This is a genomic window from Erythrobacter sp. YT30, assembly GCF_001542875.1.
GTDB lineage: Bacteria > Pseudomonadota > Alphaproteobacteria > Sphingomonadales > Sphingomonadaceae > Erythrobacter.
In genome coordinates this window covers 115344-170895 of record NZ_LMAF01000003.1, presented here as the reverse complement: position 1 = coordinate 170895, position 55552 = coordinate 115344, and the positions used below count along the sequence as shown (strand labels likewise).

General features: G+C 57.8%; 58 protein-coding genes and 2 tRNA genes (2 of these 60 only partly in view). 36 read left to right on the top strand and 24 right to left on the bottom strand.

Annotated elements, in window-relative coordinates; genetic code table 11:
- From rapZ to AUC45_RS14590, 5 genes are all read left to right on the top strand, one after another.
- Window positions 1–419 carry the end of an RNase adapter RapZ gene (rapZ, locus tag AUC45_RS14610; protein WP_067604233.1) on the top strand. Its footprint begins 523 nt before the window's first position, so the window shows 419 of its 942 coding nt (coding positions 524–942); its start codon lies off the left edge, out of view; the stop codon is at window positions 417–419.
- Window positions 420–497: 78 nt separating this feature from the next.
- On the top strand, window positions 498–944 hold the full coding sequence (locus tag AUC45_RS14605) for a PTS sugar transporter subunit IIA (RefSeq protein WP_067604231.1): 447 nt from the start codon (window positions 498–500) through the stop codon (window positions 942–944).
- 10 nt (window positions 945–954) lie between these two features.
- The gene (locus AUC45_RS14600; RefSeq protein WP_067604229.1) at window positions 955–1233 is read left to right on the top strand and encodes an HPr family phosphocarrier protein; all 279 of its coding nucleotides are present in this window, start codon (window positions 955–957) and stop codon (window positions 1231–1233) included.
- Window positions 1234–1272: 39 nt separating this feature from the next.
- A complete protein-coding gene (locus AUC45_RS14595) occupies window positions 1273–2091 on the top strand; it encodes an RNA methyltransferase (protein WP_067604228.1) in 819 nt (272 codons plus the stop codon).
- A 114-nt stretch (window positions 2092–2205) separates the two neighbouring features.
- Window positions 2206–2568 carry a hypothetical protein gene (locus AUC45_RS14590; RefSeq protein ID WP_067604226.1) on the top strand — a complete coding sequence of 121 codons (363 nt, stop codon included), beginning with the start codon at window positions 2206–2208 and terminating at the stop codon, window positions 2566–2568.
- Window positions 2569–2600: 32 nt separating this feature from the next.
- Here AUC45_RS14590 and rmuC read toward each other — a convergent pair whose 3' ends face one another.
- Together rmuC and AUC45_RS14580 are read right to left on the bottom strand one after the other, a co-directional pair.
- Window positions 2601–4079, bottom strand: coding sequence for a DNA recombination protein RmuC (rmuC, locus tag AUC45_RS14585; protein WP_067604224.1), 1479 nt, complete (start codon window positions 4077–4079; stop codon window positions 2601–2603).
- A 58-nt stretch (window positions 4080–4137) separates the two neighbouring features.
- On the bottom strand, window positions 4138–4719 hold the full coding sequence (locus tag AUC45_RS14580) for a peptide deformylase (RefSeq protein WP_067604222.1): 582 nt from the start codon (window positions 4717–4719) through the stop codon (window positions 4138–4140).
- Between the two features lie 12 nt (window positions 4720–4731).
- On the opposite strand from AUC45_RS14580, the gene AUC45_RS14575 reads away from it, so the two are divergent.
- Window positions 4732–5121, top strand: a complete 390-nt coding sequence (locus AUC45_RS14575; RefSeq protein WP_067604220.1) for a DUF1330 domain-containing protein — start codon at window positions 4732–4734, stop codon at window positions 5119–5121.
- 37 nt (window positions 5122–5158) lie between these two features.
- Here the strand turns inward: AUC45_RS14575 and recR are convergent, their stop codons facing one another.
- The gene (gene recR, locus AUC45_RS14570) at window positions 5159–5752 is read right to left on the bottom strand and encodes a recombination mediator RecR (protein ID WP_067604218.1); all 594 of its coding nucleotides are present in this window, start codon (window positions 5750–5752) and stop codon (window positions 5159–5161) included.
- 53 nt (window positions 5753–5805) lie between these two features.
- On the opposite strand from recR, the gene fmt reads away from it, so the two are divergent.
- From fmt to AUC45_RS14555, 3 genes are all read left to right on the top strand, one after another.
- Window positions 5806–6711, top strand: coding sequence for a methionyl-tRNA formyltransferase (fmt, locus tag AUC45_RS14565; protein WP_067604216.1), 906 nt, complete (start codon window positions 5806–5808; stop codon window positions 6709–6711).
- Window positions 6708–7463, top strand: a complete 756-nt coding sequence (gene truA / locus AUC45_RS14560; protein WP_067604214.1) for a tRNA pseudouridine(38-40) synthase TruA — start codon at window positions 6708–6710, stop codon at window positions 7461–7463. Before fmt ends, truA begins: the two co-directional genes overlap by 4 nt.
- Window positions 7464–7539: 76 nt before the next feature.
- Window positions 7540–8652, top strand: a complete 1113-nt coding sequence (locus tag AUC45_RS14555) for a zinc-binding dehydrogenase (RefSeq protein WP_067604212.1) — start codon at window positions 7540–7542, stop codon at window positions 8650–8652.
- Here AUC45_RS14555 and AUC45_RS14550 read toward each other — a convergent pair.
- Window positions 8649–9632: an asparaginase gene (locus AUC45_RS14550; RefSeq protein ID WP_067604573.1), complete on the bottom strand. Its 984-nt coding sequence runs from the start codon at window positions 9630–9632 to the stop codon at window positions 8649–8651. The two genes, AUC45_RS14555 and AUC45_RS14550, sit on opposite strands and share 4 nt — an antisense overlap.
- Window positions 9633–9737: 105 nt before the next feature.
- Between AUC45_RS14550 and AUC45_RS14545 the strand changes: the two genes are divergently transcribed.
- Window positions 9738–9813: transfer RNA gene (locus AUC45_RS14545), tRNA-Val, on the top strand.
- Between the two features lie 85 nt (window positions 9814–9898).
- Window positions 9899–11125 carry an NAD(P)/FAD-dependent oxidoreductase gene (locus tag AUC45_RS14540; protein ID WP_067604210.1) on the top strand — a complete coding sequence of 409 codons (1227 nt, stop codon included), beginning with the start codon at window positions 9899–9901 and terminating at the stop codon, window positions 11123–11125.
- Here the strand turns inward: AUC45_RS14540 and AUC45_RS14535 are convergent.
- Window positions 11101–11709, bottom strand: coding sequence for a TlpA disulfide reductase family protein (locus tag AUC45_RS14535; protein WP_067604208.1), 609 nt, complete (start codon window positions 11707–11709; stop codon window positions 11101–11103). The genes AUC45_RS14540 and AUC45_RS14535 overlap by 25 nt on opposite strands.
- A gap of 19 nt (window positions 11710–11728) precedes the next feature.
- On the opposite strand from AUC45_RS14535, the gene argH reads away from it, so the two are divergent.
- From argH to AUC45_RS14515, 4 genes are read left to right on the top strand one after another with little or no spacing between them, the layout of a single operon-like run.
- Window positions 11729–13102 carry an argininosuccinate lyase gene (argH, locus tag AUC45_RS14530; RefSeq protein ID WP_067604571.1) on the top strand — a complete coding sequence of 458 codons (1374 nt, stop codon included), beginning with the start codon at window positions 11729–11731 and terminating at the stop codon, window positions 13100–13102.
- Between the two features lie 2 nt (window positions 13103–13104).
- Window positions 13105–13353, top strand: coding sequence for an argininosuccinate lyase (locus AUC45_RS14525; RefSeq protein ID WP_067604206.1), 249 nt, complete (start codon window positions 13105–13107; stop codon window positions 13351–13353).
- 11 nt (window positions 13354–13364) lie between these two features.
- The gene (gene lysA, locus AUC45_RS14520; RefSeq protein ID WP_067604204.1) at window positions 13365–14624 is read left to right on the top strand and encodes a diaminopimelate decarboxylase; all 1260 of its coding nucleotides are present in this window, start codon (window positions 13365–13367) and stop codon (window positions 14622–14624) included.
- A gap of 36 nt (window positions 14625–14660) precedes the next feature.
- On the top strand, window positions 14661–15545 hold the full coding sequence (locus tag AUC45_RS14515) for a bifunctional precorrin-2 dehydrogenase/sirohydrochlorin ferrochelatase (RefSeq protein ID WP_067604569.1): 885 nt from the start codon (window positions 14661–14663) through the stop codon (window positions 15543–15545).
- Between the two features lie 13 nt (window positions 15546–15558).
- On the opposite strand, the gene AUC45_RS14510 is transcribed toward AUC45_RS14515, so the two are convergent.
- Window positions 15559–16608: a MarR family transcriptional regulator gene (locus tag AUC45_RS14510; protein WP_233998884.1), complete on the bottom strand. Its 1050-nt coding sequence runs from the start codon at window positions 16606–16608 to the stop codon at window positions 15559–15561.
- A 125-nt stretch (window positions 16609–16733) separates the two neighbouring features.
- On the opposite strand from AUC45_RS14510, the gene AUC45_RS14505 reads away from it, so the two are divergent.
- Both AUC45_RS14505 and AUC45_RS14500 read left to right on the top strand, forming a co-directional pair.
- Window positions 16734–17297: an RNA polymerase sigma factor gene (locus tag AUC45_RS14505; RefSeq protein ID WP_067604202.1), complete on the top strand. Its 564-nt coding sequence runs from the start codon at window positions 16734–16736 to the stop codon at window positions 17295–17297.
- A gap of 31 nt (window positions 17298–17328) precedes the next feature.
- On the top strand, window positions 17329–17736 hold the full coding sequence (locus tag AUC45_RS14500; RefSeq protein ID WP_067604200.1) for a DUF6768 family protein: 408 nt from the start codon (window positions 17329–17331) through the stop codon (window positions 17734–17736).
- On the opposite strand, the gene AUC45_RS14495 is transcribed toward AUC45_RS14500, so the two are convergent.
- Together AUC45_RS14495 and AUC45_RS14490 are read right to left on the bottom strand one after the other, a co-directional pair.
- Complete coding sequence (locus AUC45_RS14495) at window positions 17733–18356, bottom strand: murein L,D-transpeptidase family protein (RefSeq protein ID WP_233998882.1); 624 nt, start codon at window positions 18354–18356, stop codon at window positions 17733–17735. The two genes, AUC45_RS14500 and AUC45_RS14495, sit on opposite strands and share 4 nt — an antisense overlap.
- A 107-nt stretch (window positions 18357–18463) precedes the next feature.
- Window positions 18464–19753, bottom strand: coding sequence for an adenylosuccinate synthase (locus tag AUC45_RS14490; protein ID WP_067604198.1), 1290 nt, complete (start codon window positions 19751–19753; stop codon window positions 18464–18466).
- A gap of 178 nt (window positions 19754–19931) precedes the next feature.
- On the opposite strand from AUC45_RS14490, the gene AUC45_RS14485 reads away from it, so the two are divergent.
- Window positions 19932–20996, top strand: a complete 1065-nt coding sequence (locus AUC45_RS14485; RefSeq protein WP_156423897.1) for an alpha/beta hydrolase — start codon at window positions 19932–19934, stop codon at window positions 20994–20996.
- Here the strand turns inward: AUC45_RS14485 and AUC45_RS14480 are convergent.
- The 4 genes from AUC45_RS14480 to AUC45_RS14465 form a co-directional block, all read right to left on the bottom strand.
- Window positions 20993–21382, bottom strand: a complete 390-nt coding sequence (locus AUC45_RS14480; RefSeq protein WP_067604194.1) for a RidA family protein — start codon at window positions 21380–21382, stop codon at window positions 20993–20995. The genes AUC45_RS14485 and AUC45_RS14480 overlap by 4 nt on opposite strands.
- Window positions 21383–21396: 14 nt before the next feature.
- The gene (locus tag AUC45_RS14475) at window positions 21397–22503 is read right to left on the bottom strand and encodes an ATP phosphoribosyltransferase regulatory subunit (RefSeq protein ID WP_067604192.1); all 1107 of its coding nucleotides are present in this window, start codon (window positions 22501–22503) and stop codon (window positions 21397–21399) included.
- Between the two features lie 117 nt (window positions 22504–22620).
- Window positions 22621–24204 carry a phosphoglycerate dehydrogenase gene (gene serA / locus AUC45_RS14470; RefSeq protein ID WP_067604563.1) on the bottom strand — a complete coding sequence of 528 codons (1584 nt, stop codon included), beginning with the start codon at window positions 24202–24204 and terminating at the stop codon, window positions 22621–22623.
- Between the two features lie 97 nt (window positions 24205–24301).
- The gene (locus AUC45_RS14465; protein WP_067604190.1) at window positions 24302–25480 is read right to left on the bottom strand and encodes a phosphoserine transaminase; all 1179 of its coding nucleotides are present in this window, start codon (window positions 25478–25480) and stop codon (window positions 24302–24304) included.
- Window positions 25481–25641: 161 nt separating this feature from the next.
- On the opposite strand from AUC45_RS14465, the gene AUC45_RS14460 reads away from it, so the two are divergent.
- A complete protein-coding gene (locus tag AUC45_RS14460; RefSeq protein ID WP_067604189.1) occupies window positions 25642–26826 on the top strand; it encodes a glycosyltransferase family 1 protein in 1185 nt (394 codons plus the stop codon).
- A gap of 18 nt (window positions 26827–26844) precedes the next feature.
- Here the strand turns inward: AUC45_RS14460 and AUC45_RS14455 are convergent, their stop codons facing one another.
- Together AUC45_RS14455 and AUC45_RS14450 are read right to left on the bottom strand one after the other, a co-directional pair.
- Entirely contained in the window at window positions 26845–27267 is a 423-nt protein-coding gene (locus AUC45_RS14455) for a hypothetical protein (RefSeq protein WP_067604187.1), read from the bottom strand.
- A gap of 147 nt (window positions 27268–27414) precedes the next feature.
- Window positions 27415–28044 (bottom strand): PadR family transcriptional regulator, encoded by a 630-nt coding sequence (locus AUC45_RS14450; protein ID WP_233998880.1) that lies wholly within the window; start codon window positions 28042–28044, stop codon window positions 27415–27417.
- Window positions 28045–28150: 106 nt separating this feature from the next.
- Between AUC45_RS14450 and AUC45_RS14445 the strand changes: the two genes are divergently transcribed.
- Window positions 28151–29473: a replication-associated recombination protein A gene (locus tag AUC45_RS14445; RefSeq protein ID WP_067604185.1), complete on the top strand. Its 1323-nt coding sequence runs from the start codon at window positions 28151–28153 to the stop codon at window positions 29471–29473.
- Window positions 29470–30354, top strand: coding sequence for a hypothetical protein (locus AUC45_RS14440; RefSeq protein WP_067604183.1), 885 nt, complete (start codon window positions 29470–29472; stop codon window positions 30352–30354). Before AUC45_RS14445 ends, AUC45_RS14440 begins: the two co-directional genes overlap by 4 nt.
- 12 nt (window positions 30355–30366) lie before the next feature.
- Here the strand turns inward: AUC45_RS14440 and AUC45_RS15635 are convergent, their stop codons facing one another.
- On the bottom strand, window positions 30367–30786 hold the full coding sequence (locus AUC45_RS15635; protein ID WP_082701204.1) for a TM2 domain-containing protein: 420 nt from the start codon (window positions 30784–30786) through the stop codon (window positions 30367–30369).
- A gap of 210 nt (window positions 30787–30996) precedes the next feature.
- On the opposite strand from AUC45_RS15635, the gene AUC45_RS14430 reads away from it, so the two are divergent.
- Window positions 30997–31072 (top strand) — tRNA-Thr (locus tag AUC45_RS14430).
- A gap of 162 nt (window positions 31073–31234) precedes the next feature.
- Here the strand turns inward: AUC45_RS14430 and AUC45_RS14425 are convergent.
- The 3 genes from AUC45_RS14425 to AUC45_RS14415 form a co-directional block, all read right to left on the bottom strand.
- Window positions 31235–33403 (bottom strand): S46 family peptidase, encoded by a 2169-nt coding sequence (locus tag AUC45_RS14425; protein ID WP_067604181.1) that lies wholly within the window; start codon window positions 33401–33403, stop codon window positions 31235–31237.
- 204 nt (window positions 33404–33607) lie between these two features.
- The gene (locus AUC45_RS14420; RefSeq protein ID WP_067604177.1) at window positions 33608–34084 is read right to left on the bottom strand and encodes a YadA C-terminal domain-containing protein; all 477 of its coding nucleotides are present in this window, start codon (window positions 34082–34084) and stop codon (window positions 33608–33610) included.
- Window positions 34085–34618: 534 nt separating this feature from the next.
- The gene (locus AUC45_RS14415) at window positions 34619–36226 is read right to left on the bottom strand and encodes an alpha/beta fold hydrolase (protein ID WP_067604175.1); all 1608 of its coding nucleotides are present in this window, start codon (window positions 36224–36226) and stop codon (window positions 34619–34621) included.
- A 165-nt stretch (window positions 36227–36391) separates the two neighbouring features.
- Between AUC45_RS14415 and AUC45_RS14410 the strand changes: the two genes are divergently transcribed.
- Complete coding sequence (locus AUC45_RS14410) at window positions 36392–37228, top strand: inositol monophosphatase family protein (RefSeq protein WP_082701203.1); 837 nt, start codon at window positions 36392–36394, stop codon at window positions 37226–37228.
- On the opposite strand, the gene kdsA is transcribed toward AUC45_RS14410, so the two are convergent.
- From kdsA to AUC45_RS14390, 4 genes are read right to left on the bottom strand one after another with little or no spacing between them, the layout of a single operon-like run.
- Window positions 37204–38052 (bottom strand): 3-deoxy-8-phosphooctulonate synthase, encoded by an 849-nt coding sequence (gene kdsA / locus AUC45_RS14405; protein WP_067604173.1) that lies wholly within the window; start codon window positions 38050–38052, stop codon window positions 37204–37206. The genes AUC45_RS14410 and kdsA overlap by 25 nt on opposite strands.
- A gap of 12 nt (window positions 38053–38064) precedes the next feature.
- Complete coding sequence (locus tag AUC45_RS14400) at window positions 38065–39375, bottom strand: cytidylyltransferase domain-containing protein (RefSeq protein ID WP_067604171.1); 1311 nt, start codon at window positions 39373–39375, stop codon at window positions 38065–38067.
- Between the two features lie 4 nt (window positions 39376–39379).
- Window positions 39380–40369: an SIS domain-containing protein gene (locus tag AUC45_RS14395; protein WP_082701221.1), complete on the bottom strand. Its 990-nt coding sequence runs from the start codon at window positions 40367–40369 to the stop codon at window positions 39380–39382.
- Window positions 40366–41547, bottom strand: a complete 1182-nt coding sequence (locus AUC45_RS14390; protein ID WP_067604168.1) for a hypothetical protein — start codon at window positions 41545–41547, stop codon at window positions 40366–40368. The genes AUC45_RS14395 and AUC45_RS14390 overlap by 4 nt, the downstream gene beginning before the upstream one ends.
- A gap of 206 nt (window positions 41548–41753) precedes the next feature.
- Between AUC45_RS14390 and AUC45_RS14385 the strand changes: the two genes are divergently transcribed.
- From AUC45_RS14385 to AUC45_RS14370, 4 genes are all read left to right on the top strand, one after another.
- The gene (locus tag AUC45_RS14385) at window positions 41754–42425 is read left to right on the top strand and encodes a TylF/MycF/NovP-related O-methyltransferase (protein WP_067604166.1); all 672 of its coding nucleotides are present in this window, start codon (window positions 41754–41756) and stop codon (window positions 42423–42425) included.
- Between the two features lie 160 nt (window positions 42426–42585).
- Entirely contained in the window at window positions 42586–43470 is an 885-nt protein-coding gene (locus AUC45_RS14380; RefSeq protein ID WP_067604164.1) for a hypothetical protein, read from the top strand.
- 172 nt (window positions 43471–43642) lie between these two features.
- Window positions 43643–43942, top strand: a complete 300-nt coding sequence (locus tag AUC45_RS14375) for a hypothetical protein (RefSeq protein ID WP_233998878.1) — start codon at window positions 43643–43645, stop codon at window positions 43940–43942.
- A gap of 95 nt (window positions 43943–44037) precedes the next feature.
- Window positions 44038–45714, top strand: coding sequence for a hypothetical protein (locus AUC45_RS14370; protein WP_067604162.1), 1677 nt, complete (start codon window positions 44038–44040; stop codon window positions 45712–45714).
- Window positions 45715–45734: 20 nt separating this feature from the next.
- On the opposite strand, the gene queF is transcribed toward AUC45_RS14370, so the two are convergent.
- Window positions 45735–46205 (bottom strand): preQ(1) synthase, encoded by a 471-nt coding sequence (gene queF, locus AUC45_RS14365; RefSeq protein ID WP_067604160.1) that lies wholly within the window; start codon window positions 46203–46205, stop codon window positions 45735–45737.
- Between the two features lie 222 nt (window positions 46206–46427).
- Between queF and AUC45_RS14360 the strand changes: the two genes are divergently transcribed.
- The 9 genes from AUC45_RS14360 (at window position 46428) to AUC45_RS14320 (ending at window position 54921) form a co-directional block, all read left to right on the top strand.
- On the top strand, window positions 46428–47669 hold the full coding sequence (locus AUC45_RS14360; protein ID WP_156423895.1) for a hypothetical protein: 1242 nt from the start codon (window positions 46428–46430) through the stop codon (window positions 47667–47669).
- Between the two features lie 61 nt (window positions 47670–47730).
- Complete coding sequence (locus tag AUC45_RS14355) at window positions 47731–48582, top strand: sulfurtransferase (RefSeq protein ID WP_067604155.1); 852 nt, start codon at window positions 47731–47733, stop codon at window positions 48580–48582.
- Window positions 48579–49787: a cystathionine beta-lyase gene (gene metC / locus AUC45_RS14350; RefSeq protein ID WP_067604153.1), complete on the top strand. Its 1209-nt coding sequence runs from the start codon at window positions 48579–48581 to the stop codon at window positions 49785–49787. Before AUC45_RS14355 ends, metC begins: the two co-directional genes overlap by 4 nt.
- Window positions 49787–50911: a mechanosensitive ion channel family protein gene (locus AUC45_RS14345; RefSeq protein WP_067604151.1), complete on the top strand. Its 1125-nt coding sequence runs from the start codon at window positions 49787–49789 to the stop codon at window positions 50909–50911. Before metC ends, AUC45_RS14345 begins: the two co-directional genes overlap by 1 nt.
- Before the next feature lie 81 nt (window positions 50912–50992).
- On the top strand, window positions 50993–51796 hold the full coding sequence (cobA, locus tag AUC45_RS14340) for a uroporphyrinogen-III C-methyltransferase (protein WP_082701202.1): 804 nt from the start codon (window positions 50993–50995) through the stop codon (window positions 51794–51796).
- Window position 51797: 1 nt separating this feature from the next.
- Window positions 51798–52097, top strand: a complete 300-nt coding sequence (locus tag AUC45_RS14335; protein WP_067604150.1) for a DUF2849 domain-containing protein — start codon at window positions 51798–51800, stop codon at window positions 52095–52097.
- On the top strand, window positions 52097–53725 hold the full coding sequence (locus tag AUC45_RS14330) for a nitrite/sulfite reductase (protein ID WP_067604148.1): 1629 nt from the start codon (window positions 52097–52099) through the stop codon (window positions 53723–53725). Before AUC45_RS14335 ends, AUC45_RS14330 begins: the two co-directional genes overlap by 1 nt.
- Window positions 53718–54170: a DUF934 domain-containing protein gene (locus AUC45_RS14325; protein WP_067604146.1), complete on the top strand. Its 453-nt coding sequence runs from the start codon at window positions 53718–53720 to the stop codon at window positions 54168–54170. The genes AUC45_RS14330 and AUC45_RS14325 overlap by 8 nt, the downstream gene beginning before the upstream one ends.
- Entirely contained in the window at window positions 54163–54921 is a 759-nt protein-coding gene (locus tag AUC45_RS14320; protein WP_067604144.1) for a phosphoadenylyl-sulfate reductase, read from the top strand. The genes AUC45_RS14325 and AUC45_RS14320 overlap by 8 nt, the downstream gene beginning before the upstream one ends.
- A 4-nt stretch (window positions 54922–54925) precedes the next feature.
- On the opposite strand, the gene AUC45_RS14315 is transcribed toward AUC45_RS14320, so the two are convergent.
- Window positions 54926–55552, bottom strand: the 3' portion of a protein-coding gene (locus AUC45_RS14315; protein WP_233998876.1) for an NAD(P)-dependent oxidoreductase. Its footprint extends 291 nt past the window's final position; the window shows 627 of its 918 coding nt (coding positions 292–918); the start codon falls outside the window, past its right edge — the gene reads right to left on this strand; its stop codon occupies window positions 54926–54928.

The window sequence follows — 55552 nt, the reverse complement described above, 5'->3', positions numbered from 1 at the left end:
ATCACGAAACCGGTGAAATGACGCTCACCATCTCGAGTTTCGGATTTGCAAGAGGCATGCCGCCGCTCGCCGATCTCGTTTTCGACATGCGTTTTCTCGACAATCCGCACTGGGTCGAAGGCTTGCGCGAGCTTACTGGACAAGATGCACCTGTGGGCGAACACATTGAAAGCGACCCGGCATTTGCGCAGGTTTTTGGCCAAATCCGCGATCTTCTGACTGATATGCTCCCCCGCTACAAAGCCCAGGGAAAAGCGTATGTCCACGTTGCATTTGGCTGTACCGGAGGGAGACATCGCTCAGTCTTTACGGCAGAACGCATGGCCCAGGACTTGCGCGAGGCAGGCTTTTCGCCCACTGTCCGCCACCGCAATTTGAGTTCGCGCGCTGCCGATGAAATCGAACGCGACAGCCGTTGATCTGAAAATGCCAACCACATTAAGTGTCGCGCTCTTTTGAGCCGCATCGACAGGGTAATAACGGATTTCACTTCACACATGATCGGACTGATCCTGGTAACGCATGGCCGTCTTGCCGAGCAATTCGTAGAAGCCATGGAACATGTCGTTGGCGCTCAAGAGGCCGTCGCGACCGTGTGCATCGGCCCCAATGACGATATGGAGGAGCGCCGTGCGGACATTGCGCAGGCGATTTCCGACGTTGATCGAGGCTCTGGAACCATCATCCTCACCGATTTGTTTGGCGGCACGCCTTCCAATCTCGCGATCTCACTGCTCGAAAAGGGCCGCGTTGAAGTCATTGCTGGGATCAATCTGCCCATGCTGATCCGCTTGGCTGGGGCGCGCAAATCGATGTCGGTGATCGAAGCGGTGGAGGCAGCGCAAACCGCTGGGCGCAATTACATCACCGTGGCAAGTGAATTGCTCGGCAATGACGACAGCAGCGAACCCGAGCCTGAGCGGGCCTCGGGCGGCAAAGGGTGAGAGCCTTGCCATGACCGCGCTCAAACAGACTGTTACCATCGTCAATCAGCGAGGTCTGCACGCGCGGGCGAGTGCGAAATTCGTGGGCGCGGTTGCAGAACTACCCGATGGTGTGTCCGTAAGGGTTGCGAAAGATGGGACTGAGGCGGCTGGCGGATCAATCCTTGGGCTAATGATGCTGGGCGCGGCAAAAGGTCACGATGTCGAATTAATCGTCGAGGGCGAAAGCGCGGACACCGTCCTTGCCGGCCTCGTCGCGCTGGTTGAGGATGGGTTTGGCGAAGAGTAAAGCCCGGCCATCGCCAATCTGTAAGCGCCAGCCATTTCCATGACCCGATCCCACATCACCGGTTTTTCCAATGCGCGCGTCAAGCACTGGCGGTCGTTACGCGACAAGAAGCATCGCAAACGGTCAGGTCAATTCCTCGTCGAAGGGCTGCGTCTGCTTGAGGATGCGCGAACGAGCGGTCGCTTGCCGCGCGAATTGGTGATGGCGGCTCCGGAATTGGGCGGGCGCGATCCGCACCCCCTTCTCGAAAAACTGGAAGGGGAAGTACTGGCCGCAGGTGGAGAGATTATCACCACCACTCCCGACATCCTGACCAAGATTACCGGCAAATCCAATCCTCAGACGGTCCTTGGCGTGTTTGAGGAATGGGAAACCGGACTTGCCGTAATTAACCGTGCTGCCGCGCCTATCTGGCTTGTCGCCCAAGACCTGCGTGATCCAGGCAATCTTGGCACGATGCTGCGCACAGGCGATGCGGTGGGCGCGGGCGGGTTGATCCTGATAGACGATTGCGCGGATCCTTTCAGTGCCGAAGCGGTGCGCGCAAGCATGGGCGCTGTGTTCACCCAGACTGTTGCTCAGGCGCGTTGGGAGGAATTCGTGCCTTGGCTACGGAGAGGCGAAGGACAATTGGTCGCAGCGAGCCTACGCGATACCGTGCCCTATCGCGCAGCACCTTATCAATCGCCCTGCTTTATCCTTGTTGGCAACGAATCCCGCGGCCTTCCAGAGCAATACGAAGCCGAATGCGATCTCCGCGTCACGATGCCGATGCTAGGGCGTGCGGATTCGCTTAACGCTGCCGTGGCAGGAGCCGTGCTCGCTTATGAGGTGCTTGCCCACATCAAAACTCGCTAAATGAATCCGGTGCGTCTTTACGAAGATTAAACGCACTTTTCGTTTTAACCTAACGCGCATTGCACTTAATCAGGTTCGAAATTCTCTCATTCCGCAACCTTTATTGAGGAAGACATGACTGACACCCTCGCGCAAGCGATTGACAAGGCTTCCCAGACGCAGAAGGCTTTGGTTTCAGCTACGGCTCCCGGCAAGCCTCTTGATCTTAAGGAGTTGGTGCGGCTTCGCAGTCAGTTCCAGCATGACATGCTTGCAATCTCAAATCTCGCGCGTGCGGATCAAAACTTGCGATCAGATCCCGCTCGGTTTTCTGAATTCCGATCGCGACAAAGCGAAATCAGCAACGAGCTTTCAAATCATCAAGCAAAGTGGATGATGAAAGATATCGAACAAAACCGAACAGACTACGAGATAGCGACGCAGTCGCTCCGCGCATCGCAAGAGCGCTTTTTTGCCTGGGCTAAAAACTTCATCTGAGCGGCTCGCAATCCGCAGAGATGCTGGCAGGCCTACTCCGCTGCATCTTTCTCTTCATTCAGCAAAAACGTCTCGGATGCCTCACGGTCCGACTGATCTTCATCGTCCACCAAAGCTGCATCGGCCGCATTGTATCGCGGAGTGTTCTCGACGAGCGGAACATCATCGATCTCCCGCTTGCCGATCTCGACGCCCTTCTCAGCAAGGCGTTTGCCTGATGACAGCACGTTGCGTTCAAAGCTGCCGACGAACTTGTTGTAATTGTTGACCGCACTCTCTAGCCCGCCGCCGACGCGCTTCAAGTGCTCTGCTGCGGTTGCCAGGCGATCGTATAATTCTGCGCCCATGCGGCCGATTTCTTGCGCTTCCTTGGCAAGGCCATCCTGCCGCCAGACTTGCGCCACCGTGCGCGCGATGGCGACCAGATTGGTTGGAGTGGCAAGCAGCACGCGGCGCTCAAACGCGAAATCCCAAAGAGTTGGATCGGCTTCCAGAGCTGCTGCTACGAAGTGCTCACCCGGCACAAACATTACGACATAATCGGGCGCTTCTTCGAACTGCGACTGATAAGATTTCGCGCCCAATTGCTGCACATGGTTGCGCATGGATCGGACATGATCGGAAAGCGCTGTATCACGGGCCTCGTCCTCATCGGCTTCAAAGGCCGCCTGATAGGCATTGAGCGAAACTTTTGCGTCAATCACCAGCACCTTTCCGCCAGGGATGCGCACGATCGCATCGGGACGGAGGCGACCATCTTCGGTATCAATGGAGGTTTCGAGTTCGAAGTCAGTGTGCTGGGCAAGACCAACTTGTTCGAGCAGGTTTTTAAGCTGCTGCTCACCCCAACGCCCGCGCGCCTTGGGCGCATTCGTCAAAGAGTTTCCGAGGCGCTGCGCTTCTTTGCGGACCTCTTCCTGCGAATGGCGCATCAGTTGGATTTCACGGTTCAGGCTGGAAAACGCATCCGCGCGCTGCTTTTCCAGCGTTTCCACCTGCTTTTCATACTTTTGTAAGCGCTCTCCCACGGGATTAAGGAGAGCCTTGATCTTCGCCTCACCGGTTTCTTCTGATTGCTTGAACCGCTCTTCGGCGCGGCGCAAAAAGTCTTCCTGATTCTTTTGAAGAACTTCAGCGCCCGTCGCCTTGAATTGATTGAGCAATTCCTCGCGCGCTTCGATCAGAACGCGTTTTTGTTCGGCAAATGCCTTCGCGCGTTCTTCTGCCTGGCTCTCGACAGCAACCAGCTTTTCGGCAAGCTGCGTGCGTTCTTCGCGCGCCATTTCCAATTGCTCGGCAAGACCATCAGCCCGCGCCGCCCTCTCTTTGGCAGAGGCAAGCTCAATCTGCGCATGGCCCAATTCCGCCGCGGCACGCTTGAATTCCTCCTCACGCGCATCGAGCCGCGCGCGCAAATCCGCCACGGGACGCGATGCAAAAAACCAAGCCGCGCCTCCTCCGAACACAAGGCCGGCGATCAAGGTGATGATGAGCAGAAATGAGTTGTCCATGCTCTTTCATAGCATGGAACATATTAAGAACAAGCGCGGTTTGTTGGATTTCCCCGGCTTATGCCGCCTGCCGCAGCTTCTTCAGTTTTTTGAGCGCCATTCCCCGCTTCAATCGGGAAAGGTGATCGATGAACAGGATGCCTTCCAGATGGTCCATCTCGTGCTGGAGGCACGTTGCCATCAGGCCTTCCATTGCCTCTTCATGATGACTGCCATCAAGGTCCTGGTATTTGACGGTGCAAGTCGCCGGCCGATCGATATCGGCAAATATTTCAGGGACTGAGAGGCAGCCTTCCTGATAGGTCGACATTTCATCTGCCGGATCAACGATAACCGGATTCACGAAAACGCGCGGATTGTTGATCACGGGCTGACGGGTTTTGGGCTCGCAGCAGCCTGTATCGCATTCCTCGACAATCGGCTCTGCATCCATATCGGGTTCTTGCAAATCGATGACGAGCAGCCTTTTGGGCACGCCCACCTGGATCGCGGCAAGGCCAATACCGGGCGCGTCGTACATAGTTTCGAACATGTCATCGACGAGTGTTTTCAATTCGTCGTTGAACTCATGTGGTTCGACATTCGTAGACACGGTCTTGAGCCGCGGATCAGGTGCTTCAAGGATTTCTCGGATAGCCATGGAGATTGAGATATGCCGCAAATGTGGATTGTTCAAGCAGCAGTGCTGTTGGTGTGCGGCGTCCATGCGAATGCGCATGCACAAACGGTTGAGAATACGGAGACCGGATCTTCTGAAAAGGCCTACATCCTGTCTGAGATATCGGCCACTGATGTCGCCGCGTACAACGAATACCTAAGGCAGGTTTTTCCGATCCTCACCCGGTTTGGCGGGCGAGTTGTCATCACTCCCTTTCAGCCCAAGCAATCCATCGAAGGCGAATCTATCAAAGGACGGATAGCGGTGATTGAATTTCCATCCGCTGCAGCGCGCGATGCTTTCTGGAATTCCGAGGAATATCAGGCGGTAAAGCCGCTAAGGCTCGAAAATACAACTTCGCGGATCATTCATATCAATCCGTAGGCGCGTCAATGCACAGCAACCCTGCGCAGCCCAGAAGTTATACAGGCCGCCTCGCTCTGAGTGCCTGCGCAAGCGTCCCTTCGTCCAAATAGTCGAGTTCACCGCCAACGGGCAGGCCATGCGCCAGCTGAGTAATCCTCACCTTGTGCTCTTCGAGCCGCTCGGCGAGATAATGAGCCGTCGTCTGCCCTTCGAGTGTGGCATTCATGGCGAGCACCACTTCATCAACCGCGCCATCGGCTACCCGATCCAACAGGCTCGCAATGTTGAGGTCTTCTGGGCCGATGCCGTCGAGCGCCGACAGTTTGCCTCCCAGCACATGATAGCGCCCCTGGAAGAGCCGCGCGCGGTCCAGCGCCCAGACATCTGCCACATCCTCCACCACGCAAAGCGAGCGCGGATCACGCCGGTGATCGGCGCAAATACCGCAAGGGTCTGACGTATCGACATTGCCGCAAATGGTGCATTCGACGAGAGTTTCAGACACGGCATCGAGCGCTTCAAGCAAAGCGGGCAAAGCATGATCGCGGTTCTTCACCAGCCACAGCACCGCCCGCCGCGCAGATCGCGGCCCAAGGCCCGGAAGCCGCGCGAGGCTTTGTGAAAGGGCTTCAATCTCTTGCGATGCCATGGGGTGAGAGATAGGGGCTGGCGCGTTGGTAACAAAGCGTCGGGTGGCACTTTATGCGCATAGTTTTCATGGGAACGCCGGGTTTTGCCGTTCCAGCGCTCATCGCTTTGCATGAAGCAGGGCACGAAATTGCCTGCGTCTATTCGCAGCCGCCCAGCCGATCGGGGCGAGGAAAGAAGCTGCGCCCATCGCCGGTCCACACCAAAGCTGAAGAATTGGGACTGGAAGTGCGCACCCCCAAAAGCCTGAAACCAGCCGAGGAAGAAGCAGCTTTTGCCGCGCTTGATGCCGATGTCGCGGTGGTCGCAGCCTATGGTCTGATCCTGCGGCCCGCTGTTCTCGAAGCGCCGAAACATGGCTGCATCAACATCCACGCCTCTATCCTGCCGCGCTGGCGCGGGGCAGCGCCTATTCACCGCGCGGTGATGGCTGGGGATGAAGAAACGGGTGTGACGATCATGCAGATGGAGGCAGGGCTGGATACCGGACCGATGCTGCATGTTGTGCGCACTCCTGTCGCTCGCAAGACGACGGGTGAGCTTGTTGAGGAGCTGGCTGTTCTGGGCGCAAAGGCGATGGTTGAAGTCCTGAAAAACCTTTCCGCTTATCCGCCTGTGGCGCAGGATGATGGCGCCTCCACTTACGCTCCCAAGATAGACAAGGCCGAAGCGCGCATTGATTGGCGCGAAAGCGCGGACGTGATCGAGCGTAAAATCAGAGGCTTGGCACCGTTTCCTGGCGCATGGTTTGAACTGGGTGACGAGCGGGTGAAAGTGCTGCTTGCTGAGTTGGCAGAGGGGTCAGGTGGAGCAGGAGAAGTGCTCGAAAACGATCTCACCATCGCCTGTGGCAGCGGCGCTTTGCGCCCCACCCGCCTCCAACGCGCGGGTAAACCCGCAATGGATCGTGCGGATTTCTTACGAGGTCGACCGGTCGAAGCAGGAACGGTGCTGGCTTGACCCGCTATGCGTTGACATATGAATTCGACGGGACACCGTTTCAGGGCCTGCAGCGCCAGAAGCACGGACCAAGCGTGCAGCAAGCGATAGAGGAGGCCCTGTTCCGCATAACCGGCGAGGAAGTGACGCTTCATTCCTCGGGCAGGACGGACACCGGTGTTCACGCCATGGCGATGCGCAGCCATATCGATCTGAGCCGAGAGATGGCGCCGTTCCGGCTGATGGAAGCCTTGAACGCGCATTTGAGGCCCAATCCAATCGGTGTGAATGCGTGCGAAATCGTTAGCGAGGAATGGCATTCGCGCTTTTCCTGTATCGGCAGGCGATACCTCTATCGCATCGTAAATCGCCGCGCGCCGCTTGCCCTGGCGAAGAACCGCGCATGGCAGGTAGCGCCAGAACTCGATATTGAAGCCATGCAGCGCGCCGCGCGCAGCTTTATCGGCCAGCACGATTTCACCACTTTCCGCTCCACCATGTGCCAGGCGCGCGATCCGGTGAAGACGCTCGACCGGTTGGATGTGGTCGAAACCGAAGCGCTGTTCGGACCAGAAATCCAATTCCATGTCGAAGCCCGCAGCTTCCTTCACCATCAGGTGCGTTCCATGGTCGGCTGCCTGCAATTGGTCGGGAGAGGCACGTGGGAAGAAAGCCGCATCGCCGCAGCTCTCGAAGCGCGAGACCGAGCAGAACTTGGCCTCAACGCCCCGCCCCATGGGCTTTACTTTGTCGAAGCCATCTATCCTGATTGACCTTCCCTAACGTCACACTGGCCAATGCGCGATTGCAGGGGTAGCGAGTGAGCACATCAATTCAGAGGAACCCGCCATGACGACCACCGGACAAAAACTCTACACCACGCTCACAGCCGATGGGGCGCTCACGCTGGAAGTTGTCGAGGAGACCTTTCCAGAGCCAACCGGCAATCAGGTGCTTGTCAAAATGGAGGCGGCACCGATCAATCCATCGGACTTGGCCATCCTCACCAGCGCGGCGGATTTCGAAACGGCTGAATATTCGCCCGGGAAAGTCGTCGCGCAAATGCCCGAGCCTTTCCTGACAGGGCAAAAGGGTCGCCATGGTGAGCGGCTCGAAGCGGGGAATGAGGGGGCAGGCACGGTTGTCGCCACAGGTGATAGCGATATGGCCAAGGCGCTGATGGGTCAGCGCGTTGCCTGCGTGCCCGGCCATGCCTTTAGTCAATATGCGATTGCCGATGCGATGATGTGCCTGCCGCTGGGCGATCATGACAGCGAAACGGGCGCATCCAGCTTTGTTAACCCGATGACAGCTTTAGGCTTTGTCGAAACCGCGCGAATGGAAGGCCACGATGCAATCGTCCACCTCGCCGCTGCATCGAACCTTGGCCAAATGCTCAACAAGATATGCCTCGAAGATGGCATGAAGATCGTGAACATCGTCCGCCGTCAGGATCACGTCGATCTGCTGCGAGAAATCGGCGCCATGCATATCGTGAACTCATCTGAAAAGGGATATGGTGAAAGCCTGCGCGCAGCGATCGCGGATACGGGCGCCTTTTTGGGTTTTGACCCCATCGGTGGCGGGCAGAACACCGATAAGGTCTTGAAAGCGATGGAACAGGTCGCGGCCAGCCAGATGGAGGAATATTCGCGCTATGGCTCCAATCAGGACAAGAAGATGTACATGTACGGGAGGCTCGATCTGAGCCCAACCGTGCTGACACCCAGCTATGGCCTGCAATGGTGCGTCCAGGGCTGGCTGCTGACGCCATTCCTCCAACGCGTCGGCATGGAAACCGTCGTCAAAATGCGCACCCGCGTGCAACAGAATCTGACGACGACGTTCGCCTCAAGCTACAAGGCGAAGGTGAACCTGCATGACATGCTGACGAAGGACGCAATTTCGGACTACCGCCAGATGAAGACCGGTGAGAAATATCTCGTCACGCCTTGGAGCTAGGGATTATCGAAAGCGGCTTGGATGTGGTCCAGGTCGCTTTCTCCATTAGCGATGAGAACCTGGAGCAATATTCGCGCCTTTTGCGGGTTGAGCGCGCGCGCGGCGACAAATTGATTGGACGCGTCTTCGGGTTCGCGGTCAACGAGGCCTTCATCCACTCGGCTGGCGCGTACGACAACAAGGCCGCTGCCTGCTCGCTCTTTTAACGTCTGCCGGACAGCCTCGGGCATATTGCCTTCCCCTGCCCCTGCAATGACCACCCCTTTTGTGTCTGATCCGCAAATCCGCGCAACAGATGTGGCGGGCATTCCTGCGCCGACATACAGTATGGGCACGTCGGGCAGCGCATCGGGAAAAGCATAGCGCGCCCCCTCCCCTTCGCGCCATGGATTACCGAACCATTCGAGCGCAGCAGGCGTTACAATCCCCACCGAACCGCGCGGAAAGCCGCGAAATGCGTCATCGGTCCCGCGCGTGCGCACTTTCCTTGCATCGCGCGCTGCCAGGATGCGGTCGCCCATCACAAGCAGCACGCCGCGTCCGGCTGCATCGGGGTCACTCGCGACCCGCACCGCATTCACAAAATTGCGCATCCCGTCGCTGCCCACCGCGTCAGCTGGCCGCATGGCTCCAACGAGCACGACGGGCTTCTTGGGAGGCAGCGTCAGGTCGAGCAGGAACGCGGTTTCCTCCGCCGTATCAGTGCCATGGGTGATGACAATGCCATCAATCGCAGGATCGGCCATCGCCTTCTCAATCTCGCCGTGGAGCGCAGCCCAGATAGGCACGCCCATATCCTCCGAACCGATATTGGCGATCTGCTTGCCCGACAATTCAGCGGCAAGCCCGAATCCTCGCACCTGTTCCAGCCAATCTTCGATCCCAATCTGGCCGGGGCGGTAATCGTGGCGTGTCGGCGATCCGGCGATTCCCGCAATGGTTCCACCAGTAGCAAGGACGAGGAGATGCGGCGCTTTCATGGCCTTGCCCTTAGCCTGCGAATGCATTTGCATCCAAGCGCAATGCAATCAGCGATTGATTTTGTGCTTTTTGGCGTTAGATAGCGCTCTTCCGGTTCACGGATCGGGCGATTAGCTCAGTTGGTAGAGCATCTCGTTTACACCGAGAGGGTCGGCAGTTCGAGCCTGTCATCGCCCACCATTCTTTTTCGAAAAACCATGGTTTTCAACGGCTCTCTCGTGGATTGAGCTTGGCGCGGTGCGGCGCATCGGCCAGACGCCCGCCTATGGACGCGCTCAACATAGCGATTGCTGGATGTGGACCAGCAGGTCTTGCCGCGGCGCTTTTGCTGGATGCGCAGGGCCACCAGATCACCATTTACGATCAGTTTGCAGATCCTTCTCCGGTTGGCTCGGGTCTGATGCTTCAGCCTACCGGGATGGCCGTTCTCGAAGAACTCGGCCTTGCGCATGAAGTTGCACGACGCGGAGCCCGTGTCGATGGCCTGTATGGCGAGGAAGAACACGGCAAAGCGGTGCTCGATGCGCCCTACTCAAAGCTTGGGCTTCGGGGCGCATTTGGCATCGGCATCCACCGCGCGAGCCTGTTCGATGTCCTTTACGAAGCGGCCAAGGCTCGCTCAATCACCATCGTGTCAGGGCAGGAAATAACCGGAAGCGTCATCGATAGTGATGGCAGGCGACTGAACTTTGCCGATGGAACGCAATCCCCGCATTGCGATTTGCTGGTCGATGCGAGCGGGCGGCAGACCGTCTTTGACGATCCTGATCGCGGGGCGCTCGAATTTGGCGCGTTGTGGACGAACATTCCGGTCGAATCCTCCGATCCCTTCAACTCCCACATGCTAGAACAGCGCTATCGCCGCGCGCGGCAAATGGTGGGCGTACTACCGATCGGATCGCGCAATGGCGGCGTCGGGCCGGAAGTTGCGATGTTCTGGTCCTTGAAACGCTCCCAATTGCGCGATTGGAAAGATGCACCGCTGGACAATTGGAAGGACGAGGTTCGATCGTTGTGGCCCGAAACAGAAGTTCTGCTTGAGCGGATAACGTCCCGCGATCAGCTTACCTTTGCAAGCTATGCACACCGCACTTTGCAGCCATCAACAGCTGAACGGATGATCGCGATTGGCGATGCATGGCATTCAGCGAGCCCGCAATTGGGACAGGGCGCGAATATGGCTCTGCTTGATGCCTGGTCGCTCGCGCGAGGTATGGCAGAAGGTAGGACTCTGCGCGAAAAACTGCGCCTAGCTGTCAGCTGGCGAAGCGATCATGTGTGGCTGTATCAATGGGTGACCGCCCTGTTCACTCCGCTCTACCAATCGGACACGACTTGGCATCCGGCTCTGCGCGATTCGCTGCTGTATCCCGTGTCCAAAGTTTGGCCTGCATCGAAGATACAGGCGCAGTTGATGAGCGGACTGTTCGGCTTCCCGCTCGCTCCCCTAGGCCTTCGCCCGCCCGATTACTCCGCGCTTTGCGAGGATTGAATAGCCTCCGTCACAGCCGCAATCGCTTCTTCGGAGTCCCACTCATATCCGCCCGCGACCCTCAGCAATTCCTTGCCTTCTGCGTCAAACAGTATGGTAATGGGCAGCAGTCCCGCATCGGTGAACTCAGCAGCCAGATCGGCATCGGGATCAAGCCATGGCTCGAGCCGCTTGAAGCCTTTATCGGCGAAGAAGGGCTCCACCACTTCGGCCCCGCGTACGTCCTGGCTGACAGTGATTACCCGGACATCCCCATCCAGCTCGCCTGCAAGTGTGTCCAAAGTGGGCATTTCAATCACGCACGGCGCGCACCATGTCGCCCAAAGGTTTAGGAGCACGGGCTGGTCAATCGCCGCAAGATCAAGGTTGTTGCCTTCAGCGTCTTCGAACGTCAGATCTGGCAACTGCGTCCCGGCAAACGCGCGCACAATCTTGCCCGGTATTTGAGGAGGCGGGGGCGCAGCGCCTGCAGCTTCGCTTGACCCTGTTGAAGCAGCGCTTTCTTGCGCAGCGTCCCCTGCCCCACTATCGCACCCAGCCAAGGCAAGAGCTGCAAGGCTGACGAAAGCGACCATTCGAAACATGAGCGACTCCAAAAACACGATGTGGGGCGGACGGTTCGCTGATGGACCGAGCGCGATCATGCGCGAGATTAACGCCTCTATCCCCTTCGATAAAGCCCTGTGGCATGAAGACATTGCCGCTTCAAAGGCGCACGCTGAAATGCTTGCCAGCCAGGGGATAGTGAGCGCGGATGATGTCGCGGCGATCAAACGGGGTCTCGACACGATTGCTGAGGAATTCGAAGCCGACGGGGTTCCCGAAAACTGGGATCTTGAAGACATCCATATGACGACAGAGGCGCGGCTTGCCGAATTAATCGGGTCTGCCGCTGGCCGCCTTCACACGGCGCGCAGCCGTAACGATCAGGTCGCAACTGATTTCAAGCTGTGGGTCCGCAGTGCAATGGAGGCGATGGATGCCGGCCTTCGCGAGCTTCAGCGCGCGCTAGTTGCGCGTGCTGGCGAACATGCCGCATCGATAATGCCAGGTTTCACGCATCTGCAGACTGCGCAGCCAGTGACCTTGGGCCACCACCTGATGGCCTATTACGAGATGCTGCGCCGGGACCGCTCCCGCCTCTCAGATGCCCGCGCGCGCCTCAATGAATGCCCGCTCGGTTCTGCAGCACTTGCCGGCACTGGTTTTCCGATTGATCGCGAGATGACGAGCGAGGCGCTCGGCTTTGATCGGCCTACTGCCAATTCGTTAGATGCCGTGTCGGACCGCGATTTCGCGCTCGACTATCTCTATTGTGCGAGCACCACAGCGCTGCACTTGTCGCGCCTTGCTGAGGAGATGATCATCTGGGCGAGCCAGCCATTCGGCTTCATCCGCATGCCCGACAGCCTTTCCACCGGCTCTTCGATCATGCCGCAAAAGAAGAACCCCGATGCCGCCGAATTGGTGCGCGGGCATGCAGGGCGGGTAATCGGATGCGCAAATGCCCTGATGATCACCATGAAAGGTCTGCCTCTCGCCTATTCAAAAGACATGCAGGACGACAAGCCGCCTGTGTTTGAAGCAGCGAGCCTTATGACATTGTGCATTGCGGCCATGACGGGAATGGTCGCGGATAGCACTTTCAACACAGACCGAATGCGCGAAGCTGCCGAGCTTGGATACGCGACCGCGACTGATCTTGCTGATTGGCTTGTCACCCAAGCGGACATCCCTTTCCGCGAAGCCCACCATATTACCGGCGCCGCGGTGAAGCTCGCTGAAAGCCGCAATGTTGGCCTTGCCGAATTGCCGCTTGCCGACTTGCAGGCGATTGACACGCGCATTGATGAGCGGGTTTTCGAAGCGCTGAGCGTTGATGCCTCGGTCGCGGCGCGTGCAAGCTATGGCGGAACCGCACCCGAACAGGTAAAGCTGCAGGTAGAACGCGCCAAACAGGCTGTGGAACAGGAATAGGCATGCGCACGGCATTCACGATACTGGCTCTCATCACCGGGACGGCTGCGCTTGCAGCGTGCGGATCGCGCCAGCAATTGGAGCCTCTCGAAGGCTCGAGTTTGCCGGTCGCGCCCGCCGGTGCAACGACGCCGCCAACGTCGGAAGAATTGCTTGAGCTAGACGCGCTTGCCGCCCCGCAACGTAGTGTTGAATTGCGGCGCCGCTCTGAAGAGCGCGAAGACGATCCGTTTGATTTGCCACCAGAATAGAACCTGATTCCATGGACCATTTTGAATACCGCGAAGGCGTTATGCATGCCGAGGACGTTCCCCTGCCCCGCATTGCGGAGGAGGTTGGGACGCCTGTCTACGTCTATTCGCGCGCGACGTTGGAACGGCATGCAACCGTATTTCGCGAAGGGCTTTCCGATGTGCCGGACAAGCTCATCGCCTTTGCAGTCAAATCGAACCCAAACCTTGCCGTGCTGCGCGTCCTAGCCAATCAAGGGTACGGCGCGGATTGCGTCTCCATCGGCGAAGTGCGCCGCGCGATCGCAGCAGGTATGGCGCCTGACAAGATCGTGTTTTCAGGGGTAGGCAAAACGCATGCGGAGCTGATCGCCGGGCTTGAGGAAGGGATCGGGCAATTCAATATCGAAAGCGAGGAAGAAGGTCTCGAACTCGCCGAGATTGCTGCGAAAATGGGAAAGACGGCGCAGTGCACGCTGCGCATCAACCCGGATGTCGATGCGGGCACGCATGACAAGATTTCGACCGGTAAAGCAGACAACAAGTTCGGCGTGCCGATCGATCAGGCGGGCCAGATCTTCGGCAAACTCGCCTCGCAACCCGGTGTGAATTTGCGCGGCGTGGCTGTCCATATTGGCAGCCAACTGGGCGATCTTGCACCGCTTGAGCGCGCTTTTGAGAAGCTCAGCGCGCTGGTGACAAGCCTTCGCGGCGCAGGTCACGAGATCACTCATGTCGATTTAGGCGGCGGGCTTGGTGTGCCTTATAAGCGAGAGGAGCACCTTCCAAGCCCAGCAGAATACGGAGCAATGGTTGCCCGCGTAACGCGTGATTGGCGTGTGAAGCTGATTTTCGAGCCCGGGCGTGTGATTGCCGGCAATGCTGGCGTTTTGCTCACCCGCGTGGTGCGCGTGAAGCGCGGCATCAATGATCCGTTTGTGATTGTCGATGCGGCGATGAACGATCTCGCGCGCCCGGCGCTATACGGCGCGTATCATGACTTCGTCGCTGTTGAGCCACGCGGCGTCGACATGACGGCCAACATTGTCGGGCCCATTTGCGAAACTGGCGATACCTTCGCCATGGGCCGCCTCACCGATAAACTTGAAACCGGCGATCTCGCTGTATTCCGCACCGCAGGCGCCTATGGTGCAACCATGGCATCAAGCTACAACTCACGCGGATTTGTGGCCGAAGTGCTGGTGGATGGCGACAAATACGCGGTTGTCGCTGACAGGATTGCAGCGGCCACGATCATGGACGCAGAACAGGTGCCCGATTGGCTCGATTGAGCGTCATTTCCTCAGGCGGCTGTTCGAGAGCGCATGATGGCTGAAATCGCCAGCCTCCCCCTGTTTCATCAGATCACTGGCCAGAGCGTACTGGTGCTGGGTGACGGGGATGCCGCTGAACCCAAGCGTAGGCTGGTGGAGCGAGCGGGCGGAATTGTCATCGATGACCAAGCACGCGCTATCGATGAAGGCGTGCGGATCGCGTTTGTCGCATTTGAAGATGCAAAGGCATGCGAAGTGGCTGCCATCAATCTTCGCTGTGCAGGGATGCTGGTGAACGTCGTCGATAGGCCGGACCTATGCGATTTTACAACGCCGAGCATTCTAGATCGCAACCCGCTGCTGATTGCAGTGGGCACTGGCGGCGCTTCAGCTGGTCTTGCCAAGCACGTGCGCTTGCGGCTGGAGCGTATTTTGCCGCAAAGCCTTGGCAAACTAGCGCTCGCGATGAACCGCCTGCGGCCACGATTGCGAGCACTGTTTCCCGATGGCGGGAACCGCCGCCGAGCGATTGATGCAGCGCTTCGCGAAGGCGGTGCGCTCGATGCTTTAAATCCCGGCTCGGCTGAGCGAGCGGATGATTGGGCGGCTTCCCTGGAGGCAGTAAAGCCAGGCACACAGAATGGATCGGGTGATCCAGCTAAGCCTCTTATTTCCGACTTCACCCTCACAAGCAGTGATCCGGAGGATCTTACACTTTGCCAGGCACGGCTATTGGGCGAAGCTGACATTGTTTGCGCTCATGGGTCCATCGCGCCCGAAATACTCGCCAGAGCGCGAGCCGATGCTGTGCGAGTGGTTTGCGACAAGGCCACCTGCCCGCGCGCAAGGGACGAGCAGGCAATGCCGCAATGCGCTCTTTCCAACGCGGGATTACCTCAAGGGCTAACTGTTATCCTGCGCGCTGGTGAGGCGGGATAAGGCGTTAACGCTGTTAAGCAGCGTTCGCCAGAGGGACTTCCACTTCCTCAAAATAACGCGCCATCCCTTCGAGAGAGGTTGAGCTGAGCGCGATAAAGGCACGGCGTTTGTCGGAAGGGTCCGCAATCCGTTCAAAAATACCGCAATCCACCATCTGCTTAAGCCAGCGCAATGATATGGTTGCGGGGACCGATGCTGCGATACAAAGGCTCGTCACCGAAACGCGAATGTTCTCGCCATGCGCAGCGGTGAGATCGAGCAGCATATCCCAAGCAGGATCGGCAAACAGCTCTGCATCGAAAAACTTCGCCCGCGTCTGTCTTGCAGCAATCACCCGGCGCACAAAGCCCGGATCAGGAAGCCGAGGGCGTGATGAATTAAATGCGGGCGCTCCCGACTTCTCATTCGACAACTGTTCGGACTGGGTCTTCACTTTCTGCACGCCGCCTGAAAGCGCCGTGCCGGATTTCAGCGAGTGATCGGACAAACCTTCAAGCTTGTGCGCAATCGCTTCCACCTGGCGCGAGAGATAGAGCAGGTTGAGCCTGTCCTCGTCGCTCATCTCGCGAACGCGGCTGCTCGACATATCCGCCATCACGCGGCCGACAGCGATAATCCGCTCTGCCCGCGTGGGCTGCACCATAATTTGCGGGTGTGACTGATCCAGCGCTGCAAACACATCATCCAGCGCATCAAGCGTTGTCGAAACAATCAGATGTGCCCCTGTCCTTGCGACACGCTGATCAAGCCGCGACAGAGCAGCAAGGACGGCGCCATCGACGCTGGGGCAATCGACCATCACCACATCGCCCATCAGTGTAATCGGGCCGTCGACCAGAACATCCACAGGGCCGTTATCGAGTGTGCGGAAGCCAGCGCCTGTCAGATCGTCGCATATCTCTGACCGGACACGCGGACGATTGGCAAAAACTGCAACGGAAGGCCTGACACCAGCAGCATCGCTCACCGGTTCGGGAAACACATCACCTGCTTCGCCTCGCTGGGCGTAAGTCATATCGATGACCTGCGCGCCTGAATCCTTGAGTGTTCCGGTTTGTGTCATCGATTCGCCTCCGTTCTTGGGAAACAGAAGTAGAACAAAGCGGGTTCAAGTCAAGAATTTCCTACAGCGGCATTTTATTTTGCTGCCATTGAACCATTCCTGCGCGAAGGCGGACTACCAGAGTAATGACGCAGAAACCTTCGCCTTTGCCCCAAGGATCGCAGGCGCAATCGAGCGCGTTGTTCGATGAGTTGCTGGTTGTTCTTGCGCAGCAGGGAGATCGGGCGGCTTTTGAACGGCTTTACGCTCGCTGGAACCCGCGCCTTCTGAGCGCCGCGCGGCGTTATGCAGGCGATGGAGAGCTGGCACGCGATCTGGTGCAGGAATGCTGGGTTGGGATCTGGAAAGGCATCGGACGCCTCAAAAGCCCACAGCAATTTCGCAGCTATGCCTTTTCGGTGCTGCATCGACGCGGTTCGGACGCGATCGCCCGCGCGATGAAGGCACGCAAGCACGAGACAGGGGCCGCAATTGAGGCGCAGAGTTGCTCGCCAAGTCAGGATGACAGGAGCGCGCTTTCAAACGCGTTCGAAGGCCTGCCACCCGATCAACGCCTGGCGGCGCACCTGCACTTTGTCGAGGGGCTTACCCTTGCCGAGATTGCCCGAGCGCAAGGCATCCCGCTTGGCACGGCGAAGACACGTCTATTCCACGCGCGCCGCAAATTGAAGACAGCGCTTTCTGATTGATTTTATTCAAAGTTCCCAAAGGAGAAAAGCCATGGCTGGAAACGAAAACAACGAAACCGACATTCGGATCGCAGAGCAATTGAGCGATGATGACTGGGCATTCCTTCGAAGCCTGGATGAAGATCGCGGCATGTTTCAGCAGATCGGAGACAGCTGGAAAGGGCCGCTCGGAGGATGGGCAAAGCTGACATTTGGCCTCACTGTGGTGCTCGGCTTCGTCTTCCTGTTCGTCATCTGGCAGGTTGCCACCTCGACAGACAATTATGTCGCGCACACTCTCTGGGCGATTTCAGGCGTAGCACTGCTCGTCGTGATGGGATTTGCCAAGGAATGGATGTTTGCCCGCATGAACATGCTGACGGTGCTGCGCGAGGTAAAGCGGCTCCAAGTGCAGGTAGCTATGCTCGCCGAACAGGGCGCCTCGACGGATGCGGATTAAGGCCGAATGCGGATCGGGGTGCCATCGGGCACGAGGTTCCAAAGCTCCCTGATCTCCGCATTGGAAAGCGCGATGCACCCGTCGGTCCAGTCGCGCCTGATTGGCGCGCCGCGATATCCGTTTGGCTGGCCATGAATGAAGATATTCCCGCCAGCGGACCGGCCATAACGCTCTGCAAAGGCACGATCGCGCGAATTGGGATACGAGATTTTGAGGCTCAGGTGATAGCTGCTCTCTGGATTGCGCGCGTCAATGTAATAGAGGCCCTCTGGCGTGCGTTCATCGCCTTCAAACTGTTTATGCCCGCGGGGCGCATTGCCGAACCTAAGTCCACGATAGACGCGGATTGGTTTGCCTTTTGAATAGGCGACGAGAGTGCGATCAGACTTATCCACCAGCAGGAAATCGGCGTATTTGCGAGTGATCACCTCGCGGATGCGCGGATCGAGCGATCTGCCTGTTCCGCGATATGCAGGCAATTGCAGATTGCGCGCGCTGGTATCGGGTTGGCTGATCCGCATGTTGGGCTGCGCTTGGTTTTGATCCGAGGCAGCAGCGCTAGACAAGGCCGCATAGCCGAGGATCATTGCGAGAAAAGCCAAGACGGATTTGATGCGCATTGCGCCGATACTAAACCTTTCGCATGGGCTGCAGCAACGCAGCACCTTGGAAAATAAGATGCTTAAACGCCTGAGCGTTAGCTGAACACTTGAGCCCTTATAACGGTTTAGTCGACAAACGGGTCCCGCATGAGAATGGTGTCATCGCGTTCCGGGCTGGTGGAGACGAGCGCAACGGGGCATTCGATCAATTCCTGCACGCGCTGAATGTACTTGATCGCGTTTGCGGGCAAATCGGCAAAGCTGCGCGCGCCTGCAGTACTTTCGCTCCAGCCTTCCATTTCCTCATAAATCGGTTCGACCATCGCCTGATCGCCCGCATGGCTGGGCAAGTAATCGAGCACATTGCCGCGCAGGCGATATCCGGTGCAGATTTTGACCGTGTCCAGGCCATCAAGAACGTCAATCTTTGTAAGCGCAATGCCGGTCACGCCCGAGATCGAGCATGTCTGCCTCACCAGAACCGCATCGAACCACCCAACACGCCGTTGGCGTCCTGTGACGGTGCCAAATTCATGGCCGCGCTCACCAATCCCTTGGCCGATTACATCATCAAGCTCTGTCGGAAACGGGCCGCTGCCAACGCGCGTCGTGTAGGCCTTAACGATCCCGAGCACGAACCCGGTTGAATTGGGGCCGAGACCGCTTCCGGCGGCTGCGGTCCCGCTGACTGTGTTCGAGCTGGTGACAAACGGATAGGTGCCGTGATCGACATCAAGCAGCACGCCCTGTGCCCCTTCGAACAGGATTTTTGCGCCCGCCTTGCGCACTTTCTTCAGTCGTTTCCAAACAGGCTGCGCGAACCGCAGCACAAAGTCAGCGACGTCGCGCAATTCGGCAAGCAATGCCTCGCGATCGACGGGCGGCTGATCAAATCCTGCTCGCAGCGCATCATGGTGTGCGCACAGGCGATCAAGCTGGGGATCGAGATCATAAAGATGCGCAAGGTCACACACACGGATCGCGCGCCTGCCGACCTTGTCCTCGTATGCTGGGCCAATTCCCCGGCCCGTCGTACCAATCTTGCCTTTGCCCGCAGCGCCTTCTCGCAGCGCATCAAGATCGCGGTGAAGCGGAAGGATCAGCGGACAATTGTCTGCAATCGCCAGATTATCATCGGTGATGGAAACACCCTGACCTTCGAGCTTTTCGACCTCGTCACGAAGCGCCCATGGGTCCAGAACCACGCCGTTGCCGATCATGCTCATCGTGCCCGAAACGATGCCTGACGGCAGCAAAGAGAGCTTGTAGGTTGTTCCATCGATCACCAGCGTGTGCCCGGCATTATGACCGCCCTGAAAGCGCACTACGGCATCTGCCCGGCTTGCTAGCCAATCGACAATCTTGCCTTTGCCTTCATCGCCCCACTGGGCGCCGATTACGGTGACGTTGGCCATTTGATTCCTTACCATTTACGGGGCAAACCGCGCGGACCTAAGCCGTCGGGAGACCAAGGGCAAGGCGCGTTTTCATCCCAGCGGTGAAGTGTCGGCACCTTTTTCAATCGAGCGGCGAAGGATTGCCACCAAAGCGGCGTTCATCCCTGTGTCACGTGATCAAAAGCAGTGGAACTCTATGCCTAGATTGACAGCAATTATTGCCGGTGGATTGGTTGCCGCCATGATCGCAGCACCCATCCTTGCACAGAGGGGAAGCACCTCACCGTCCCCTGAATGTATTCGCGAGATCGTGAAGCTGTGCCGTTCAGAAAGCGGTGAAGTTCGCGGCTGCCTCAAAGAAAACTTCGATAAGCTTTCAGACGACTGCGCAGACAGCATTCGGTCCAGAATACAGGATGAGCAGGCAGCTGCAGAACGCGAGAAGCGGCTGCGCGAAAGGCAAGCACAGCGACCCATCCAGCGATACAGCACCATCAAGGTTACGCGCACGCTATTCTATGGGTCAGATCCCAAACAAGTGATTGATGTCTACACCCCGCAGGATGCTGTCGATGATCTGCCGGTCGTCTTGTTTGTTCATGGCGGCGGATGGCGGATGGGTGACAACAAATACGTGCAGTCAAAGCCTGCCCACTTCACCGCGTCGAACTATATCTTCGCCTCAACCGGCTACCGTCTGCTGCCCTCGTCCCCTGTTGAGGAACAAGCTCAGGATGTGGGTGCAGCGGTGCAGGCCATCGTTGGTCAGGCGGGGTCAATCGGTGCCGATCCGCAGCAGATCGTGCTGATGGGACATAGCGCCGGCGCACATCTGGCCGCGCTTGTGGCGAGCGATCCCAAATACGCTGATGACGCGTTTGACGCGATCAAAGGCGTCGTGCTTCTGGATGGTGCTGGCTACGATGTTCCGACGCATATGGCATCGGCAGGGCCGCGCAGTCGCGACACATATCTGAATGCATTCGGCAATGATCCCGCGCGACAGGCAGACCTTTCACCAATCACCCATGCAGGCGGTCGCGACGCGCCCAATTGGTTGGCCCTTTATGTCGAGGGACGCGCAGCATCGCAGGCTCAATCGCAATTGCTTGCCGATGCTCTTGTGGCAGCGGGAGCCGACGCAAAAGCGGTGCCGATCGCTAACACCGATCACGGCCGCATGAGCCGCGAAATAGGCACCGAGGCGGGCGCCAAGCAAACCGAAGCCGTGGATGCGTTTTTGGCTGGGGTGCTCGGTTAAACCGCTGCAATCACGTCAATTTCGATCATCAATTCAGGCAGAGCGAGCCCTTTCACCTCGACCGTCGTGTCGGCTGGATAAGGCGCTGTGAAATATCGCTTTCGAGCTTCCACGATCTTGGGGAAATGGCTCATATCCTTCATGTAGATCGTCACTTTGACGACCTTCGACAAATCGCTGCCGGCTACCGCGAGCACTCGTTCGATATTGGCAAAAGTCTGTGCCAGCTGCGAATCAAAATCACCCCCTCCGACGATTGCGCCTGACTCATCGATGGCGGCTTGTCCCGAGAGAAACAGCAAGTCCCCCACCTGCTTTGCCGGAGCGATGAAATAGGCTGCCAGCGGGTCAGGATCGATTGCGATGTGTTTGAAGGTTTCGGCCATAAAGTGCTCCTTCGTCAGAGGGGTTCGGGCGTTTCACCTTTAAGGATGTGTGTGCAGTCAAGCGCTTTTGGATCATCGCTTTCGCTAATCTGGGCGCGGGTCCGCCAGCCATCGCCGCGCAGTGTCGCCGCGGCCTCCGCATCATGACCCAACGGCAAGAAGACCATCCGCTCAGCTTCATGCTCGGGCGCCGCGTCCGCCAAGCGGTCCACATAAAGTGTGAAGCCGGTCGCCGCTTCGCCGCTACCGCCGATTGTATAAGTGCCGCCCCGCCCAGCCGCACCGCGCACACCTTCGGCATAGATCGTAAATCCGAACCAGCTTTGATACTCGAACCCATGTCGTTCTGTTGGATCGAGCGTGATGCGCACATCGTCAGGCATGCGCGCAGCGATTGTTTCGAGCCCGTCCAGCCGTGTCGACAATGCGCCTGCCGGATCAAGCTCGCGCAGTTTCAGTAGCGATTCGTCAAATGGGCCGGTCGCATAAAGCAGCGGGAGGTAGGCTTCGCCGCCGACAGCTTTCAATCCGCCCGCATCCTTTGTGTCCAATTCGCGCCTGATAGCCTCAATCGCTTCGGGCGAAAGTGAGCGGTTCTGCGCGCCCAGTGTATCGACGAGATCGGGCATCGTGAAATCCACCGACAGTCCGGCAAGCCCGGCAGCGCGCAGCGCTTCCAAAGCAACGGAGACGATTTCACCAGCCGCTGCAGCACTGTCAGACCCTATCAGCTCGCCGCCCAATTGCAGGCGCTCACGCGCCGGATCGAGCTGACTTGCCTTCATCACCGCGGTATCGCCGCAATAAGCGAGACGCAGCGGGCGCGGCGCGTCCTTCATCATCGTGGCAGCGATGCGGCCAACTTGTGGAGTGATATCGCTTCGCAACGCCAACGTGCGCAGGCTAGCCGGGTCCGTCATGCGGAACATCCGGCGCGTTTCAATCCCCTGCATGCGGCTAGCTAGCGAGCTTTCAAATTCAAGCAGCGGCGGACGAACCCGGTCATAGCCATGCGCATCCAGCACATCGAGGCAGGCCCGCATGGCGAGCGTGATAGCTTGCGCAGAAGCTGGTAGCCGGTCTTCAAGGCCTTCTGGCAGGAGGTCTGTTTTGCTCGTCATGTTACAATCAATCCGCTCAGGCTGAGCTAGTCGAAGCATCGTTCTTGTTTGCGTGGCCGCGCTAAAAGAAGTGCAGCCTTTCGACAAGCTCAGCACGAACAGTGAGCAAAAATGGCTCTAGAAAACCAGAGCTTTCGCCAGATTGACGCCTTCAACCTGCTGAACCTTGGCGATCACATCATCGTTAAGGCCTTCATCAAGGCTTAGAAGCAGCACAGCTTCGCCGCCAGCATCGCGGCGGCCAAGGTTGAACGTGCCGATATTGATGCCGTTATCGCCCAGAAGTGTCCCGATGCGTCCGATAAAGCCGGGCTTATCATCGTTGACGACATAGAGCATGTGACCGTCGAGTTCGGCCTCGATCCCGATGCCGAACATCTCAACCAGCCGCGGCGCTTCATTGCCAAACAAGGTGCCAGCGACAGAGCGCGGACCTGCTTCGGTTTCGACCGTCACACGGATCAGCGTGTTGAAAGCACCTTCACGGCTTTGGCGGATTTCTGCAACTTCCAGACCGCGCTCTTTGGCAAGGTAAGGCGCGTTGACCATGTTCACCGTGTCGGAATAGCGGCGCATGAAACCGGCCAGAACCGCGCCCGTAATCGGCTTTCCGTTAAGAGCGGCAGCAGCGCCTTCGCGCTCAATGCTGATCTTGGTGAGATTGCCATGAGCCAGCTGCCCGACAAGGCTGCCGAGCTTTTCAGCAAGCGCCATATACGGCTTCAGCTTCGGCGCTTCTTCTGCCGAAAGCGATGGCATGTTGAGCGCGTTCGTCACGCCGCCATTCACCAGATAATCGGCCATCTGCTCTGCCACCTGGAGCGCCACATTGACCTGAGCTTCGGTTGTGCTCGCGCCAAGGTGCGGTGTGCAGATGAAATTCGGCGCATCGAAAAGCGGGCTTTCCTTTGCAGGTTCTTCCGCGAACACGTCCAAAGCAGCGCCTGCAACCTGGCCTGATTCCAGGCAATCCTTCAGCGCCACCTCGTCAATCAATCCGCCGCGCGCACAGTTGACGATGCGGATGCCGGGTTTGGCATTCTCCAACCGATCTCGGCTGAGGATGTTGCGCGTTTCATCGGTAAGCGGAGTGTGCATAGTCACAAAATCCGCACGCGACAAAAGCGTGTCGAGATCGACTTTCTCAACGCCCATTTCGACCGCGCGGTCTTCCGTGAGGAAAGGATCATAGGCGATCACTTTCATCTTGAGGCCAAGCGCGCGGCTCGCAACGATGGAGCCGATATTGCCGGCGCCGATAAGGCCCAAAGTCTTGCCGGTGACCTCAACGCCCATGAAATCCTTCTTGGGCCATTCGCCGTTCTTGGTGCGGACATTGGCGTCGGGAATCTGGCGGGCAAGCGCCATGATCATTGCAATGGCGTGCTCGGCCGTGGTGATCGAATTGCCGAACGGGGTGTTCATCACAACCACGCCTTTGCCGCTCGCATAGGGAATATCGACATTGTCGACGCCAATACCAGCGCGACCGATGACTTTGAGATTGGTCGCTGCATCCAAGACGGCAGGCGTGACCTTCGTCGACGAGCGAATGGCAAGGCCGTGATAATCGCCAATCCGCGCGATCAGCTCTTCTGGCGTTTCGCCGGTGATGACATCAACATCGCAGCCGCGCTCTTCAAAAATGCGTGCAGCGTTCGGGTCCATTTTGTCGGATATGAGTACTTTGGGTTTGGTCATGGGATTCACTTTCGTCATCCCAGCGAAAGCTGGGACCGCTATCAAATAGGTCGGAAACAGTGGCAAGAGATCCCAGCTTTCGCTGGGATAACGCTACTCAGCCGTTCTTGACGGATTCGTACGCCCACTCGATCCAAGGCAAGAGGCGCTGGATGTCCTCTGCTTCGAGAGTGCCACCGCACCATATGCGAAGCGATGGCGGTGCGTCGCGATAGCCGTTGAAATCGTAACCCACGTTCCGATCTTCGAGCATCTTCACGATTTGCTTGGGCACCGCTGCCTGATCTTCGGGCGATAGGCCTTCATACCAATCGCCGGTAAACTGCATGCACACACCGGTGTTGGTGCGCTGCGCTGGATCGGCGACCATGTTTTTGAGCCACGGCTTTGCCTCAATCCAATCCTTGACGATTTTCGAGTTCGCATTGGCGCGCTCGATCAAGGCAGTGCGACCGCCGATCGACTTCGCCCATTCGAGCGCTGCGATATAATCCTCGGTCGCGAGGAGCGAAGGCGTGTTGATTGTCGCGCCTTCAAAGATTGCGCGATTGAGCTTGTCACCTTTTTTGAGGCGGAACAGTTTTGGCAACGGCCACGATGGATCATAGCTTTCGATCCGCTCGACCGCTTTGGGCGACAGGATCAGCATTCCGTGCTGCGCTTCTGAGCCCATCACTTTCTGCCACGAATACGTCGTCGCATCGAGTTTTGGCCAGTCCATTTCCATCGCGAAGATTGCGCTGGTTGCATCGTTAATGGTGATGCCTTCGCGGCCCGGCTCAAGCCAGTCCGTGTTCGGGATCATCGCGCCTGATGTCGTGCCATTCCACGTAAAGACCACATCATTGCGCTGCGGGATCGTTGTAAGATCGGGAATTTCGCCGTAATCGGCGGAGAGAACTTGCAGGTTGGGCAGTTTAAGCTGCTTCACTGCATCCTGAATCCAGACATTGCCAAAGCTTTCCCACGCAGCGACCGTTGCCGGGCGCGCAGGATCGAGCATCGTCCACATAGCCGCTTCCAATGCGCCGGTGTCGGATGCTGGCATGATGCCGATCAGATAATCATCTGGAATACCGAGCAATTCGCGCGACAGATCGATCGCGTATTTCAAACGGCCTTTCGCATAAGCAGAGCGATGCGAACGTCCCAGCGATTCAGTTTTAAGCTTGTCGAGCGACCATCCGGGGAATTTCACCGTAGGACCGGATGAAAACTGCGGACGCTCAGGTTTTACGGGCGGCTCATGTGCGAGCCCGCGTGCATAGTCAGTCATTGTATTCTCTCCTTGCAGAGAGCTCGCGCGGCGTTGGGACCGCGTGGCCCGAAGCCGCGTTTAGAGATGCTGAGTGATGAGTCAATGCACAGCGCGAGATAAACTGAGCCAATTCGGTCCGGTGTAGAAGTTCCGCTCTGCTTCGCCTAAAGCGGCGTGCAATGGGATTCACTGATCTTCGCATTGCGCTATTCAGCGGCAACTACAACTACACGCGCGATGGGGCCAATCAGGCTCTCAACCGGCTGGTGGGATCATTGCTGCGGCTGGGCGCGAAGGTGCGCGTTTATTCACCAACTGTCGAAAGGCCGGCCTTTGAGCCGACGGGCGATCTGATCAGCCTCCCGTCAATCAGCGTCCCTTTCGGCCGCGGAGAGTATCGGATGGCGACCGGTCTTGGCACCAAAGTTCGGCGCGATCTGGCTAAGTTCAAACCGAATATCATGCACCTATCCTCTCCTGATCCAGCCAATCACGCTGCGCTGAAATGGGCGCAAAATGCAGATATCCCTGTGCTTGCCTCGGTTCACACGCGGTTTGAAACCTACCCGCGCTACTATGGGCTTGGCTTCGCAGAACCGGCAGTCATCTGGATGCTAAGGCGGTTTTACAATCGCTGCGATGCTTTGGTCGCGCCATCCCAGAGCATGATCGATGAGCTTTTGGAGCAAGACATGCACGATGACATCGTCTTGTGGAGCCGCGGCGTTGACCGGACTGTCTTCGCGTCAGAAAAGCGAGACCTGGAATGGCGGCGCTCGTTGGGCCTTGCCGATGATGATGTCGCAGTGGTTTTCCTTGGCCGATTGGTGATGGAGAAAGGCCTCGACGTTTTTGCCGAAACCATCGTCCAGTTGAGGAAGCGCCAGGTCCCGCACAAAGTGCTGGTGATCGGCGATGGCCCAGCGCGCGAATGGTTTAAGGACAACCTTCCCGGCGGCATTTTTGCCGGCTTCAAGACAGGGACTGACCTCGGCGTGGCTCTTGCCAGCGGGGATATCTTTCTAAATCCCAGCGTGACCGAGACATTCGGCAATGTCACTTTGGAAGCGATGGCGTGCGGATTGCCTGTCGTTGCTGCTGGCGCAACCGGCGCATCCAGCCTTGTCAATGACGGCACGACCGGTCGCCTTGTACCGCTTGCCAAGGGCAAACCCGATGCAGCAGGCCTTGCCGAAGCAATCGCGCCCTATTGCACTGATGCAGACTTGCGCAACAGCCATGGTGAAGCCGGAGAGAAACGCTCAAAAGACTTCGATTGGGAAGCCATCAACCGCGTTGTCGCCGAAACCTATGTGCGCCTTATTGAGGACCGCCGCGCCTTGCAGGAAGACGAAGCGGCCTAGAGCCAGCGCTCTGAAGATTTAGCGCAGAACGTCAGCTTTGCGCATGGCAAAGGCATACCAGAGCAAGAACAGCGTGGTTGCCCAGATGGCGATCACCAGCGGCCAACTTTGCAGGCTTTCCGGCGTTTCTGTCAGAATGTGCTGATAGACCGATGTCCCGATCAGCCCGACAACAGAAATACACAAGGCAGGCACCGCCCATTTCGATCTGAACAGCAACAACAGCGATCCGGCAATCGCGCCCCAAACGCCCAGCGCCCAAAACGTGTTCGCCCAGACCGGATAGCTGTCAAAATACGCAATCTGATCCGCCGTCATCCCGAGCGATGCGAGCTGGCCGGTGCGCGTCATTGTATAGCTGTATCCACCTACTGCATTGAACAGCAGGGTTACCCCGCCAATGACCCAAAGATGCCATGGTGCTTTTTGCGTAGTATTCATCCTAATCCCCCGAATAGGAGCCGGCACGACCCGAACTGATGGCAACATAAACAGTTCGAGCGCGCGCGGCAAACCATGAACGCCCGCGCGCGCTGAACCCTTTGTTCTGGGGGACTGATTTATTTGGGAACGACGCCTTAAGCGAGCTTACAGCCGCTCAATCCGCTTGGCCATTTCATCAATCAGGTCGACAATCTGATCCATCGTTTCCTTGTCAAGCTTTCCTGCGCGGCCTCGGTTTTTGAGGACATTGGCAAGGTTGCCCATCGCACGGAACAGGTCAGGCGAGCGGACCTTTTCGGCCTTCTCGCCCTCACCCGCGAGACGGCCCATAAGCTCTTCGATATCGTCCTTGCGCTCGTCGAGTTCGGCTTTGCCTTCGTCGGTGACTTTGAAGGGTTTCTTCGCGCCGTCGCTTTCAGCCTCTTCGATCTTGCCTTCATCCGCAAGCAGTTGAAGCGTTGGATAAACGGCTCCCGGGCTTGGCGCATAAGTGCCCCCGGTCATGTCTTCGATCGCCTTGATCAATTCATAGCCATGGCGCGGTTCTTCGGAAATCAGGACCAGAAGTGCGAGCCGCAATTCGCCTGAGCCGAACATTCGGCCACGACGCTTGCGCGCACGTGAGCCGCCGCCGCCTCCACGCCAATCGCCTGACCAGTCACCCCAGTCAGAGCCCCACTTTCCACCCGATGCAGCCATCATCGCCATCATTGGGCCATACATTTGCCAGGCGCTGCCCCGGCGGTTCATTCTACGTGCTTTGTGCCAGGTCATGTCCGACTCCTTTCGCATTTCTTCGATAGCACTAAGATATATCGCAGATATTCAGATGCAAGTGCAAGATGGCATTTTCTGACGAGCGGCCTATCACGCCCGATGAATGGCCGATTTGTTTGGAAATGATGCTGAAAGAGCGCCCAAAGCGCCGGAGCGTGCGCGTCACGATGCGCCTTTGGCAGACCGCTTGCGTCCGCGCGCCTTGGATGAAGTCATCGGGCAAGAGCACCTGACTGGGCCAGAAGGCTCGATTGGCCGAATGGTGAGCGCGGGCAAGCTTTCAAGCATGATTCTTTGGGGCCCGCCCGGCACTGGGAAGACGAGCATTGCGCGCCTTCTGGCTGATGCCGTGGGAATTCGATTTGTTTCGATCAGCGCGGTGTTTTCAGGCGTCGCCGATCTCAAGAAAGCCTTTGCCGAGGCTGACAGGATGGCCGAAGCGGGCAAAAAAACGCTTCTGTTCGTCGACGAAATTCACCGTTTCAATCGCGCACAACAGGATGGATTTCTGCCCTTTGTAGAGCGCGGAACAGTGACACTGGTGGGCGCAACCACAGAGAACCCGAGCTTTGCGCTGAACGCCGCTCTCCTCAGTCGTGCGCAGGTGCTCATCCTTGAGCGGTTGGGGAGCGAGGCTTTGGAAACATTGCTCGCTCGGGCTGAAAAACTGGAAGGCCCTCTCCCCCTGACTGATGAGGCGAGCGCCGCTCTTATCGCGAGCGCGGATGGCGATGGCCGGTTCCTTTTGGGGCAAGCCGAAACGCTCTACAATGCGAACCTTGCCGACCCATTGGATCCGCAAGCATTGGGAGCGTTCCTGCAGCGCCGCGTTGCTGTTTATGACAAGGATCGTGACGGGCACTACAACCTGATCAGCGCTCTTCATAAGTCGCTACGCGGCTCTGATCCGCAGGCCTCGCTATACTACCTCGCGCGCATGCTGACCGCTGGTGAAGAGCCGCTCTATGTCCTGCGCCGACTTGTGCGGTTTGCTTCTGAAGACATTGGCCTCGCCGATCCGCAGGCGCTCACCCAATGCCTTGCTGCCAAGGACGCCTATCAATTCCTCGGCAGTCCCGAAGGCGAACTCGCGATCGTCCAGGCATGTCTTTACTGCGCCACCGCACCCAAATCGAACGCCGCTTATGCCGCACAAAAATCCGCGTTCAAATCGGCGCGCGAAACAGGCAGCCTCATGCCTCCTGCAAACATCCTCAACGCGCCGACCAAGCTGATGAAGGATATCGGTTATGGCGAGGGATATTCCTACGATCACGAGGCTGAAGATGGCTTTTCCGGCGACAATTACTGGCCAGAAGAAATGGAGCCGCAGCGCTTTTACGCGCCTGTCGAGCGCGGGTTTGAGCGTAAGGTTCGAGAGCGCATGGCGTATTGGGATCGCCTGCGCGAAGAGCGGAATTCGTGATCCATTTCGATCACTTCCTCGCCATCGATTGGTCAGGCGCTGCGGGAGAGCGGCACAAGGGCATAGCGATGGCCCTTGCACTGCTCGAGGGCGGTGCGCCCGTGCTTATCGATCCACCGGCGCGCGGTTGGTCACGCACGGAAATCCTTGAATTCTTGCGCGACGACCTGCCGCCACGCACCCTTGTGGGCATGGACCTTGGCATCGCCCTTCCCTTTGCGGATTGCGGCGCGTTCTTTCCGCGCCTTGATCGCTCGCCAAATACTGCGCGCGAGCTGTGGGAAATCATCGACATCACATGCGAAGGCGAACCGCATTGCGGCGCGAACAGCTTTGTCGATCATCCCGATTTTGCGCCCTATTTCCGCCGCCATGGAGGGCGTGAGGGCGATCGATTTCGCGATGATCCGACCCAAGGCGGGCGCGGGCGTCTTCGAGTCACCGAACATGCGCAGGCGGCAATGGGCCTCAAGCCCTATTCCAATTTCAACCTCGTGGGCGCGGCACAAGTCGGCAAAAGCTCGCTCACCGGAATGCGCGTGCTGCACGGACTGAAGGATCGCATACCCGTTTGGCCGATTGATCCGCTGCCCGATGAAGGAAGCGTGATTTGCGAGATTTATACGAGCCTTGCGGCGAAAGAGGCAGGCCGCGCGCCGGGCAAATCGAAAATCCGCGACTTCGGCGAATTGAATGGCGCACTGAAAGCTCTGGATGCTCGGCCCGTCAAAGGCTCAGGCGCAATCGATGATCATTCTGCCGATGCTCTAATCACCGCCGCATGGCTGCGCAAAGTGCACCGCGAACCGGAAAGATGGTCACCTAAAGACCTGACACCTGAGATAGCCAAGACCGAAGGCTGGACGTTCGGAGCGCTCTAGCGCGGCGCAGTCCTATCGGTAGAGTTCGGAAAAATCGTCACGCCGTTCTTTGCGGTATCCCGTTTTGCGCAAATCTTCGAGCATTGCCTTGCGCTTGCTGTCCAATTCCACCGGCTCGGACGCAGGCTCATCATCTTGCGGCAAAGCGGGTGGATTGGCCGCTGCGCCTGCGTTGATGAGATTGATAGTCTTGAGATTCTGCTCGCCGATCATTGAGGGGATCAGAAACAGATCGACAATCCAAAGCAGAGCGAGGATCGGGATACCGATCACGGAAAACAGCATGGCCAGCCGCACTACGCCCGATTTAGTTTTGCCCGCATAAAAGCGGTGGACGCTCAACAAGCCGAAGAAGAACCACAGCAAATACGCAACCAGCACCGATTTGCTGTTCGCTTCGAACACTTCGTCAATGTGTTGATTGTGATCCACCAATTAGCCCCTTCGTCTTGTCATAAGATGTATCTTGGCACGCTCTCAGACAAGGCCAAATTTGCGCAATAATGCCTGCTTTCGACGAAATGCATGGCGCATTCGGCAAAGAACAAGGCCCAAAGCGAAATTGCCATCTGGACAGGCGATACCCTTTGCGGCTAGGCGCGCTTCGCTGTGCGATTATCAATGAATCGCAAGCGTAAATGGGCCGGCTTAGCTCAGTTGGTAGAGCAGTTGATTTGTAATCATCAGGCCGCGGGTTCGACTCCTGCAGCCGGCACCATTTCTCTCATCCTCGATACTGTTCCGAACCCGGGCTTCGCTGGGGTCCGGACACCTGCGCGCGGCCGGTCGGCCTTGCGAACTCGGTGAGTTCGTCTTCTCTCATCCTCTATGCTGGTCCGAACCCGGTCTTCGTCCGGGTTCGAATGCAAGCGCGTGGGCCCTAACGCACCACGTCCATTTCCTCGATCAGCGCGCCTGCGCCATCGACCTTTTCCATCACCCACAGCATGTAGCGGGAATCGACATGGATGCTGCGCGTGGTCCGCGGATCAAAATCCCAGTCCGAATTGACGCTTTCAAAAGTGCCATCGAACAGCAGGCCCACCAATTCGCCATTCGCATTGAGTGTAGCCGAACCGCTATTGCCGCCTGTCACATCGAGATCAGATAGGAAATTGACGGGGACCGAGCCGATGGTCTCCAGCTTGTACAATCCGTAATCGCCCGCCTCAATCAGGTCCAATTGGCTCTGCGGTGAATTGAATGGGTCTTCGCCGGTGTCCTTTTGCGTGATGCCTTCCAGCGTGGTGAATGGCAGATAGGCCATCCCATCGAATGGCGAGCCCCCCATCACATTGCCGAATGTGATCCGCAAGGTGCTGTTGGCATCAGGATATGTCAGCAGGCCTTCTTCGCGCTGCCAGCCGGTGATGGCCTCCATATAATCCGGACGAAGCGCGAGCGAGCGGCCCGAACGCTCTTTCGAGGCATCCTCAAGGCTCCGCTCATATTCATGAAGCGCGACGGCCAGCTTCACGAAGGGATCTTCGCTCGCTTCCATGTCCGCTGCCGACGCATCCATCAGCGCAAGCCGCGTATCACCATCGCCAAGCGTTGTTTCGGCATAGAATGGCTCGAGCAAGTCTGGCAGGTCCGCGGCAGTCGTGTCCGCTGTCAGGCCCAAAGCATCATCGAACACAGCCACGCGCTCTTCTGCAGGCTGATCAAGATAGCCCGATAGGAACAGTATCCATTCCGCCTTATCAACGGCAGCATCGTAACGCCGATCAAGCGCCTGAAGCCCTTGTCGGAAGAACGTCATGTCGCGTTCCTGATAACCGGATTCGCGCTCTGCATCGGGCAGTTCGCGTTCCTTGGCGAGGCGATAGAGCCGCTGCGCTGCCGACAAAAGCTGCGGGCGCGTCGCGTTATTATACCAGAAATTGGTGCGCGATGCGGTAGCGCTTTCCTGTGAAAGATCGCCGAGGGCAGCAATCGAGGCTCCATACTCAGCGCGCGATGCGTCTGCGGCAATCCATTCAGCTAGCGCAGCCTCACGCGCGCGGCGGCGATCAACCAGCCCTACGCGGCGAGCGCCTTCGATCTGGCCGCGCAGATTTTTCTCAAAGTTGTTGAGACCTGCAAGACGGCTTTCATACTTTACACGCGCATCAGAACCTTCGGGTGCAGCATTCTCGATTGTTGCAATCCAGCTTGTCAAAAGGCCCTGAAACGTCGGATAAGTCCAGTTGAACGTGTTCTCGACCTCGGCCAGCAACGTGTAGCGACTGGTTGATCCCGGATAGCCCGCAGCCATCACGAAATCGCCATCATCAAGCCCCGCCGCGCTCACTTTCAGGTGATGCTCTGGCTCATAAGGAACATTGGCTTCGTCAAAATCCGCGGCCGATCCATCGGGCGCGACATAGGCGCGGTAAAAGGCGAAGTCGCCCGTGTGGCGCGGCCACTGCCAGTTATCGATATCGCCGCCATATTTGCCGATCGCATCCCCCGGCGCATAAACGAGCCGAACATCGCGAACTTCCAATCGCTTGATCAGCTTGTATTGCGCGCCGCCATAAAAGCTCGCGACCAGGCAGCGATACCCTGCCTCTTGCTCGCATTCAGCAGTGATATCCTTGCGGCGCTGCTCAACCGTTTCATAGCGATCAAGCGGCTCAAGATCGGCGGTGTCCGCGCGAACCCTGTCAGTCACGTCGGTCACTTCGGTCGTCACATAAATGCGCGAACCCGGAGCGGCAGGCAATTCATCACCCTTAGTCGCAGCCAAAAAGCCATCGACAAGATAATTGTTTTCAGCCGTGGAATTGAACTGGATCGATCCGCGCGCGCAGTGGTGATTGGTGACCGTCAGCCCTTTGGGCGACACGAAGCTTGCCGAACAATTGCCCAGCGATACGACCGCCCCCATGGGAAAACCCGTCAGGTCGGCAAGCTGCGCTGGATCAAGTTCAAGGCCTGCCTCTTCCAATTGGCCGCTGATCTCCTGAAGCTGATCAGGCGTGAACATCCCCTCTTTGGCGTTAGCGGGGATAGCAGCGCAGGTGCCGATCATCAGACCAAGCACAAGCTGTTTGATATTTGTCATCGAGAAATCTCTCCTATTGCGCATTCGCATATCGCCTTCGGAAGGCGGCTGCGGTGCATGAACTCCTGCGAGGTCAGTCGCGGGTATTGGAGCGCAAATCAAGGGTCATGCTGTCCGGGATTCAATTGGCGATCCGGCAAGGGGCCAGAAAAAAGAGGAGCCGGCGCCAAAAGCGACGCCGGCTCCCGAGTTGGGTCGCCTGGTTTAAAACTCGCCTGCGATGCCAGCGCGCACAGCGGTCGAATTGCCGCCCGCAAAGGTCACGCCAGCCGTGATTGCAACATCGCCTTGAAGACGGTGCATGAGCCCTGCAGAAATACCCACTTCACCGCGATAGGCCGCGACATTGCTGGCGTAACTGGTTTTGCCGGCAGCGCTGGGGAAATGCGGATTGGCTTGTGCTGCCACAGCGGCAATCCCGCGTTTGGCATCGCGGTCGATAGTATTGGCAAGGTCAAACGCGCCATTTATTCGGGTTTCGAGAGTGCCCACACGGGTCTCCAGCGCCCCGAACTGCGCATCGGACACCATGGCGAGCGCATTCACCGACGTGCGCACGTTCGCAACCGAGGCAGCGGTTGCTGCTTGCTGGCGTCCGAGAGTTCCGTTCTCGTCAATTGTGACAAAATCGACGGGTCCTTGCTGTGCAGCTGTAGAGGCATCAATGTCGCCAATCCGCACCGACGAACCAGCCCCGCCAAGCGCAACCTGATCTTCTGCAGTGGTTGTCGCATTGGCACCAATCGTAGTCGCCCTTCCACCACGTACAAATTCTGTCTTGCCGACAGCCGTCGAGCTGGTGCCGAAAGCGTATTTTCCGCGGTATCGTTGTCATCTAAATCAAGTACGCAATCTTCAGCCTTGACTGGTGTGGGCTGTAATGCGTGCGCGGCGAAAGTCGCGGCAATGGCTGCCGTCGAAAGCATGGTGATCTTGTTCATGTGAATTGCGTCCTGTCCTGATCGTTTTCATCAAACGTGAGACGAGACACCGCTGACGGTTCGGTGGGTAAGGCAATGAGGCGCGACCCATGCGTTTGGCATGCTCACAAAGGCCACGCCTCACCGGCAGGACGCCTCGTCTCAGGAAGAACACGTATCAAGCTACCGTGTGAGCCACCGTTTGAACGAGCGTGGTAATTGTCGGCGCTACCGTGGTAATTTCATGTTTTTGCGCAAGTTTTAGCGCTGATGGGCGGAATATGCGCCCCTTGCCTCATCCCTCTTTCAGGAAATCGCGCACCAGCCGTAGAAATTCACTTGATGCCGCCTCGCGTCCAAGCAGCAGGTGATTGCGGCTTTCGATACCGGCAAAGCGCGCGCCGGGTATGCGGGTGGCCAGCTTGCGCCCCGTGGCGAGCGGGATGCGCTGATCATCGCGCGAGTGAACCACCAGAGTGGGGCATTGAACTTCGGCAAGCCTGTCGCTCACATCGATGGTCGAAAACGCTTCGAGAAATCGCACCGCATTGGCGCTGGAGGTGGTTTGACGTTGAAATTCGTCAAACCAATCAAGCTCGCTCGGTTCAGCATCGGGCATGAATGTGCGCGAGAACAGGTGGCGATAGGCTGGATTGTCCGATCCCCACCCTGTTTCGGTGAGCACCATAACCGCTTCACGTTCGCGCGTTTCCTCTTCGCTCGCGACGTGCCGCCACCCGCAATCGTAAGCACCAAACAGCACGAGATGCGACACCTTGTCCGGATGACGCGCGGCGTATTCGATGGATACAGCTGCGCCCTGGCTGATGCCGAGCAAGGGGAAACGATCAAGGCCAGCAGCTTCGACAACCTGTTCAAGATCAGTCACAAAGCTTTCAAAAGTAAGCTCATGACAATCCCAATCCGAAAGGCCGCAACCGCGCTCATCATAGCGGATCAGGTGAAAGGCACTCGCAAGATCGCGGAACAGGGGGCTCCAGATCGGCGCTTCCCAGTCAAGTTCGAGATGATTGAGCCAATTGGCAGCCTTCACGAGCGGCGGACTGGCAGGATCACCGACGCTTGCCCACGCAATACTGATATTGTCGTGCGTTTGGACGAAGCGAATGTCCTGATCGGGCAGCGGAGGCTCGGTAGGTGTCGGATCGGCTATTGGCTGAGCAAGCGCGTCTGATGCGATTTCGTTTGCATCTTCCGCAAAGAAATCTGGCACTGGCAGCTCGGCTTCCGAATAAGAGCGCTCCAGTTTCTCTGCTAGCTCTTTGGCAGCTCCAATTCCTGCGATCGCATGCCGAGCTGCGACCGCGTTTTTTGCTGCATCGTCAATAAACGGGGCCAGTTGAAGCCATCTTTGCGCCCATGCATCGCGGGCGGTTGCCGGCATATCTTGTCTAAGAGCCTGAGCCTCAGCGATGGCTGCGCGTGATTTTTCGAAAGCCGCCCTCTGCCCCGCAATCCAAGCAGCATAGCTCGACTGATTGGGAACGTCGCAATCCATCAGCAGAGCGGTCGCGCCTTCGTCCCAGAGGGCCTCAACTTCATCCTCGCTTTTGCCGGTCCACCCCGATGGATCGCGCCAATCATCTTGATCGATCCGAATATCGCTCTTCTCACACCAGACTTGCTGGCGATCAGAGCCAATACGTTCAACGCCATCGCAATTAAGGATGGGGCGCAGCTTAGAAAGCGACCAGCGAAGCGCGCCGCGTGGATCATCGGGGACGTCCCATAAAAGCTCACACAAGGCTTCACGCGAATGCGGCCCCTCATTCAAAAGCAGATAGGCCAGAAGCGCGCGCGACTTGCGCGATGCAGGGAGCGGCAATTCCGCCCCATCATGGATCGTCGTAATCGGCCCTATGGTTTTGATTTTCAGCGTCATTGCGCGGAGGATTTACGTGGCACGCTGGCTTGCGGTCAAGCGGTCTGCGTTGATGCGAAGAGGCCATCTGTAAGGGAAATTGCAGAGGCGAGAATTACGCGATTTGGGTGATCCGTCGCGTAGAAAGTCAAAGGCGCAAAGTTCTACAGCAGAAACGGACAGCCCTTGTTCCTCCAGAAAAGCCCCAATTCCAAAGCCGAACTGCCATCATTGGCATCGTCCATAGCCAATGTTCTGCTCAAGGCGGCCGAAAAAGTGGTGATGCCGCGGTTCCGCAATCTGGTGGAAGGCGACGTGAGAGAGAAGTCACCCGGCGATCTCGTCACCATCGCCGACTTTGAGGCCGAAGAGATGATCGCATCAGGCCTCGCCTCGCTTTGCCCCAGTGCGCGCGTTGTCGGCGAAGAAGCCTGCGCGCGCGATCCTTCCTTGTTGAATGGCATCGACAAGGGCGAAGTCTGGATCGTCGATCCGATTGACGGGACCGGCAACTTCGCCGCCGGGAGAGAACCTTTTGCCATGATGGCAGCCTATGTCTGCGAGGGCGAGATCATCGCCTCGTGCATCCTGAATCCCGCAAGCCGCGCCATGATTACAGCAGAGCGCGGACATGGCGCGTGGCAGGATGGGTACAGAATAAATCCCGGCGAAGGGAGAACCAGGCCGCAGACATTCACCGGGATCGTCAGCAATTTTCAGCGCCGGCTGGCGATGGAGCCTCGCATGGAGAGGTTGGCTCAAAAGGTCAGCCAAGTGCACCCGACAAGGCGCTGTGCCGGAGCAGAATATCCGCTGCTTGCAAGCGGGGTTCATGATTTTGCGATGTATTGGCGCACGCTCGTGTGGGATCATGCGGCCGGTATCCTGATACTCGAGGAGGCAGGCGGAAAAGCAGGCCGACTGGACGGCAGCCCTTACCGAGTTGGAGACATATCTGGTGAAGGATTGCTTCTCGCTGGCTCACCTGAAAAGTGGGATCAGATCGCCGCCATACTTGCTTGAATTTCCTTGGCCTTTGCGACCTGATCGAACCGCTGAAGCGATTGGAGCAGGCTCCGCATCTGTTTGATCGGCACCATGTTCGGCCCGTCGCTGGGCGCGTTGTCGGGGTCTTGATGCGTCTCAATAAAGACCGCCGCCACACCCACCGCTATCGCCGCGCGAGCCAGAACGGGCACAAATTCACGCTGACCGCCTGACCTATCCCCCTGCCCACCGGGCTGCTGGACCGAATGCGTTGCGTCAAACACGACAGGATAGCCAGTCTCAGCCAAAATCGGCAGCGCGCGCATATCGTTGACGAGCGTGTTGTAGCCAAAGCTCGTCCCGCGCTCACACAGCAGGATGTTCTCATTCCCGGTGCTCGCGATTTTGGCAGCGACATTGCGCATATCCCAAGGGGCGAGGAACTGGCCCTTTTTCACATTGATCGCTCGTCCGCTAGCGCCCGCAGCGAGGAGGAGATCGGTTTGGCGGCAAAGAAAGGCGGGTATCTGAAGCACATCGACAGCCTCGGCGACGGGCGCGCATTGCTGCGCTTCGTGCACATCGGTGATGACCGGGCAACCGAATGTCTCGCGTATCTCAGCAAAAACGTCGAGCGCTTTGGAAAGACCAATGCCGCGCGCTGAATTGATGGAGGTTCGATTGCCTTTGTCGAAGGACGATTTGTAGATCAGCCCAAGGCCAAGTTCGCCGCAAATCTCCGTAAGCGCATGCGCCATTTCGAGAGCATGTTCGCGGCTCTCCATCGCGCAAGGCCCGGCGATAAGGGTGAACGGCCTGTCGTTAGCGATTGCGAGCGAGCCTACAGATATCGTCTTCATCGCAAGGCCTCTTCAAAACGCGCCGAATTGTGAGAGAATATCGCCCACATCATCTCCCCGCGCGGCGCTCACGCGGATGCGGGTCTCCTTTTCGATGACATCCCATGCTGCAGCCTCGATTTCTGGCCAAAGCGCGCTGGGGATAACCACGACGCCATCCTCATCGGCGAAGACCACATCATCATTCGCAATCGGCACCCCTCCCATCGAAATGGGCCGGTTCATGGCGCGAAGGGTCCCTTCGAACTTGATGTCGTTGCAATGGCTGGCATGGGCATAGACGGGAAACCCGAGCGCGCGAGCATCAGCGGTGTCGCGCGTCACGCCGTCAATCACGGCACCCACCGCGCCTGATCGGATGGCGAGATTGGCATTGAGATCACCGAAGTAGGCGCTTTCTGGTACCCCATTGGCGACCATGATGACATCGCCTTGACGGATGAAGTGGTAGGATTGAAGAGCTCCGTAGATGCCCTCCCACTCGGTTTCAGGGGCGTTTGGGCCAAGGGCCGCGAGTTCAAGAGTTTTAGCCCTTCCCAGTATCTTCCCTCCCGTGGTTGGGCGGATATCGCGCGGTAGGACAGCCTTGATCCCGCGCTCTTTGCATATGTCTGCAAGGATGGCCGAGGAGAGGTGAGAACGCATCGCGCGAAACCTGTTTGCCTCTTTCGCGCGAAGTCCCGCCGCAATCGTTTCAGCAAAAGCCAAATCCGCCTGCGTGTTGATATCGACCTGCTCGACGAGATCGAGATCAAAAAGCACCGGGCGCTTACCAAACCGCCGGGTCGGGAGCGAGCCATCGGCAGGACGGCGCACGATGTAGAGGCTCATCGCTTCGATGACGGTTTCTGGCAGATCGATGCTGTTGGGGATGCGGCCTTCGCCATAGGCCGGCTTGTGACTATCCCAGCAATACTGCTTTGCTCGACTAATTCCGACCAGGCTATCGGCGTCAGCGTCTGCGAGAAGCGCTTCGATCGCGCGCGCCATGGTATCGGCAGATACAAAGGGCGCGGTGCACAGCACTTGAACCCAGAGATCGGCATCGGGGCGCTGGCTGCATTCCCATTCAAACATGGCATGTCCATCGGCAGCATTGCTTGCCAGCGCGTCGGGGCGTTTCAGGCGCGTGAATGGTAGATCGCTCGCCAATTCAGCCAGTTCATCGCAATCCGTATCAAGGCACACCTCGGTGACCGCCTCGCAATCCAAGGCCTGACGCAGCTTGCGCTTGAAGAGGTATTCACCGTCAAGGATCGCGCGGTTCTTCATCGGAACACGCTCGCTAGTGCCTTTGGCCGGGATGAAAGCGACGACCTTCACACCCTCAACCCTTCAGATCGTTGATATGGAGCATGCCTTGCAGCCGGTGCGCCTCATCGATGACAGGCAGCACCAGCCATTGGGCAGAAGCGCCCTGCCGCATCACCAACACATCGCCCAAGGTCGCCTGCGGGCGGATCGTTTGCGGGTCGGTTTGCATCAGCATTCCCGCATTGACGCCCGCAACTTTTGGCCCGGCTTGCAAATGGCGGCGAATATCGCCGTCCACCACCAGCCCAAGCAGGATGCCCACTTCATCGACAACGCAGGCTGCCCCCATGCGTTTTGCTGACATTACCGCGAGCAAATCGAGGAGGTCGGTTGCAGGCTCAACTATGGGCAGATCGTCCCCCTGCCGCATCAGCGCAGCGACCGGGATCATCCGGCGACCCAAAAGCCCTGCAGGATGGTGCTGCAGGAAATTCTCCCGCGTAAACCCGCGCATCCGGCTGACCGCGACGGCAAGCGCATCGCCAATCGCAAGATGCAGTGTCGTGCTTGAAGTAGGAGCCATCCCGATATGGTCCGCCTCCCGATCAATCTGCGCTAGGATGAGGTGATCGACCGCCCGCGCCAGCGGCGATCCTGCGCGACCGACAATGCCGATTGTGGTGCAGCCGCGCGCCTTTATCAGCGGCAGAATGCGCATGATCTCCTCGGTTGAACCGCTGTTTGAGAGCACAATCACGACGCTTTGTGGCTCCACTGCGCCAAGATCGCCGTGCACGGCCTCTGCCGCATTGAGAAATACCGCAGCCGTGCCAAGGCTGGAGAAGGTCGCGGCCAGCTTTGCGCAGATATGCCCTGACTTGCCGATCCCGGTGAAGATGATCGGCCGAGTCTGTGCAGCGAGCAAAGCGATAATGCCCGACAAGCCTGTATGCTCACCGTCGAGAAACACGGTGAGCGCATCGCGCTCTCGCTCAATCACTTCAAAAAACCAATCAGCGGCTCTGGTATCTGGCAAATGAGAAAAGGCGGTCAACGCGTTCATGCCGGCGCCGCCATTCGCCAATCGCGCACAAAATGCGCAAAATTACGCTCCCACCGCGCCGGGTTCACCGGATTATCAAAGCGATCCAGCAAGTCCTCGCCGTCCATTTCAGCTGCAGCAGTGCAGAAGAGGTTGTTGGCCACATGAAAGGCGAACCACGTCTTGGCCGCGTCTTGATCGGGGGCTTTCGCAGTGCCTCCAGCCACCGACTCAAGAAACGAGGCCATATCACCGTAAGCATTCAACCAGTTGCCGCTCTTAAAGCGCGTTCGCCGCAGAACTGGCGTCCCGAAGAAACCCGCTATCGAGAACACCTTTGAATCGCCAAGCATGACGCCATCTGCCTCGCGCAAGATGTGCCGCGTCGTATGCCGGTCGATCGGGTTTTCGCATCGCAGCAGACGCGCTTTTTTAGGATTGGCAGCGACCACGGCTTCAAGTGCGCTGTTATCGACGTGCAATTCATTGAGCGGATGGTTCGCCAGAACGAGGCAAAAGCGATCATCGATCTGATTGAGCACCTCCTCGACCAAACGGGCATTAGGGGTCTTGCCGACCCTGTGGATCGTGAAGAAATTTTCTTCATGCTCGTATTCGAGCGGAAGGACGATGATTTTGCGGCCCTCAGGTAGATCGGCCCATTCGCAGAAGTATTGACGCTGGGCGTCCTCCAACTGCGCCGAATGCACAATGGCTGGCCAATACGGCTCAATCATCCGGTGCAGCTTTTCGATCTCGAGCCGGTCAAGCTCAGGCAACAATCCATGATCGAATGGCGCCTGCGTAAAGTGGATGCTCCCTTTGGCAAGAGGCAATGGGTCGGCCACGCCTTCGGTGATATGGCGTAATTTGCCGGGAAACGATTGCACCGTTTCCAGATCGGCTGATCGGCAGAAGACATAATCGGGCGCGATCGATTGGACGAAATCAATGATCGCCTCGCGCGCGGTCGCGTCTGTCCGCATCGACGGATGGCTTTCATCATTGACGATGTGCCAGTGAATGTCGGGCAGGTGCGCGCAGTGTTCGATCTCATCCGGACCCAAACCCGTTCCTTTCCAGGGAACCGGCGCGAGCACATGCACCTCATGCGCGCCCGCAAGCTTCGCGATCAGCGGCACAATGATGGATTGAAACCACCAAGGCGTCACCACGGGAAGGTAGAACAGGATCCGCATGTCGTATCCAAAACCGAGAGTTGCATGACATCGAGGGCTGCGATGTCTCTTGGCCTACGGCGTACGAGCAGGGGTTTTGCCATTCATTAACCATGCGCCCTAGGGTCAAACCCTAGGGAATGTGCCTAGGCCTTTGTGCGCAATGCAGATGCGTGCCGACCGGCTATCTCAATTCATGCCCTCTTTTCGCATGATCGGAAATCCCCGTGCCGAATTACCAGATCGATCCCACTATTGATCCTTACGAAACAGAAAATGCGTTCTACTTGCAGAGCCATCCAGCACGCATGGCCAAGCTGCTGGCGCATTATGAGCTCTATCGCCGGGTGAGCCATCTCCCCGGCAGCTTGGTTGAGGCGGGCGTCTACAAGGGCGCATCACTCATGCGGTTTGCCGCTTTTCGCGAGACGCTGGAATCGAGCCATTCGCGGTCTATCATCGGCTTTGATGCCTTCGGTGCATTTCCGCGCGACGCCGTCGAAGGAAGCAGCGATGCAGCATTCATCGATGAGTTTGAAAATGCAGGCGGACAGGGCATCAGCAAAGATGATCTTGCCGCGCTATTTGACAGCAAGGGCTATGGCAACGTCACGCTCGTCGAAGGGGACATTTTCAAGACGCTTCCTCGGTTTCTCGATGAGGAACCTGAAACGCGGATATCGCTTCTGCACCTTGACCTAGACGTCTATGAGCCGACGGCATTCGCTTTGGAAAAGCTCCTGCCGCACATGGTGCGTGGCGGCTTAATCGTGTTTGATGATTATGGTGTGGTTGAGGGCGCAACGCGAGCAGCCGATGAAATGTGCAAGGCTCTCAATACAAATCTTGAAAAACTTCCAAACTATTGTGTGCCCTCGTTTTTGGCGGTTTTCCAATAGTGCTGGAACAGTGTTCATAAGCCAGTAACCATAGGCAACATCCCTTTGTACCACATGGTATATTCACCCGATCCTCGATCGTTTCTAGCTGCCTGTTTCAGTCACTGCATCAGTGCGGCGATTGGTCGCGCAGTGCATCAATCAGAAGGATCGTTGAACCATGAAATCATTGCTTATCGCCGTGGCCGGGACAGCTCTCGCCGCGGGTACAATCACCACCAGCGCCATCGGCGCTGAAACAGTCGAAGCGGCAGGCCCGTTCGACAAGCTCAAGAAGAAAGTCAAAAAGGCAAAGAAGAAGGCGAAGGAAGCCGAAGAGGTCGTGAACACGGTTGATGCGGTGGCAACTGGCCGCGTCGGCAGTGTTGGCAGCGCAAGCGGCGTTGGCCCATCTGCCAATGGATCGCGTTGCAATGCGAACCGCGGCAGCAATTCCAATTCGCCCTGCACTGCGCGTGCGCCCGGTCATGCCGGCGTTGCCGGCCCAACGCCTGCCAAATACGCGAACGCAACCAAATGCGCCAATATCGGCGTTGGCAATGCTTTCGTTGCGCGCGATGGCAACTACACGTTCCAGCAGGGTATCAGCACCGAAGAGCGCAGCGGCCTTCTTGACCGTCGTCCGATCACGCCCACCAATGGCTGCGTATTTGAAGGCCTTGGCATTGGCGATGTTCTCTACGTCGAATTCGATGCGAACAAGTTCAAGAAGTACAGTTATCGCATCCAGTGCGTGTCGTATGATGGCTCTGAGCAGCAGGACAACACGTTCGGCCCCAAGATCGGCAACTATAAGGGCAAGGCAGTTATGCTGCATACCGGGAACTCAACCGGATATGAGCCTACCGCGAGCGGCAGCAATTCATCTCGCTCAGCCGCGTACGACAAGTACATGGCGAAACGCGGCCGTGCCTTCACCACTTTCAACTTCGAAGCACTTCACACCGACAAATCGGGCACTGACTTTTACTGCCAGTGGTACAACCGAGACACCGGTGAAAGCGCCATCGCTTTGACTTACCGCCGCGGACCGGTGGGCAGCTAACTCTCTCATTTTTCGAGGCGACCCAGGGCAATGCAGTATCGATGCGGATCGAATGCCGCATTCCCGACACTCACAGCGGCCGGGAAAGAGGCTTCCCCCACTTTGCCGGCCGCTGTCTTTTCAGATGCCTCCTCCCTCTTCACAAAAGGAAACACAAATTATGCGAATTCGAATGGCTATTTTCTCCGCTGCACTTGCACTTGGCACGGCTCCAGTTCTGGTTGCACCCGCTATGGCGCAATCATCATCAAATGAAGTTGCCAAGGACGGATCATGCCCCAAGGGCTTCAAGCAATCGGGTAGCTCTTGTGTTTCATCGAGCCAGGTCGCGATCACCAAGATCGGATCTTGCCCGACAGGCTTTAAGGCATCTGCCAATTACTGTGTCGGCGATAAAGGCGATTACGCCGAAATCCGCAGCGGTTCTTGCCCTACTGGGCTGAAAACCTCGGGAAAATATTGCGTTAAGTGAGTTGCATTGACCCGTAAAATGCAACAGCGGCAGCGTGGCACCACGCTGCCGCTTTTTTGCTTTCTTGAACCTTTAATCGATCTAGCATCTCAGAAATGAGCCAAAACGCTCCCCAGAATGATGGCGGTGAACCGCTGGTCGATCGGCTCATCCGCGAAGCCTACAGCATCACCTCGCGCCCGGAACGGCTGATCTCGCTTTTCGAAGTCGCCGAACCGCAGATCGATGGCCCATCTTCCGACGTTTCCAAAGCGCAATGGCATTTTGAAGAAGCGGGGCGCCTGATCGATGAGGTTGTCCCGATTGTCGGCAACAGTTTTTCAGGCTTCGAACCCTCCCCCGGCATGAGCGGTGAGGCGCAATTGATCCTCGATAAAGACTGCCGTGTGCTGGATTTCGATGGCGACTTGTTCAAATCGGGCGACCTCCGCAAAGGCCAAACGGCGCCCGATTGGATTTGGGACCCGATTGAGCGGGATAATGATCAGAAGCGCGTCGCAAACTGCCTCTCCAGTCGCGAACCGGGCTTCCTGCGCTTGTTCACCCGCCCCGAGGATAAAACCGGGCGTTGGTTTGCCATCCAGGCAAGCGAGAAAGGCAAAAGCGTCGCCCTCTCTTCAATCCAATTCCAATGGCGCGAACGCACTGGCGAAAAGTTCCGCGAGGCTCTGGTTCTCACTGACGCTGAACTCGCTTTGACCCGGCATCTGGTTTCTGGCGGAACCGTGCGAAGCTTTGCAGAACAGCGCGGACGATCCGTTGGCACCGCGCGCAATCAGCTTAAAATCCTGTGCCGCAAACTTGCGATCAATTCCCAACAGGAATTGCTGATGCTCTACACCGGCTTTGCGCATTCACTGCAGGTGATGGATGACGATGCGAAAGATCGCAGCCATTTCTGCGCCCGCGTTTTTCGCGAAGAAGACGGCCAGCGCATCGCTTGGGAAGAGCACGGCGATCCCGCGGGTTTTCCGGTAATCTATTTCCACCCGTTCTTCGAAGGCGCGCTATTCAGCGATGAGCAAAATGCGGCCGCGCGCGAAGCGGGATTGCGGGTTCTGGCCCCTTGGCGGCCCTACATGGGCGAGACGACCGGCAATTATTCGCGTCAGGAAATGGTCCGCGATTTTGCGCGCCGCCTTGGCCCGTTCCTCGAAGCGCAAGGGATTTCGCGCTGCAATGTGCTGGGCGCAACTGCCGGCGGACCATTCGCTATGGGCTTCCTGCAAGAGCACGGCGCGCGCGTTTCGAAAGCAGTTCTCGCAGCGCCCTCCATCCCGTTTCCCAAATGGTCAGATCTGAAAGAGGTCGCGCCCGGATTTCGCCGCCCCTTGCAGCTCACACGGCTCGCGCCTGCCTTTGCTCGCATTTATGTTCGGGCAACTGTCGCGGGCACGCTCAAAGGCAAGTTCGACACCTTTATCGATGATTTTTACAGTGAAAGCCCAAAGGACAGAGTGTATTACGCAAATAGCGACATCCGCGATCTGATCCGGCGCTGCGCAACATACACCTTCATATCGCAGGTGGATGGTCCAAGCGAGGGCGTCGTTCTGGAGGCATCGGACTTCAGCGATCTGTGCCGCGAAATCGACGTGCCGGTGACCGTGGCCGTCGGTAAAACCAGCACGTTCATTTCAACCGCTGCCTACCAAAAATTCTGCGATCGATTTGGTTTTGAGCTCGACAATGAGTTTCACCGATCCGGCCAACTTGTCATGCACGATGACCCGCGCCGCATATTCAGTATGCTGAGACCGGCAACGAGTTAAGCGCCCCCAAAGTCACCTGTTCACCCGCGTCCGCGATAGGGCGCAACGCCCTGATCGGGCAGCCACAAACCTTCAGGCGGCGCGCCGCTTTGCCAGAACACGTCTATCGGTATGCCGCCGCGCGGATACCAATATCCGCCAATGCGCAGCCATTTGGGTTTCATTTCGTCAAACAATCGCTGGCCAATGCCCACCGTCACATCTTCGTGAAAGCCGTTGTGATTGCGGAAACTGCCCAGAAACAGCTTCAGGCTTTTCGATTCCACAATCGTTTCGCCCGGCGCGTAATCGATCACCAGATGCGCAAAATCGGGCTGATTGGTGACAGGGCACAGCGAGGTGAATTCAGGCGCTGCAAAGCGCACGAGAAACAGCGCACCCTCGCGCGGATTGGGCACATAATCGAGCTGCGCCTCTTCGGGTGATTGCGGCAGCGGCGTATCCTTGCCGAGGAAGGCGGGAGCGCCGGCATTGTCTTGTGTGGTATCCATGCCGCGCTGTTGCCGGGAAAGACACGGCTGCGCAAGCAGCTTACTGGACGAACGCGCTCGCATGCCTATTTGCGATAAGGCCTCGCGCTGGTGCGATCAGATGTTCAATCCGCACCGCCGAACGGGCGATTTGTTCATGTATATTGCGATAGGCTTTGCCGACAACACCTGCTGACCATGCGTTTGAACCGAATTTCTATCTCTGCCGCCGCGAAAGGTACGATGCTGCGATCAGCAGCGGTTTCGCTTGCACTCGCTGCCGGCGCGATTGGCGCGCAAGGGGCACACGCGCAGAGCTTTAATCTGCCAGAACCGACACCAACGCCCACCCCTGCACCACAAGGCCCGGTCGACGTTCGATCTGGCGTTCCGATTGCACCGCGTTCGATCCCTGACCAAACCTCGCAACCTGCCCAGCCGAGCGAGGAAGCGCAAACGCCTCCACCTTCGCAATCAAATGGTGCGTCGCCTTCTGGCGCTGGGAATGAGACGCTGGACGTCACCCTGCCACCGGCAAGTCCTGTCACCAGGCCGGAGCCGAGCACATCTGCCAGCCCGCCTGCGCAAAGGTCGCAAAGTGGCGCGAGCCAAGGTACAAGGCCGCAAACTGTCGCCCCCACTGCGCCTGCGGAAGTTGCAGCGCCCGGCCCGCTAACGTCGGAAAGCGAAGGTACATCGCCAGTTTTGCCGCAAGAGGGCGCAAGCTCTCCCGCTCCTTCGATTGATGTTGGCAATGTTGCCTTGCCAGCTTCAGAGCCGGAACCCGTTCCCATGCCGCTCTGGATATGGGCTGCTGCCCTTCTGGCGCTTGCACTGCTTGCTGGGGCCTTTGCCTTTATGCGGTCTCACAATTCCAAAACGCGGCGCCCGGCAATGGCGATCCAAGATCAGGCAGCAATGGCTCCACCTCTATCGCCCGCAAATAGCACTGAATCTGGGCCACAGGCCGCTCCGTCCATTCCAGCGAACGCCGCGCCCCGCATAGATCTTGAACTCGACATCACCAATGCGACCCGATCCTTGATGATGTTCACGCTCGATTGCCGCATCACCCTGCACAATCGATCCGATAGAGGGGTTCGTGACATTTCGGTGTTAAGCCAGTTGGTGTGCGCGCAGAGCGCGGCCCCCACACAGGCAAATGGAGCCGACCTGCCAACTCTGGAGACAATTGAGCGCATTGGCCCACAGCAATGTCGAACCATCACAGCACAATTGCAATTGCCACTGAAAGAAGTGCGCCCCATGCGTCAGGCGCAAAAACCCCTGTTCATTCCGCTCGCTCTTGTCGGTTTGAAAGTCGGAAACGCTGATGTGAGACAGCGCAGTTTTGTGATCGGCCTGCCCAGCGCAGCCACAACGGGAAGAGTTCACCCCATCCCGCTTGATACTCCGCCGGGTGGCATAATCGGGCTCTTGGCGCGCGAAGTGAAAGCTGAAACACCCAAACCGCAGGCCGCCTGACGTTTTACTGGCTAGCAATTGGGGCCTTGGCGCGCGCCTTGGCGGCGGCTACCCAGCGCGAATGAGCGATACTTTCCCGGTTCTTGTGTCAACGCAGTGGCTGGCTGACGCCCTTCAGAGTTCGGATATCAAAATCCTTGATGCAAGCATGCACTTGCCCAATGCAGGCCGCGATGCGCGTGCCGAGTTTGAAGCAGGTCATATACCCGGGGCGCAGTTCCTTGATCTGGCGAGTTTCACCGACAAGACTTGCGACGTGCCCGCCGCTCTGCCAAACAAGGCGCAAGTCGAGGCGCGCCTTGCCGAGCTGGGCGCGACCGGCAATGAAATTGTCCTTTACGATGATAGCGCAGTCAAAACCTCCGCGCGTGCATGGTTTGCCCTAAAAGCACATGGCGTCGAAAACGTCGCAATCCTCGATGGCGGAATGGCGAAATGGCGAGCGGAAGGCCGCGGTGTTGAGGAAGGCGAGGCTTCGTCGCTAACGGCAGGCCATGACGCAGGCGAAGCGCCATCGCGGGTGCGCTACAAGGCCGATATGCTCGCCAATATTGAGAGCAAGTCGGAGCAAGTCGTCGATGCAAGGAGCGCGGATCGGGTCTTTGGACATGGCATCGATCCGGTTCATGGAGGGCAGAACGGCCGCATTCCGGGGTCCTTCAATGTGCCTTTCAACACCCTGTTTAAAGCGGATGGGACTTTCAAATCGCCCCATGATCTGCGCACGATCTTTGAAGAGGCCGGAGTGGACCCCTCGCGCCCCATCACGACGACTTGCGGCAGCGGCGTCACTGCGAGCGTCCTTCTATTTGCATTGGAGTTGATTGGGAAAACCGACACGGCGCTATACGATGGCAGCTGGTCTGAATGGAGCGCTGATCCCGCCACTCCCAAGGCGGCAGGCCCACAATGAGCGATGATGGCAAGGATCTAAAGCCCGAAACCCGCATCACCCATGCCGGGCGGCGCGAGGAATGGACAGGCCGTGTCGTAAACACGCCAGTGTGGCGAGCATCGACGCATCTCTACACCAGCGAGGCCGAACGAAAGGCTGCCAACAAATCCAACGCAGATGGCGATTTCTTCTATGGCCGACGCGGGGCGCCGACACAGTGGTCCCTTGCTGAAGCTTTGACCGAGATAGAACCGGGAGCGCACGGTACCGTGCTTTATCCCAGCGGTGTCGCGGCGATTGCAGGTGCGCTCCTAACCGTGCTCAAACCCGGCGACGCCTTGCTGGTGACAGACAACGCCTACGATCCCTCGCGCGCGATGGCGACGGGATTGCTGAAACGGCTTGGCATCACGCATCACTTTTTCGACCCGCTTGATATCGCTGCTTTCGGAGATTTGGTCGCCAGCACCTGCCCGCGCGCCGTATGGCTTGAAAATCCCGGCAGCCTGACGATGGAAGTGTGCGACATTCCCGCGCTCTCCGCGATTGCCAAAGAGGCAGGGGCCGTCAGCCTGATCGACAACACGTGGGCAAGCGCGCTCGGTTTTCCTGCTCTGGAGCGCGGCTGCGATATCGTGATGCAGAGCCTGTCAAAGCATGTGGGCGGCCATTCTGACCTGATGATGGGCAGCGTATCGGCAGGCGAGCGCTGGTATCGCGCGCTGCGCAGAACCTCTCAGGAATTGGGTCAGGTGGTCTCTCCCGATGATGCAGCGCTTGCCGCACGGGGCTTAAGGACAATGGCGGTGCGGCTAGAGCGATCAACGGCGAGCGCGATCGAAATCGCGACATGGCTCAAGGAACAACCGCAAATCGCGAGGGTGATGTGCCCCATGCTACCCGGCGATGCTGGCCATGCGCTGTGGAGCCGTGATTTCACCGGGGGGTGCGGTCTCTTCAGCTTTGTCCTGTCGAGCGATGATCCTGAAGCGAGCGCGCATGTCGTCGACAACCTCTCGCTTTTCGGGATCGGATACAGTTGGGGCGGCTATGAGAGCCTTGCCCTCCCAATCTTCCCGCACCAGCACCGCGCCACCATGGGTGCGCCCACGTTGACTGATAACGACAAACCGCAAGCCGCCATCCGGCTGTCCATCGGCTTGGAAGATCCCGGCGATCTGATAGAAGACCTTAGATACGCATTGGAAAAACTGGATCATTAATGACCGCAACAACGCCCAATTCAGCGACGGAAGTAACCGATCCGACTACGGATGAAACCTCAACGCCCGCTGACGGCAGCGAACAATCCGATACAGCTACTGATCCAGAGGGCGCACAAGAACCAGAGGCTCCAGCAGAAGAAACTCAGCCGACACCAGAAGAACCGGTCGAAGTCGTCGAAGGTTCGAACAATCTGATCGAAGGTGCTGAGGCGCAAAGCGAAACTGCTGGCGCACTGCTCAGATATCTTCACGAAGCAGCTTTCGAGATCGGCAATTTCCGCTTTTCTCTGCTCGATGGACTGCTGATTATCGGCGTGATCCTGCTGGTGGTGACGGTTGCGTGGTTCGTAACCCGACTCAGCCGCACCGCGATCCGCAAGATCTCGCGCTTCGATGGCAGCCAGAAAGTTCTCGCCGAAAAACTCAGCACCATCGCGATCTGGGGCATTGCATTCTTTATCGGCATGGACATGCTGGGGATTGATCTCACCGCGCTCGCCTTTGCAGGTGGTGCGTTTGGCCTTGCGATTGGTTTCGGTCTTCAAAAAACCTTCGGTAATCTCATCTCCGGCATCATTCTCCTGCTCGATAAATCGATTAAGCCGGGAGACGTCATTTCAGTCACCGATCAGGCTGGAAACGAGGCCGTTGGCCAAATCCGCAAGATTGGCATTCGTGCCATCTCTGTCATCACGCGCGATCAGACGGAACACCTCATTCCCAATGAAAACCTGATGATCAATCAGGTGGTCAACTGGTCGTACTCTTCCAAGGATGTACGGGTGAAGGCGCCCGTGGGCGTGTCCTATGACAGCGATCTGGAGCTGGTGACAAAGCTGCTTTACCAGGCTGTCGATGATACGCCTCGCGTTTTGAAAGTCCCGAAACCGCGCGTGAACGTGATGGAATTCGGCGACAACTCAGTTAATTTCGACGTGCGCTTCTGGATTGAGGATCCTGAAGGTGGGCTCGCGAATATCCGGTCCGATGTGTACATGCGCATCTGGAAACTGTTCAAAGAAAACGACGTCGAAATTCCGTTCCCGCAGCGCGATCTGCATTTGCGCAGTTCCAAACAGCTTGATCAGCTGGTTGAGCTGATAAGCGCGGGCAAAGCCTGACTTTTCACACAATAGCTTTCCTTACAGCCTCCCAATCCATTCTCGCTGGCGCGCAGCGGTGCTCTCGCCCATCTGGGAGCGATGGAAACAGGCACAATCTATCTTGTTGGCGCAGGTCCGGGCGATCCAGATCTTATGACGCTGCGCGCTGCGCGGCTGATCGAACGGGCGGAAGTGGTCGTCCACGACGGCCTCGTAAGCAGCGATATCCTCGCGATGGCTCGCCCTGATGCGCGACTGATTTCGGTCGCGAAACAGCGTGCGCGCCACACCCTTCCCCAAGATCAGATCAACGCGCTCTTGATCCGCGAAGCCAAGGCAGGGTGTGATGTCGTTCGCCTTAAAGGCGGCGACCCCCTGATTTTCGGACGCGGCGGCGAAGAGGCAGAAGATGCGCGCGCAGCAGGCGTTCCGGTTGAAATCGTCCCCGGCATATCAGCCGCGAATGGAGCCGCTGCGGCAGCCCAGATCGCGCTCACCCATCGCGACGCCTCCAGCATTGTCAGCTTTGTCGCTGGTCAGTGCAAAGGTCTATCCGATCAGGATTGGTCAGGTCTTGCAGGAAAGGGCCGCACGCTCGTCATTTACATGGGCGTGAAAACTGCGCCCCAGATCGCTGAAAAGCTGATGGCAGATGGCCTTGCGCCCGACGTGCCGCTCGCAGTTATCGAAAACGGCGCGCGCCCTGAAATGTGGGTTGTGCGCGGATTGCTCGCAGGACTGCCTGATCTGGTGCGCGACCACGCAATCAAGAGCCCCGCGCTGATCGTTATAGGCGATGTGACCGCGCGCCTCCCTCGTCATCCCAACGAACGCTGGGATCGCTCCGAGTTGGGCACAATCCTCAAGCAGATCCCAGCGTCCGCTGGGATGACGGGTGAATAAGATGAAAGTGCTCACCGGAAATGATCTGAAAACGGGCGATGTCATCTGGTGGACCGGCTCTGACTGGTCGCGCCATGTCGATGATGCTGGCGATGTGGGTGATGAAGGCGAAGAAATCCTCGCCCGCGAAGAAGCCGCCCGGCGCGTCAACGTGCCCTACATTATCGAGGCAAGCCGCGAAGATGATGGCAGCGTCCGCCCTGCCCACATCAAGGACCGCGTCCGCGCACTTGGCCCCACAGTGCGGCCCGATCTGACGCTCAAACCCAAAGACCCTGAAGCGCTCGACTGGATTATTTGATGTATAAGTACGATACCTATGACCAAGCCATGGTCGATGCCCGTGTTGAGGAATTCCGCGATCAGGCCCGTCGGCGCCTCGAAGGAAAACTGACCGAAGACCAGTTCAAGCCGCTGCGGCTGATGAATGGCCTTTATTTGCAACTGCACGCCTACATGCTGCGCGTTGCCATTCCCTATGGCACGCTGAACAGCGCTCAGATGACCGTGCTGGGCGATATTGCGGACAAGTATGATCGCGGGTACGGGCACTTCACCACGCGGCAGAACCTTCAATACAATTGGATCAAGCTGGAGGATGCAGCCGATATTCTCGCTGATCTGGCCAAGGTCGAAATGCACGCGATCCAGACGAGCGGAAACTGCATCCGCAACATCTCCTCCGATCACTTTGCAGGCGCGTCACATGACGAGCTCATTGATCCGCGCCCCTATGCCGAGTTGCTGCGCCAATGGTCGAGCTTCCATCCGGAATTCACCTATCTCCCGCGCAAATTCAAAATCTGTGTGATCGCGGCTGAGAAAGACCGCGCAGCCATGCGTCTTCACGATATCGGCATCCAGATTGTTGAGCAGGATGGGGCAATCGGCGCGCGTTTCTATGTCGGTGGTGGTATGGGCCGTACGCCCATGATTGCGCCGATGATCCGCGAATTTGTGCCTTTGGATCAATTGATTACATATGCTGAGGCTTGCCTGCGCGTCTACAACCGCCATGGCCGCCGCGACAACAAGTACAAGGCGCGCATCAAGATCCTCGTCCACGAATTGGGCAAGGAAGAGTACACTCGCCAGGTCGAAGAAGAGTTCGCTCATATGCTCGATCAGGGCGTGGAACCGCCCCTTGCCGAGATTGAGCGGCTGCGCACCTTCTTTGCCCCGCCAGCCTTTGAAGATGGCCCCAAAACACTCGATCGCTCCGATCCTGATTTTGCGCTGTGGGTTGATCGCAATACGCATCGCCACCGGCATGACAGCTATGTCTCCGCCGTCATTTCCCTAAAGCCCGTCGGCGGAATTCCGGGTGACGCAACGGGCGATCAGATGCGCCTCATGGCAAAGCTCGCGCGTGCATACAGCTTTGACGAATTGCGCATCATGCACACGCAGAATGTCGTGCTGCCGCATGTGAAGATTGCTGATCTTCACGCGCTTTGGACAGAGCTTGACGCAGCGGGCCTTGGCGCGCCCAATCTGGATACGATTGAAGATATCATAGCGTGCCCCGGTCTTGATTATTGCAGTCTCGCCAATGCGCGTTCGATCCCGCTTGCGCAGCGCATTTCGGAACGGTTCGCTGCCAAAGGCAAGACAGAAGAATTGGGCGAATTGAAGCTCAAGATTTCAGGCTGCATCAATGCCTGCGGGCACCACCACGCTGGCCATATCGGGATCCTTGGGGTGGACCGTAAGGGCAAGGAGAACTTCCAACTGTCGCTTGGGGGCAGCGAGGCCGAAGACGTGAGCCTCGCCAAGATTACCGGCCCCGGTTTCGATGAAGACGGCGTGATCGACGCGGTGGAGAAAGTCACTGACGTCTATCTCGGCGCTCGCGAAGGGGATGAGCGTTTCCTCGACACCTATCGCCGGATCGGCATGGCCCCGTTCAAGGAGGCGCTTTATGGATAATCCCCTCGGTACCTCTCCCGATGAAGTGCAATTCCGTTTCCGTGATGACGAGGTCGTAGATCACGGCACCGTCACTGTCGATGCATGCTGCGATCAAACCAACGCCACCGCAGTGCGGATCGAACCCGGTGATGATGCGCGCGAATTGCTCAGTTTCTTGGACCGTCTGGCCCTGGTCGAAGTGAATTTCCCAAGTTTTGCCGACGGACGCGGCTATTCGGCTGCACGCATCCTGCGCGAAGCGGGATACACGGGCGAATTGCGCGCGGTGGGCGATATCGGGGTCGACCAGCTTAGCCATTTGCGCCGCTGCGGCTTCGATGCCTTTGCGCCCGACCATCGCCTGGATGAAGAAGATGCGGCTCGCGCGTTCGCGACTTGGGACAATGTCTATCAAAAGACTGTCGATGGCCGTCCCACAATTCAGGAACTGCGTCATGAATGAAGTGCGCAAAATTGACCGGCTCGATGCGGGGCCCCGTTTTTCGGAGCACGATGCGGTGCGCCTTAACCGCATGTTTCGCGGATCATCGACGCTGGAGATGCTCGAAGGCGTGATTAAGGGCGATCTCGCTGGCGATCTTGCTATCGTTTCAAGTTTTGGCGCGGAAAGCGCTGTTTTACTTCACCTTATTGCACAGATTGATTCCAACATCCCGGTCCTGTTTCTCGATACGGGCAAACACTTTGCAGAAACACTCGCCTATCGGGATCTGCTCGTAAGCCGCATCGGCCTCACCAATTTGCAAGTCCTGACCCCCGACCCGGATGACTTGGCCAAAAGGGATGAAACAGGCCTCAGATGGTCCTACGATCCCGATGGCTGCTGCGAAATCCGCAAGGTAAAGCCGCTCGAAAAGGCCCTCGCCGACTTCGACGCAAGCTTTACGGGTCGCAAGGCGTTTCAGTCTTCGACACGCGCAAACCTTCCGCGCTTCGAAATCGACACGACCGATGCGCAAGGGCGTCTCAAGATCAACCCGCTGATCGATTGGTCAGCCGAAGATATCGCGGCCTATTTCGAAGAGCACGACCTTCCCCGCCACCCGCTGATTGCAAAGGGCTTTCCCTCAATCGGCTGCGAACCGTGCACGCACAAGGTTGCGCCCGGAGAAGACCCACGCTCTGGCCGGTGGAAAGGCTGGGACAAAACCGAATGCGGCATCCACAAGCCGGGCGAGGAACCGTTTTTGTGATTGGCTAGAGCCAGCCCTCAGCTTTGTACCATTCCGCGGTTTGTCTTAATCCCTCTTCGCCACCGATCTGCGGCTGCCAGATGTCCTCAGGCACGGCGTGGTCCGAGCGGGACACCCAATTGGGGTGACTCATATATCCGACCCTATCAGGCGTGAGCTTGGCCTTGTCACCGCGCAGCCGCTTATCAGCATTGGCTGCGATGCTGAGCACATTGGCTGGCAGGTGCGGCGCGAACACGCGGCGGCGGCCCATGGCTTTTCCAATGGCCTGCGCCAGCTCTTTATGCGACCAACCGCCTTCCCGGCCATCATCGGGCTCATAGATAACCTTAAGCCTTGCTCGATTTGCGAGCGTCACCAGCAACGATGCCAGATCGCCCACGTGTATAATGGAGGTCGCGCCGCCTGGTGGCAGCGGAACGAGGCCCAGCTTTGCCGATCGAAACAGATCGTACATATCGATGTCGCGCGGGCCGTAAACGGCAGGAGGACGCACCATTGTCCAATCGAGCTTCGACGTTTTAACAAGCTCTTCCGCGCGCGCTTTTGACGCCCCGTAGGCCGACAGGTCAGGCTTTCGAGCTGCCAAGGATGAGACAAATACAAACCGTCCTACCTTCGCGCCTTTAGC

Bases quoted from the DNA above. Each gene is read 5' to 3' on its own strand.
- AUC45_RS14605 (WP_067604231.1), top strand. From the start codon at position 498: ATGATCGGACTGATCCTGGTAACGCATGGCCGTCTTGCCGAGCAATTC.
- AUC45_RS14600 (WP_067604229.1), top strand. From the start codon at position 955: ATGACCGCGCTCAAACAGACTGTTACCATCGTCAATCAGCGAGGTCTG.
- AUC45_RS14595 (WP_067604228.1), top strand. From the start codon at position 1,273: ATGACCCGATCCCACATCACCGGTTTTTCCAATGCGCGCGTCAAGCAC.
- AUC45_RS14590 (WP_067604226.1), top strand. From the start codon at position 2,206: ATGACTGACACCCTCGCGCAAGCGATTGACAAGGCTTCCCAGACGCAG.
- rmuC (WP_067604224.1), bottom strand. From the start codon at position 4,079: ATGGACAACTCATTTCTGCTCATCATCACCTTGATCGCCGGCCTTGTG.
- AUC45_RS14580 (WP_067604222.1), bottom strand. From the start codon at position 4,719: ATGGCTATCCGAGAAATCCTTGAAGCACCTGATCCGCGGCTCAAGACC.
- AUC45_RS14575 (WP_067604220.1), top strand. From the start codon at position 4,732: ATGCCGCAAATGTGGATTGTTCAAGCAGCAGTGCTGTTGGTGTGCGGC.
- recR (WP_067604218.1), bottom strand. From the start codon at position 5,752: ATGGCATCGCAAGAGATTGAAGCCCTTTCACAAAGCCTCGCGCGGCTT.
- fmt (WP_067604216.1), top strand. From the start codon at position 5,806: ATGCGCATAGTTTTCATGGGAACGCCGGGTTTTGCCGTTCCAGCGCTC.
- AUC45_RS14555 (WP_067604212.1), top strand. From the start codon at position 7,540: ATGACGACCACCGGACAAAAACTCTACACCACGCTCACAGCCGATGGG.
- AUC45_RS14550 (WP_067604573.1), bottom strand. From the start codon at position 9,632: ATGAAAGCGCCGCATCTCCTCGTCCTTGCTACTGGTGGAACCATTGCG.
- AUC45_RS14540 (WP_067604210.1), top strand. From the start codon at position 9,899: ATGGACGCGCTCAACATAGCGATTGCTGGATGTGGACCAGCAGGTCTT.
- AUC45_RS14535 (WP_067604208.1), bottom strand. From the start codon at position 11,709: ATGTTTCGAATGGTCGCTTTCGTCAGCCTTGCAGCTCTTGCCTTGGCT.
- argH (WP_067604571.1), top strand. From the start codon at position 11,729: ATGTGGGGCGGACGGTTCGCTGATGGACCGAGCGCGATCATGCGCGAG.
- AUC45_RS14525 (WP_067604206.1), top strand. From the start codon at position 13,105: ATGCGCACGGCATTCACGATACTGGCTCTCATCACCGGGACGGCTGCG.
- lysA (WP_067604204.1), top strand. From the start codon at position 13,365: ATGGACCATTTTGAATACCGCGAAGGCGTTATGCATGCCGAGGACGTT.
- AUC45_RS14515 (WP_067604569.1), top strand. From the start codon at position 14,661: ATGGCTGAAATCGCCAGCCTCCCCCTGTTTCATCAGATCACTGGCCAG.
- AUC45_RS14510 (WP_233998884.1), bottom strand. From the start codon at position 16,608: ATGACACAAACCGGAACACTCAAGGATTCAGGCGCGCAGGTCATCGAT.
- AUC45_RS14505 (WP_067604202.1), top strand. From the start codon at position 16,734: ATGACGCAGAAACCTTCGCCTTTGCCCCAAGGATCGCAGGCGCAATCG.
- AUC45_RS14500 (WP_067604200.1), top strand. From the start codon at position 17,329: ATGGCTGGAAACGAAAACAACGAAACCGACATTCGGATCGCAGAGCAA.
- AUC45_RS14495 (WP_233998882.1), bottom strand. From the start codon at position 18,356: ATGCGCATCAAATCCGTCTTGGCTTTTCTCGCAATGATCCTCGGCTAT.
- AUC45_RS14490 (WP_067604198.1), bottom strand. From the start codon at position 19,753: ATGGCCAACGTCACCGTAATCGGCGCCCAGTGGGGCGATGAAGGCAAA.
- AUC45_RS14485 (WP_156423897.1), top strand. From the start codon at position 19,932: ATGCCTAGATTGACAGCAATTATTGCCGGTGGATTGGTTGCCGCCATG.
- AUC45_RS14480 (WP_067604194.1), bottom strand. From the start codon at position 21,382: ATGGCCGAAACCTTCAAACACATCGCAATCGATCCTGACCCGCTGGCA.
- AUC45_RS14475 (WP_067604192.1), bottom strand. From the start codon at position 22,503: ATGACGAGCAAAACAGACCTCCTGCCAGAAGGCCTTGAAGACCGGCTA.
- serA (WP_067604563.1), bottom strand. From the start codon at position 24,204: ATGACCAAACCCAAAGTACTCATATCCGACAAAATGGACCCGAACGCT.
- AUC45_RS14465 (WP_067604190.1), bottom strand. From the start codon at position 25,480: ATGACTGACTATGCACGCGGGCTCGCACATGAGCCGCCCGTAAAACCT.
- AUC45_RS14460 (WP_067604189.1), top strand. From the start codon at position 25,642: ATGGGATTCACTGATCTTCGCATTGCGCTATTCAGCGGCAACTACAAC.
- AUC45_RS14455 (WP_067604187.1), bottom strand. From the start codon at position 27,267: ATGAATACTACGCAAAAAGCACCATGGCATCTTTGGGTCATTGGCGGG.
- AUC45_RS14450 (WP_233998880.1), bottom strand. From the start codon at position 28,044: ATGACCTGGCACAAAGCACGTAGAATGAACCGCCGGGGCAGCGCCTGG.
- AUC45_RS14445 (WP_067604185.1), top strand. From the start codon at position 28,151: ATGGCCGATTTGTTTGGAAATGATGCTGAAAGAGCGCCCAAAGCGCCG.
- AUC45_RS14425 (WP_067604181.1), bottom strand. From the start codon at position 33,403: ATGACAAATATCAAACAGCTTGTGCTTGGTCTGATGATCGGCACCTGC.
- AUC45_RS14415 (WP_067604175.1), bottom strand. From the start codon at position 36,226: ATGACGCTGAAAATCAAAACCATAGGGCCGATTACGACGATCCATGAT.
- kdsA (WP_067604173.1), bottom strand. From the start codon at position 38,052: ATGAAGACGATATCTGTAGGCTCGCTCGCAATCGCTAACGACAGGCCG.
- AUC45_RS14395 (WP_082701221.1), bottom strand. From the start codon at position 40,369: ATGAACGCGTTGACCGCCTTTTCTCATTTGCCAGATACCAGAGCCGCT.
- AUC45_RS14390 (WP_067604168.1), bottom strand. From the start codon at position 41,547: ATGCGGATCCTGTTCTACCTTCCCGTGGTGACGCCTTGGTGGTTTCAA.
- AUC45_RS14380 (WP_067604164.1), top strand. From the start codon at position 42,586: ATGAAATCATTGCTTATCGCCGTGGCCGGGACAGCTCTCGCCGCGGGT.
- AUC45_RS14375 (WP_233998878.1), top strand. From the start codon at position 43,643: ATGGCTATTTTCTCCGCTGCACTTGCACTTGGCACGGCTCCAGTTCTG.
- AUC45_RS14370 (WP_067604162.1), top strand. From the start codon at position 44,038: ATGAGCCAAAACGCTCCCCAGAATGATGGCGGTGAACCGCTGGTCGAT.
- queF (WP_067604160.1), bottom strand. From the start codon at position 46,205: ATGGATACCACACAAGACAATGCCGGCGCTCCCGCCTTCCTCGGCAAG.
- AUC45_RS14360 (WP_156423895.1), top strand. From the start codon at position 46,428: ATGCTGCGATCAGCAGCGGTTTCGCTTGCACTCGCTGCCGGCGCGATT.
- AUC45_RS14355 (WP_067604155.1), top strand. From the start codon at position 47,731: ATGAGCGATACTTTCCCGGTTCTTGTGTCAACGCAGTGGCTGGCTGAC.
- metC (WP_067604153.1), top strand. From the start codon at position 48,579: ATGAGCGATGATGGCAAGGATCTAAAGCCCGAAACCCGCATCACCCAT.
- AUC45_RS14345 (WP_067604151.1), top strand. From the start codon at position 49,787: ATGACCGCAACAACGCCCAATTCAGCGACGGAAGTAACCGATCCGACT.
- cobA (WP_082701202.1), top strand. From the start codon at position 50,993: ATGGAAACAGGCACAATCTATCTTGTTGGCGCAGGTCCGGGCGATCCA.
- AUC45_RS14335 (WP_067604150.1), top strand. From the start codon at position 51,798: ATGAAAGTGCTCACCGGAAATGATCTGAAAACGGGCGATGTCATCTGG.
- AUC45_RS14330 (WP_067604148.1), top strand. From the start codon at position 52,097: ATGTATAAGTACGATACCTATGACCAAGCCATGGTCGATGCCCGTGTT.
- AUC45_RS14325 (WP_067604146.1), top strand. From the start codon at position 53,718: ATGGATAATCCCCTCGGTACCTCTCCCGATGAAGTGCAATTCCGTTTC.
- AUC45_RS14320 (WP_067604144.1), top strand. From the start codon at position 54,163: ATGAATGAAGTGCGCAAAATTGACCGGCTCGATGCGGGGCCCCGTTTT.